At 67.3% G+C, this 55784-nt stretch carries 54 protein-coding genes, 1 tRNA gene and 1 pseudogene (1 of these 56 running past the window's edge); 39 read left to right on the top strand and 17 right to left on the bottom strand.

The features are described 5' to 3' along the window. Window positions 1-733, bottom strand: partial view of a cation:proton antiporter gene (locus HWX00_RS23545; protein ID WP_034188193.1) — the 5' portion only. Its footprint begins 482 nt before the window's first position; the window shows 733 of its 1215 coding nt (coding positions 1-733); its start codon is at window positions 731-733; its stop codon lies beyond the left edge, outside the window. Between the two features lie 671 nt (window positions 734-1404). After that, entirely contained in the window at window positions 1405-3330 is a 1926-nt protein-coding gene (gene mnmC, locus HWX00_RS23540; RefSeq protein WP_175027866.1) for a bifunctional tRNA (5-methylaminomethyl-2-thiouridine)(34)-methyltransferase MnmC2/FAD-dependent 5-carboxymethylaminomethyl-2-thiouridine(34) oxidoreductase MnmC1, read from the bottom strand. A gap of 388 nt (window positions 3331-3718) precedes the next feature. Between mnmC and HWX00_RS23535 the strand changes: the two genes are divergently transcribed. Further along, on the top strand, window positions 3719-3997 hold the full coding sequence (locus HWX00_RS23535; protein ID WP_006401505.1) for an HU family DNA-binding protein: 279 nt from the start codon (window positions 3719-3721) through the stop codon (window positions 3995-3997). Window positions 3998-4126: 129 nt separating this feature from the next. Here HWX00_RS23535 and HWX00_RS23530 read toward each other — a convergent pair whose 3' ends face one another. Further along, entirely contained in the window at window positions 4127-5440 is a 1314-nt protein-coding gene (locus HWX00_RS23530; RefSeq protein WP_175027867.1) for a GTP-binding protein, read from the bottom strand. Between the two features lie 159 nt (window positions 5441-5599). Continuing rightward, the gene (locus HWX00_RS23525; protein WP_034188195.1) at window positions 5600-6052 is read right to left on the bottom strand and encodes a lytic transglycosylase domain-containing protein; all 453 of its coding nucleotides are present in this window, start codon (window positions 6050-6052) and stop codon (window positions 5600-5602) included. Between the two features lie 366 nt (window positions 6053-6418). On the opposite strand from HWX00_RS23525, the gene gspD reads away from it, so the two are divergent. The 3 genes from gspD to gspF are packed head-to-tail and all read left to right on the top strand — an operon-like array spanning window position 6419 to window position 11476. Then, on the top strand, window positions 6419-8758 hold the full coding sequence (gspD, locus tag HWX00_RS23520; RefSeq protein ID WP_034188196.1) for a type II secretion system secretin GspD: 2340 nt from the start codon (window positions 6419-6421) through the stop codon (window positions 8756-8758). Then, window positions 8755-10254, top strand: a complete 1500-nt coding sequence (gene gspE, locus HWX00_RS23515; protein ID WP_034188197.1) for a type II secretion system ATPase GspE — start codon at window positions 8755-8757, stop codon at window positions 10252-10254. Before gspD ends, gspE begins: the two co-directional genes overlap by 4 nt. 4 nt (window positions 10255-10258) lie before the next feature. Then, window positions 10259-11476: a type II secretion system inner membrane protein GspF gene (gspF, locus tag HWX00_RS23510; RefSeq protein WP_034188198.1), complete on the top strand. Its 1218-nt coding sequence runs from the start codon at window positions 10259-10261 to the stop codon at window positions 11474-11476. 31 nt (window positions 11477-11507) lie between these two features. On the opposite strand, the gene HWX00_RS23505 is transcribed toward gspF, so the two are convergent. Continuing rightward, entirely contained in the window at window positions 11508-11918 is a 411-nt protein-coding gene (locus HWX00_RS23505; RefSeq protein ID WP_034188199.1) for a type II secretion system protein N, read from the bottom strand. Window positions 11919-12092: 174 nt separating this feature from the next. Here HWX00_RS23505 and gspG point away from each other — a divergent pair, with 174 nt between their 5' ends. Genes gspG through HWX00_RS23465 form a run of 8 tightly spaced genes read left to right on the top strand, consistent with a single transcriptional unit; the run spans window position 12093 to window position 18079 of the window. Continuing rightward, window positions 12093-12545: a type II secretion system major pseudopilin GspG gene (gene gspG, locus HWX00_RS23500; RefSeq protein WP_034188200.1), complete on the top strand. Its 453-nt coding sequence runs from the start codon at window positions 12093-12095 to the stop codon at window positions 12543-12545. 39 nt (window positions 12546-12584) lie between these two features. Then, complete coding sequence (locus HWX00_RS23495; protein ID WP_049029108.1) at window positions 12585-13154, top strand: GspH/FimT family pseudopilin; 570 nt, start codon at window positions 12585-12587, stop codon at window positions 13152-13154. Continuing rightward, window positions 13151-13558: a type II secretion system minor pseudopilin GspI gene (gene gspI, locus HWX00_RS23490; protein WP_049029107.1), complete on the top strand. Its 408-nt coding sequence runs from the start codon at window positions 13151-13153 to the stop codon at window positions 13556-13558. The genes HWX00_RS23495 and gspI overlap by 4 nt, the downstream gene beginning before the upstream one ends. A gap of 7 nt (window positions 13559-13565) precedes the next feature. After that, on the top strand, window positions 13566-14225 hold the full coding sequence (locus HWX00_RS23485; protein ID WP_034188202.1) for a PulJ/GspJ family protein: 660 nt from the start codon (window positions 13566-13568) through the stop codon (window positions 14223-14225). A gap of 2 nt (window positions 14226-14227) precedes the next feature. After that, window positions 14228-15367: a type II secretion system minor pseudopilin GspK gene (gene gspK, locus HWX00_RS23480; protein WP_404823872.1), complete on the top strand. Its 1140-nt coding sequence runs from the start codon at window positions 14228-14230 to the stop codon at window positions 15365-15367. Window positions 15368-15393: 26 nt separating this feature from the next. Beyond that, window positions 15394-16752: a type II secretion system protein GspL gene (gspL, locus tag HWX00_RS23475; RefSeq protein ID WP_034188203.1), complete on the top strand. Its 1359-nt coding sequence runs from the start codon at window positions 15394-15396 to the stop codon at window positions 16750-16752. After that, the gene (gene gspM, locus HWX00_RS23470) at window positions 16749-17255 is read left to right on the top strand and encodes a type II secretion system protein GspM (RefSeq protein WP_034188258.1); all 507 of its coding nucleotides are present in this window, start codon (window positions 16749-16751) and stop codon (window positions 17253-17255) included. The genes gspL and gspM overlap by 4 nt, the downstream gene beginning before the upstream one ends. Before the next feature lie 35 nt (window positions 17256-17290). Next, a complete protein-coding gene (locus tag HWX00_RS23465) occupies window positions 17291-18079 on the top strand; it encodes a type II secretion system protein N (protein ID WP_069705836.1) in 789 nt (262 codons plus the stop codon). Window positions 18080-18100: 21 nt separating this feature from the next. Here HWX00_RS23465 and HWX00_RS23460 read toward each other — a convergent pair whose 3' ends face one another. Then, window positions 18101-19642, bottom strand: coding sequence for an efflux transporter outer membrane subunit (locus HWX00_RS23460; RefSeq protein WP_049030953.1), 1542 nt, complete (start codon window positions 19640-19642; stop codon window positions 18101-18103). A 269-nt stretch (window positions 19643-19911) separates the two neighbouring features. Beyond that, window positions 19912-20196, bottom strand: coding sequence for a multidrug ABC transporter ATPase (locus HWX00_RS23455; RefSeq protein WP_080287836.1), 285 nt, complete (start codon window positions 20194-20196; stop codon window positions 19912-19914). Window positions 20197-20370: 174 nt separating this feature from the next. Between HWX00_RS23455 and HWX00_RS23450 the strand changes: the two genes are divergently transcribed. Then, window positions 20371-20856 (top strand): MarR family winged helix-turn-helix transcriptional regulator, encoded by a 486-nt coding sequence (locus tag HWX00_RS23450; protein ID WP_034188207.1) that lies wholly within the window; start codon window positions 20371-20373, stop codon window positions 20854-20856. A gap of 177 nt (window positions 20857-21033) precedes the next feature. Further along, window positions 21034-22596 carry a DHA2 family efflux MFS transporter permease subunit gene (locus tag HWX00_RS23445; RefSeq protein WP_034188208.1) on the top strand — a complete coding sequence of 521 codons (1563 nt, stop codon included), beginning with the start codon at window positions 21034-21036 and terminating at the stop codon, window positions 22594-22596. Between the two features lie 144 nt (window positions 22597-22740). Here HWX00_RS23445 and HWX00_RS23440 read toward each other — a convergent pair whose 3' ends face one another. Then, window positions 22741-23667, bottom strand: coding sequence for a LysR family transcriptional regulator (locus tag HWX00_RS23440; protein ID WP_034188209.1), 927 nt, complete (start codon window positions 23665-23667; stop codon window positions 22741-22743). A gap of 141 nt (window positions 23668-23808) precedes the next feature. On the opposite strand from HWX00_RS23440, the gene HWX00_RS23435 reads away from it, so the two are divergent. From HWX00_RS23435 to HWX00_RS23355, 17 genes are all read left to right on the top strand, one after another. Next, a complete protein-coding gene (locus tag HWX00_RS23435) occupies window positions 23809-24285 on the top strand; it encodes a CidA/LrgA family protein (RefSeq protein ID WP_175028928.1) in 477 nt (158 codons plus the stop codon). A gap of 13 nt (window positions 24286-24298) precedes the next feature. Then, window positions 24299-25021, top strand: a complete 723-nt coding sequence (locus HWX00_RS23430; protein ID WP_034188210.1) for an LrgB family protein — start codon at window positions 24299-24301, stop codon at window positions 25019-25021. Between the two features lie 151 nt (window positions 25022-25172). After that, window positions 25173-25709 carry a flagellar basal body-associated protein FliL gene (gene fliL, locus HWX00_RS23425; RefSeq protein ID WP_049033962.1) on the top strand — a complete coding sequence of 179 codons (537 nt, stop codon included), beginning with the start codon at window positions 25173-25175 and terminating at the stop codon, window positions 25707-25709. Window positions 25710-25731: 22 nt separating this feature from the next. Next, window positions 25732-26730 (top strand): flagellar motor switch protein FliM, encoded by a 999-nt coding sequence (fliM, locus tag HWX00_RS23420; RefSeq protein ID WP_034188212.1) that lies wholly within the window; start codon window positions 25732-25734, stop codon window positions 26728-26730. Continuing rightward, on the top strand, window positions 26723-27214 hold the full coding sequence (gene fliN, locus HWX00_RS23415; RefSeq protein WP_034188213.1) for a flagellar motor switch protein FliN: 492 nt from the start codon (window positions 26723-26725) through the stop codon (window positions 27212-27214). Before fliM ends, fliN begins: the two co-directional genes overlap by 8 nt. Beyond that, window positions 27211-27783 carry a flagellar biosynthetic protein FliO gene (fliO, locus tag HWX00_RS23410; RefSeq protein WP_175028927.1) on the top strand — a complete coding sequence of 191 codons (573 nt, stop codon included), beginning with the start codon at window positions 27211-27213 and terminating at the stop codon, window positions 27781-27783. The genes fliN and fliO overlap by 4 nt, the downstream gene beginning before the upstream one ends. Before the next feature lie 36 nt (window positions 27784-27819). Beyond that, on the top strand, window positions 27820-28581 hold the full coding sequence (fliP, locus tag HWX00_RS23405) for a flagellar type III secretion system pore protein FliP (RefSeq protein ID WP_034188215.1): 762 nt from the start codon (window positions 27820-27822) through the stop codon (window positions 28579-28581). A 19-nt stretch (window positions 28582-28600) separates the two neighbouring features. Further along, window positions 28601-28873: a flagellar biosynthesis protein FliQ gene (gene fliQ, locus HWX00_RS23400; protein ID WP_034188216.1), complete on the top strand. Its 273-nt coding sequence runs from the start codon at window positions 28601-28603 to the stop codon at window positions 28871-28873. Window positions 28874-28896: 23 nt separating this feature from the next. Beyond that, window positions 28897-29679 (top strand): flagellar biosynthetic protein FliR, encoded by a 783-nt coding sequence (gene fliR / locus HWX00_RS23395; protein WP_034188217.1) that lies wholly within the window; start codon window positions 28897-28899, stop codon window positions 29677-29679. 142 nt (window positions 29680-29821) lie between these two features. Next, window positions 29822-30826: an ABC transporter substrate-binding protein gene (locus HWX00_RS23390; protein ID WP_034188260.1), complete on the top strand. Its 1005-nt coding sequence runs from the start codon at window positions 29822-29824 to the stop codon at window positions 30824-30826. 111 nt (window positions 30827-30937) lie between these two features. After that, window positions 30938-31735: an ABC transporter ATP-binding protein gene (locus tag HWX00_RS23385; protein ID WP_011350460.1), complete on the top strand. Its 798-nt coding sequence runs from the start codon at window positions 30938-30940 to the stop codon at window positions 31733-31735. Window positions 31736-31773: 38 nt separating this feature from the next. Further along, a complete protein-coding gene (locus HWX00_RS23380; RefSeq protein WP_124608637.1) occupies window positions 31774-32631 on the top strand; it encodes an ABC transporter permease in 858 nt (285 codons plus the stop codon). Window positions 32632-32719: 88 nt separating this feature from the next. Beyond that, the gene (locus tag HWX00_RS23375) at window positions 32720-34087 is read left to right on the top strand and encodes a sensor histidine kinase (RefSeq protein ID WP_034188262.1); all 1368 of its coding nucleotides are present in this window, start codon (window positions 32720-32722) and stop codon (window positions 34085-34087) included. A 13-nt stretch (window positions 34088-34100) separates the two neighbouring features. Continuing rightward, window positions 34101-34778, top strand: coding sequence for a response regulator (locus tag HWX00_RS23370; RefSeq protein ID WP_034188218.1), 678 nt, complete (start codon window positions 34101-34103; stop codon window positions 34776-34778). Between the two features lie 287 nt (window positions 34779-35065). Next, complete coding sequence (locus HWX00_RS23365) at window positions 35066-36196, top strand: porin (protein WP_034188219.1); 1131 nt, start codon at window positions 35066-35068, stop codon at window positions 36194-36196. Between the two features lie 350 nt (window positions 36197-36546). Continuing rightward, on the top strand, window positions 36547-38565 hold the full coding sequence (locus HWX00_RS23360) for a site-specific DNA-methyltransferase (RefSeq protein ID WP_069705834.1): 2019 nt from the start codon (window positions 36547-36549) through the stop codon (window positions 38563-38565). After that, window positions 38565-41591, top strand: a complete 3027-nt coding sequence (locus tag HWX00_RS23355; protein ID WP_175028926.1) for a type III restriction-modification system endonuclease — start codon at window positions 38565-38567, stop codon at window positions 41589-41591. The genes HWX00_RS23360 and HWX00_RS23355 overlap by 1 nt, the downstream gene beginning before the upstream one ends. 262 nt (window positions 41592-41853) lie before the next feature. Here the strand turns inward: HWX00_RS23355 and HWX00_RS23350 are convergent, their stop codons facing one another. From HWX00_RS23350 to egtB, 5 genes are all read right to left on the bottom strand, one after another. After that, complete coding sequence (locus tag HWX00_RS23350; protein WP_069705833.1) at window positions 41854-42228, bottom strand: hypothetical protein; 375 nt, start codon at window positions 42226-42228, stop codon at window positions 41854-41856. 192 nt (window positions 42229-42420) lie between these two features. Then, window positions 42421-42675, bottom strand: coding sequence for a glycine zipper 2TM domain protein (locus HWX00_RS23345; protein ID WP_034188223.1), 255 nt, complete (start codon window positions 42673-42675; stop codon window positions 42421-42423). A gap of 37 nt (window positions 42676-42712) precedes the next feature. Next, window positions 42713-43018 (bottom strand): hypothetical protein, encoded by a 306-nt coding sequence (locus HWX00_RS23340; protein ID WP_059559518.1) that lies wholly within the window; start codon window positions 43016-43018, stop codon window positions 42713-42715. Between the two features lie 292 nt (window positions 43019-43310). Continuing rightward, entirely contained in the window at window positions 43311-44324 is a 1014-nt protein-coding gene (gene egtD, locus HWX00_RS23335) for an L-histidine N(alpha)-methyltransferase (RefSeq protein WP_175028925.1), read from the bottom strand. Further along, window positions 44308-45531 (bottom strand): ergothioneine biosynthesis protein EgtB, encoded by a 1224-nt coding sequence (gene egtB, locus HWX00_RS23330; RefSeq protein ID WP_175028924.1) that lies wholly within the window; start codon window positions 45529-45531, stop codon window positions 44308-44310. The genes egtD and egtB overlap by 17 nt, the downstream gene beginning before the upstream one ends. A gap of 525 nt (window positions 45532-46056) precedes the next feature. Here egtB and HWX00_RS23325 point away from each other — a divergent pair. Together HWX00_RS23325 and HWX00_RS23320 are read left to right on the top strand one after the other, a co-directional pair. Beyond that, window positions 46057-46533: a carboxymuconolactone decarboxylase family protein gene (locus HWX00_RS23325; RefSeq protein ID WP_175028923.1), complete on the top strand. Its 477-nt coding sequence runs from the start codon at window positions 46057-46059 to the stop codon at window positions 46531-46533. Beyond that, on the top strand, window positions 46533-47414 hold the full coding sequence (locus HWX00_RS23320) for a sigma-70 family RNA polymerase sigma factor (RefSeq protein WP_175028922.1): 882 nt from the start codon (window positions 46533-46535) through the stop codon (window positions 47412-47414). Before HWX00_RS23325 ends, HWX00_RS23320 begins: the two co-directional genes overlap by 1 nt. Before the next feature lie 95 nt (window positions 47415-47509). On the opposite strand, the gene HWX00_RS23315 is transcribed toward HWX00_RS23320, so the two are convergent. Together HWX00_RS23315 and HWX00_RS23310 are read right to left on the bottom strand one after the other, a co-directional pair. After that, complete coding sequence (locus HWX00_RS23315; RefSeq protein ID WP_175028921.1) at window positions 47510-48016, bottom strand: DUF2628 domain-containing protein; 507 nt, start codon at window positions 48014-48016, stop codon at window positions 47510-47512. A 305-nt stretch (window positions 48017-48321) separates the two neighbouring features. Further along, a tRNA-Val gene (locus HWX00_RS23310) sits at window positions 48322-48398 on the bottom strand. Window positions 48399-48985: 587 nt separating this feature from the next. On the opposite strand from HWX00_RS23310, the gene HWX00_RS23305 reads away from it, so the two are divergent. The 4 genes and pseudogenes from HWX00_RS23305 to HWX00_RS23290 all read left to right on the top strand — a co-directional run bounded on the left by HWX00_RS23305 (window position 48986) and on the right by HWX00_RS23290 (window position 51870). Further along, window positions 48986-49150 (top strand): hypothetical protein, encoded by a 165-nt coding sequence (locus HWX00_RS23305; protein ID WP_175028917.1) that lies wholly within the window; start codon window positions 48986-48988, stop codon window positions 49148-49150. Window positions 49151-49326: 176 nt separating this feature from the next. After that, window positions 49327-50214, top strand: a pseudogene (locus HWX00_RS23300) (Imm72 family immunity protein); the annotation flags it as partial. Window positions 50215-50241: 27 nt separating this feature from the next. Next, on the top strand, window positions 50242-50637 hold the full coding sequence (locus tag HWX00_RS23295; protein WP_226194229.1) for a hypothetical protein: 396 nt from the start codon (window positions 50242-50244) through the stop codon (window positions 50635-50637). A 672-nt stretch (window positions 50638-51309) separates the two neighbouring features. Then, window positions 51310-51870, top strand: a complete 561-nt coding sequence (locus HWX00_RS23290; protein WP_175028920.1) for a hypothetical protein — start codon at window positions 51310-51312, stop codon at window positions 51868-51870. Window positions 51871-52105: 235 nt separating this feature from the next. On the opposite strand, the gene HWX00_RS23285 is transcribed toward HWX00_RS23290, so the two are convergent. Together HWX00_RS23285 and HWX00_RS23280 are read right to left on the bottom strand one after the other, a co-directional pair. Next, the gene (locus HWX00_RS23285; protein WP_175028919.1) at window positions 52106-52864 is read right to left on the bottom strand and encodes an anti-sigma factor family protein; all 759 of its coding nucleotides are present in this window, start codon (window positions 52862-52864) and stop codon (window positions 52106-52108) included. Continuing rightward, the gene (locus HWX00_RS23280) at window positions 52861-53382 is read right to left on the bottom strand and encodes a sigma-70 family RNA polymerase sigma factor (protein ID WP_034188234.1); all 522 of its coding nucleotides are present in this window, start codon (window positions 53380-53382) and stop codon (window positions 52861-52863) included. Before HWX00_RS23280 ends, HWX00_RS23285 begins: the two co-directional genes overlap by 4 nt. A 158-nt stretch (window positions 53383-53540) precedes the next feature. Here HWX00_RS23280 and HWX00_RS23275 point away from each other — a divergent pair, with 158 nt between their 5' ends. Further along, window positions 53541-54635, top strand: coding sequence for a catalase family peroxidase (locus tag HWX00_RS23275; protein WP_175028918.1), 1095 nt, complete (start codon window positions 53541-53543; stop codon window positions 54633-54635). Then, window positions 54635-55165, top strand: a complete 531-nt coding sequence (locus HWX00_RS23270) for a cytochrome b (protein WP_167361859.1) — start codon at window positions 54635-54637, stop codon at window positions 55163-55165. Before HWX00_RS23275 ends, HWX00_RS23270 begins: the two co-directional genes overlap by 1 nt. The last annotated feature ends 619 nt before the right edge of the window (window positions 55166-55784 follow it).

The raw sequence follows: 55784 nt of genomic DNA, 5'->3' as shown, positions 1-55784 counted from the left end.
CGATCGCGAGCATCACGAGCCCGAACAGCGCGACGAACGAATGCTCGTCGCGCATCGTCGCGGTCATGTGGCGGAACAGGTAGTTGCACGAACGCGCGACGAGATACGCGACGATGAACGAGCCGGCGATCAGGTACACGGGTTGCAGGATCGTCGCGAACACGTTGCCGTACGCTTCCTGGTGAAGCCAGCTCGTCACGAGCTTGGTCAGCACGATCGCGTACACGCTGTTGAGCGCGGTGAGCGTGATGAGTCGTTGCGACACCTGCCCTTCCGCGCGCAGTTCGGTCTTGAGCTGGATCACCATCGACGGCGACGTCGCGATCGCGATCGCCGACAGCACGAGCGCGACCATCCCCGACACGCCGAGCGCGAGCATCACGAACAGCACGAGCACGAACGTCAGCGTGGCTTCGGCGAGGCTCGACGCGACGAGCCACGGATTGCGCCGGATCCAGCGCAGGTCGAGGCGGCTGCCGAGTTCGAACAGCAGCAGGCCGAGCGCGACATCCATCAGCAGCCGCGACGTTTCGTCGGTGCTGGTATCGATCACGCCGAATCCGAACGAACCGGCAATGAGACCGATCACCGCATAACCGGTGATGCGCGGCAGACGCCACGCGCGGTAGCACAGCTCGCCGCACAGGCCGGCCGCGAACAGCGCGAGCCCGGCCCAGAACACGGCATCCGGCGCGAGCGGCCAGTTGGGCAGGAATGAGAACGCCGACTTCATCGTGGTGACTTCTCCTTTGGAAGCAACCGCCAGCGACGCAGGGTCAAGCGTCAGAAATGGATGCGCGCCGGCTGGGTATCGCCCCGAATGTGATTGTTGTGGTCGACGACGGCGGGACATGGGATCCGCCTGTTCCGCCACAGGGCGGAACGTCGTTCAGGTTGCCGATCTGGATTGTCGGCCTGATGTGTGAACGGACTGCGCAGTCTCGAAGATTCAGATTCGAAATCGTGCGGACCGTTCCATTGAAGCATGTCCGGCGCCTGGCCGGACGAACGCGAAGGAAACCGATTGTGCCACAGCTTTTTCGTTCCGGAACCGATTGAATCGACTCGCGGCGCTGTGCGGCACCACAGGTCTTTGGTTTCAAAGGTTTACTTGTATATATACGTAGTAGAAGTTAACAAAGGACGCACAGTTCTGTGGATAACTTCGGTTTACGCTGACGGATCAAGGCGTTGGCGAAACCATAACCGGTTGCACAGGCTGTTCGTGCACAGTCGTTTGAGTTGAGCAACTTTCGGGCCGTTGCACAGCTGTGCGGAGTTGCCCAGTTTACGTCCACTGTGATTACACACGAAGTGCGTGCGGATTCCGCGCGGTTATCCACAGCGTGGCGTGGATAACCTTGCGCGAAAAAATCGGGAGACTGTGCGCGATTCGCGTGCCGGTCAGCCGGCGGAGCCGACGCGGCGTGCGCGCAGTGCGCGGATCAGGAAGCGTGCGGGGTCGACGGCGTCGGCGAGTTCGCGCTCGAGCGGCCAGGGTTCGCCTTCGAGTTGCGATGCGATCAGTTCGGCACCGAGCGCGGCCCACACGAGGCCGCGCGAGCCGAAGCCGAATGCGCCGTAGAGGCCGGGCGTACGCGGCAAATCGCGTGCCTGCGCACCGCCCAGCGCGCGGGCGTTCGCGAGCGCTCGCGTTTCGTCGGCCAGCGGGCCGAAGAGCGGCAGGCGGTCCCCGACGACCCAGCGGAATGCGACGCGGCCGCGCAGCGTGGCGGGATCCGGCAGCTCGCCGATCAGGCCGGGCAGCAGGTGCCGCACACGATCGAGGTTTTCAACGTGGCCGGCCGCGCGCATCGCCGGATCGACGTCGTCGGGCTCGAACGTGGCGCCGATCAGCAGCGTGCCGTCGTCGAGCGGCACCGCATATCCGTCGCCGATCGTCGGGCACGGCAGCGGCGCCGCGGTGCCCGGCGGCAGCAGCGTGAGCTGGCCGCGTACCGGCTGCAGCGCGACATGCTGCAGCCCGGCAAGACGCGCGGCGTCGCCCGCGTTCGCGAGCACGACGACGGGCGCTTCGGCGAGCGTCGCACCCGTATCGTCGAGCGCGTGCCATGCATCGCCGTGCCGCTCGAGCCGCGCGACGCCGGTGGAGGCAAGCAGGCGTACGCGCTCGCCGGCCGCCGCGTACTGCGCCGCGCACAGCGCGGCCGGCCAGACGGCGCCGCCGTGCGGAAACAGCAGGCCGCCATGTGCGACCGGCAGGTTCAGATGCGCACGCGCGGCGTCGGCATCGAGCAGCGTCACATAGTCGGACGGCGCGCCGAACGCGTCGAATGCGTCGCGCATCCGCGCGAAGTCGTGGGCCGATTCGGCGAGATGAATCATGCCGTGCGTGCTGCGCGCGAACGCATGACCCGCGCGTTCGAGTGCGCGCCAGCGTGCGATCGCGTGCAGGAAGCCGCTGCGCGTGAGGCGGCTCGCGACGTTGTCGTCGCGCGTCATCAGCGGATGGAATACGCCGGCCGGATTGCCCGATGCTTCGCTCGCGATCCGTTCGTGCCGCTCGATCAGCGTGACGTCCCAGCCGCGCGCGGCCAGGCGTTCGACGACCGCGCAACCGGCCAGGCCCGCGCCGATCACCAGCGCGCGACGCGTGGCAACCGTCAGCGCGCGCGGCGGTTCGTGCCGGCGCGAGCGCCAGCGCGGCGCATAATCGCCGACGAGCCGATCGTCGACTTCGCGAAAGATGAAACCTGTTTCGCCGAGTGCGTGCTTCATCTCGTCGGAACGTGCACGCGTTGCAAACGTCGCGGCGTCGCCGGCCATCTTCGCGAGCGCGCGGATCACGTCGGTCGATGATGCGGCGCCGTCGAGATAGAACGCGTCGGCCCGCACGACCAGCTTCTTCAGCATGTCGGCCGTATCGCCGAAGGCGAGCGTGAGCACCACGCGCCCTTCGTCGAATTCGAGCCGGTGCAGGCCGGGCACGAGCATCGGCCATGCGTCGATCAATGCATCGGCATCCGCGGATATGGTTGTGTTCGCAACGATATGGGAAACCGCGCGACGCAGGTCTTCGCGCGAAAACGGATGCGGTTCGACCGCGACGAAATGGAGCCGCTCGCAGCGCGACGGATCGTCGCGCCACGCGACCCAGGTCGCGAGGAAGCCGGCGCCCGTGCCGAATTCCGTCGCGACGATCGTGAAGGTGCGACGCTGTCGCCAGCGTGCCGGCAGCCCGTTTTCCGCGATGAACGCGTGATGCGCGAGCGCGCCTGACGCACTGCGATGGAGCTCGCCGAACTCGGGCGAGACGAGCGTGCCGTCGTCGCGAGGCGCGAGCGTGGCGGGTACAAGTCGGTCGGGCATGCGAAACAAAAAACGTGGCAGCCAAGCCTGGCAAGGGATTGCGCGGAGCCGTCCGACCGGCCGTTGGAAAAGGGCAACGGGGCGGCGCACGGGCGGACCGCGCTGCGTATCCTGTCCGGTTGGCGCAGGTCAAAAAACGGGCAATCGACGATTCATTCGGCGAAATACCGATGAAAATCTTTGAAACCCTTGTCGTTATTGGGTTTGCGCTGCGCTATCATAGCAACGCCGTACCGCGGGGTGGCCGCCGGCAAGCCGGAGGGCGCGTCGCGCGGGCCAGGATTCGGCGCTGTGCCGTCGGAGTCTGACTCTCGACGGCACGGTTCGCGCACGTATAATCGGCGCGTTCGCGCTGTTCGTGTCAACCTAACCTGATAAAGGAACCTTAATGAACAAACAGGAACTGATCGACGCCGTCGCCGCCCAAACGGGCGCCAGCAAGGCTCAAACCGGCGAAACGCTGGACACGCTGCTCGAAGTCATCAAGAAGGCCGTGTCGAAGGGTGATGCGGTTCAGCTGATCGGCTTCGGCAGCTTCGGTTCGGGCAAGCGCGCAGCACGTACGGGCCGCAACCCGAAGACGGGCGAAACCATCAAGATCCCGGCAGCCAAGACGGTCAAGTTCACGGCTGGCAAGGCGTTCAAGGACGCCGTCAACAAGCGTTAAACCCGCGCCTGTTCCAAGAAAAACCCGCCTTTCGGCGGGTTTTTTGTTGGGCGCGCGCGGCATTTTCGCCACAGTCCGCGCCGCTCTTGCAAAAGTTAACGGTTACTTTTACAAGCCGTTACGACGCGGTCAGTCGTGCACGATCTGCGTGTTGCCGTGATCGTCGTCGTCGTGCGAATCGACGTCCCATGCCGGGAACGGATCGTCGAACGCGACCCAACCCGCCGCGCCGACCGCGAACTCCGCATCGGTCAGCAGGCACGCGTCGAGTTTCGCGCGCCACGCATCGGCGTCGAGCGCGATGCCGATCAGCACCAGTTCCTGCCGGCGATCGCCGACCGCGCGATCGTCGAGATCGCCCAGCCATTCGGCGCGGATTTCGCCGAGCAATTCGTCATCGTCCGGCCATTCCGCGCGATCCTGCGCGGCCCACCACAGCCCGGCCGGCCCATGCCGGCAGACGCCGCCAGCCTGCGACAGCGAACCGGCGATGTCGTTGCGCGTCGCGAGCCAGAAGAAGCCCTTGCTGCGCAGCACGCCCGGCCACTCCTGATGCAGCAGCGCCCAGAGGCGGGCCGGGTGAAACGGCCGGCGCGCGCGGTAAACAAAATTACCGATGCCGAATTCGTCGGCTTCGCCGTGCACGTGCGCATGATGTGCGTCATGGCAGTCGGGGTCGTCGCACTGCGTGTGATCGTGATCGAGCGATGCGAGCCAGCCGGGCGCGTTCGCCGCTTCGTCGAAATCGAATCGGCCCGTGTTCAGCACTTCGTCGAGCGGCACGTTGCCGAACGTCGACACGACCTGGTGCGCGCGTGGATTGAGCCGCGCGAGAATGTGCTGCAGGCGGGCGAGATCGTCGGCGCCGACGAGGTCCGCCTTGTTGATCACCAGCACGTCGCAGAATTCGATCTGCTCGATCAGCAGCTCGACGAGCGTGCGGTCGTCGTCTTCCGACGCGGCGATGCCGCGCGTCGCGAGCGCGTCGTCGGAGCCGTAGTCGCGCAGGAAGTTGTAGGCGTCGACCACGGTGACGAGCGTGTCGAGCCGCGCGATCGACGACAGCGACGCTCCGTCGTCGTCGACGAACGTGAACGTTTCGGCGATCGGCATCGGCTCCGCGATACCGGTCGATTCGATCATGATCGCGTCGAAGCGGCCTTCGGATGCAAGGTTGCGGATTTCGACGAGCAGGTCGTCGCGCAGCGTGCAGCAGATGCAGCCGTTCGACATTTCGACGAGGCGCTCCTCGACGTGCGACAGCGCCTGCGCATCGCGCACGAGCGACGCATCGATGTTGACCGCCGCGAGATCGTTGACGATCACCGCGACTTTCAGGCCCGCGCGGTTCGCGAGGACGTGATTGAGCAACGTGGTCTTGCCGGCGCCGAGGAAGCCGGACAGCACGGTGACGGGCAACGGCTGGTTCATTGCCGGATTCATGATGATATGCACCAACGGAAAAGATGAAAAAGCGGCCGCGGCGCCCTTCCGGGGCGCGATCGGCCCGCGGACGGGCGAAGTTGCGGCGCGAGATCCGCATTGTGCATCAAACGGGCGCCGGCCGGCCGGCACCGGGTCGGGCCGCGACGCGGCGCCACGTCATTGCACGGGCGGCAGCAGCTTCCACTGCGACAGGATGCCGGCGATCTGCCGCGCATACTTGTCGCGCAGCGACGGGGTTTCCGAATGATAGGCGCCGACGGCCTGCCACGTGTTGCCGTAACGGTTCATCTTCTGCTTCAGATGCCATGCGGCGATGTAGACGTTCTTGCACGGTTCCATCAGCGTGTCGCGGCCGATGCCGTAGCGCGACAGCGCGGGCAGGTGAATCGAATTGATCTGCATCAGGCCGTAGTCGACCGAGCCGTTCGTATTCTTGTTCAGCGCGCCGGGGCGGTTGCGCGATTCCTGCCACGCGATCGCGCGCAGGATCAGCGGATTGACCTGCTGGTATCTGGCCGCTTCGTCGAAACAATCCGCACGAGCGTTTGCGCTGGCGAACCACGCGCCAGCGGCGATCAACGCGATCGAAGCGAACCGTCGTCTGTTCATCGTGCGAAAACGAAAAGGAATTGCGCGAAGGTCGGGAAAACCCGTGCCTGTTATTAGTGCGACGAGAAACGCGCCGACCGTATCATACCGGCAGACCGTCAGATTGCGACATGCAGGAATACGGCAGCCCGGTTATACCGCATTTTCGTGTCGGTTCGTCGCGAATCGGGGGCGATGGCCGGCATGCGGCGGGCCGCCCCATCCTTACATATTGCATACGATTCGCCGGATCCCTGTCGTATGTGAGACAGTCCTCGGATCAATGTGATATTTCGGACATGAAAAACTGCTAATGTCGCCTCTTTCGGACTTGGATCCCAGCACTACCGCCGGAAGTGGCCTGAGCCGGCATCGACCCATTCATCCATGACAAGAAATCGCTTCGTTATGCGGCGCATTGCCACGACCCTCCTCGTCGCCGGCATCATCGTCTCGCAGGCCGCCTACGCTCAGGTCACGCTCAATTTCGTGAATGCGGATATCGACCAGGTCGCGAAAGCGATCGGCGCCGCGACCGGCAAGACCATCATCGTCGACCCCCGCGTGAAGGGGCAGCTCAACCTCGTGGCCGAACGGCCGGTACCGGAAGACCAGGCGCTGAAGACGCTGCAGTCGGCGCTGCGCATGCAGGGCTTCGCGCTCGTGCAGGATCACGGCGTGCTGAAGGTCGTGCCGGAAGCCGACGCGAAGCTGCAGGGCGTGCCGACCTATGTCGGCAATGTGCCGCAGGCCCGCGGCGACCAGGTGATCACGCAGGTGTTCGAACTGCACAACGAATCGGCGAACAACCTGCTGCCCGTGCTGCGCCCGCTGATCTCGCCGAACAACACGGTGACGGCCTACCCGGCGAACAACACGATCGTCGTGACCGACTATGCGGACAACGTGCGCCGCATCGCGCAGATCATCTCCGGCATCGACAGCGCCGCGGGCGCGCAGGTGCAGGTCGTGCCGCTGCGCAACGCGAACGCGATCGACCTCGCCGCGCAGCTGCAGAAAATGCTCGATCCGGGCGCGATCGGCAACAGCGACGCCACGCTGAAGGTGTCGGTCACGGCCGACCCGCGGACCAATGCATTGCTGCTGCGTGCGTCGAACGCCTCGCGCCTCGCGGCCGCGAAGCGCCTCGTGCAGCAGCTCGACGCGCCGAGCGCGGTGCCCGGCAACATGCACGTCGTGCCGCTGCGCAACGCGGATGCGGTGAAGCTCGCGAAGACGCTGCGCGGGATGCTCGGCAAGGGCGGCAACGACAGCGGCTCGTCCGCTTCGTCCAACGACGCGAACAGCTTCAACCAGAACGGCGGCTCGTCGTCGAGCGGCAACTTCTCGACCGGCACGTCCGGTACCCCGCCGCTGCCGTCGGGCGGCCTCGGCGGTTCGTCTTCGTCCTCGTCGTACGGCGGCTCGTCCGGCGGCGGCGGTCTCGGCACGGGCGGCCTGCTCGGCGGCGACAAGGACAAGGGCGACGACAACCAGCCGGGCGGGATGATCCAGGCCGACGCGGCGACCAACTCGCTGATCATCACCGCGTCCGATCCGGTTTACCGCAACCTGCGCTCGGTGATCGACCAGCTCGACGCGCGGCGTGCGCAGGTCTACATCGAAGCGCTGATCGTCGAGCTGAACTCGACGACGCAGGGCAACCTCGGCATCCAGTGGCAGGTGGCGAGCGGCCAGTTTCTCGGCGGCACGAACCTGAACCCCGGGCTGGGCCTGGGCAACAGCATCGTCAACCTGACGGCCGGCGGTTTGACCAACGCCGCCGGCGGGATCACCGGCGGCGGCCTGGCCTCCAATCTCGGGCAGTTGTCCCAAGGGCTCAACATCGGCTGGCTGCACAACATGTTCGGCGTGCAGGGGCTCGGCGCGCTGCTGCAGTATTTCGCGGGCGTGAGCGACGCGAACGTGCTGTCGACGCCGAACCTGATCACGCTCGACAACGAGGAAGCGAAGATCGTCGTCGGCCAGAACGTGCCGATCGCGACGGGTTCGTATTCGAACCTGACGAGCGGCACGACGAGCAATGCGTTCAATACGTACGACCGCCGCGACGTCGGCCTGACGCTGCACGTGAAGCCGCAGATCACCGACGGCGGGATCCTGAAGCTGCAGCTCTATACCGAGGATTCGGCGGTCGTCGCCGGCACGACCAGCGCGCAGACCGGCCCGACCTTCACGAAACGCTCGATCCAGTCGACGATCCTGGCCGACAACGGCGAGATCATCGTGCTCGGCGGCTTGATGCAGGACAACTACCAGGTGTCGAACAGCAAGGTGCCGCTGCTCGGCGACATCCCGTGGATCGGCCAGCTGTTCCGTTCCGAATCGAAGGTGCGCGCGAAAACCAACCTGATGGTGTTCCTGCGCCCGGTTATCATTTCCGATCGCAGCACCGCGCAGGAAGTCACGGCCAATCGTTACGACTACATCCAGGGCGTGACGGGCGCGTACAAGTCGGACAACAACGTGATCCGCGACAAGGACGATCCGGTTGTCCCGCCGATGCCGATCGGACCGAGCCAGGGCGGCACGGCCGCGGGCAACCTGTTCGATCTCGACAAGATGCGTCGCCAGCAGGTACAGCGCCAGGTGGTGCCGGTGCCGGCCCAGCCGTTGCCCGAGGCGACGCCCGCGCAGCCGCAGAGCGTGCCGCAGCAGGCCGTGCCGCAACAGCCGCTGACCGCCACGCCGGGAGCCTCGCAGTGAGCGACGTGCTCGCGTCTTCCGCCCACGACGGCGCGCCGGGCGAACGCCAGCCGCCGTCGCCGCTCGCCGCGCGGCTGTTGCCGTACGGCTTCGCGAAGAGCGGCCAGGTGCTGATCGCGCACCAGCTCGACGACACGCTCGAGGTGTGGATCAGCGAACGCACGAGCGATGCCGCGCTCGCGGAGATCGCGCGCAACTTCGGCTCGATTGCCGTGCACCACGTGCCGGCCGACGAGCTCGCGCAGGCGATCAACCAGGCGTACGCGCGCCAGGACGGCAGCGCCGCGCAGGTGGTCGGCGAGGTCGAAGGCGAAGTCGACCTGTCGCGGCTGATGCAGGACATCCCCGAAGTGGAGGATCTGCTCGAGTCGGAAGACGATGCGCCGATCATCCGGATGATCAACGCGCTGCTCACGCAAGCGGCGCGCGAACAGGCGTCGGACATCCACATCGAGCCGTTCGAGAATGCGTCGGTCGTGCGCTTTCGCGTCGACGGCACGCTGCGCGACGTCGTCCGTCCGAAGAAGGCGCTGCACGGCGCGCTGATCTCGCGGATCAAGATCATGGCGCAGCTCGACATCGCGGAGAAACGCCTGCCGCAGGACGGCCGCATCACGCTGCGCGTCGGCGGCCGGCCGGTCGACGTGCGCGTGTCGACGCTGCCGACCGGGCATGGCGAGCGCGCGGTGCTGCGTCTGCTGGAAAAGGATGCGCAGCGCCTGAACCTCGAGGCACTCGGGATGGGCCGCGACACGCTCGTGCAGTTCGACAAGCTGATCGCCCGCCCGCACGGCATCGTGCTCGTCACGGGTCCGACCGGCTCGGGCAAGACGACCACGCTGTATGCGTCGATGTCGCGGCTCGAAACCGCGACGACCAACATCATGACCGTCGAGGACCCGATCGAATACGACCTCGGCGGCATCGGCCAGACGCAGGTGAACGAGCGGATCGGGATGACCTTTGCCCGTGCGCTGCGCTCGATCCTGCGCCAGGACCCGGACGTGATCATGATCGGCGAAATCCGCGACCTCGAAACCGCGCAGATCGCGGTGCAGGCATCGCTGACGGGCCACCTGGTGCTCGCGACGCTGCACACGAACGATGCGGCGTCCGCCGTCACGCGCCTGACCGACATGGGCGTCGAGCCCTACCTGCTCGCGTCGTCGCTGCTCGGCGTGCTCGCGCAGCGTCTCGTGCGCCAGCTCTGCCCCGTCTGCAAGGAAGAGCGGCACGAGGACGGCCGCACCGTGTGGCATCCGGTCGGCTGCGACAAGTGCGGGCATTCGGGTTACGCGGGCCGGCGCGGCGTATACGAACTGCTGCTGGTCGACGAATCGATCCGCTCGCTGATCCACCGCAACGCGGCCGATGCCGAGATTCTCGCCGCCGGCCGCGCGGAAGGAATGCGCACGCTGCGCGACGACGCCGAGCGCTGGCTCGCGTCGGGGGCGACGTCGCTCGAGGAAGTGCTGCGCGTGACGGGAGGCGCATAGCGCGATGCCGGCATTCCGTTTCGAAGCAATCGATGCGGCGGGACGTGCGCAGAAAGGCGTCATCGACGCCGACAGCGCACGTGCTGCGCGCGGCCAGCTGCGCACGCAGGGGCTCACCCCGCTCGTCGTCGAGCCGGCCGCCAGCGCGACGCGCGGGGCGCGTTCGCAGCGGCTCGCGTTCGGCCGCAAGCTGTCGCAGCGCGAACAGGCGATCCTCACGCGCCAGCTTGCGAGCCTGCTGATCGCCGGGCTGCCGCTCGACGAGGCGCTCGGCGTGTTGACCGAGCAGGCCGAGCGCGACTACATCCGCGAACTGATGGCCGCGATCCGCGCCGAGGTGCTCGGCGGCCATTCGCTCGCCAATGCGCTGGGCCAGCACCCGCGCGATTTTCCGGAAATCTATCGCGCGCTCGTCGCGGCCGGCGAACACACCGGCAAGCTCGGCATCGTGCTGTCGCGTCTGGCCGACTACATCGAGCAGAGCAACGCGCTGAAGCAGAAGATCCTGCTGGCCTTCACCTATCCGGGGATCGTCACGCTGATCGCGTTCGGCATCGTCACGTTCCTGCTGAGTTACGTCGTCCCGCAGGTCGTCAACGTGTTCGCGAGCACGAAACAGCAACTGCCGATCCTCACGGTCGTGATGATGGCGCTGTCGGATTTCGTGCGGCACTGGTGGTGGGCAATCCTGATCGCTGTCGTGCTGGTCGTGTGGTTCGTGAAGGCGACGCTGTCGCGCGACGGGCCGAGGCTCGCGTTCGACCGCTGGGTGCTGACCGCACCGCTCGCGGGCAAGCTCGTGCGCGGCTACAACACGGTGCGCTTCGCGAGCACGCTCGGCATTCTCACCGCGGCCGGCGTGCCGATCCTGCGCGCGCTGCAGGCGGCCGGCGAGACGCTGTCGAACCGCGCGATGCGCGCGAACATCGACGATGCGATCGTGCGCGTGCGCGAGGGCTCCGCGCTGTCGCGGGCGCTGAACAACGTGAAGACGTTTCCGCCGGTGCTCGTGCACCTGATCCGTTCCGGCGAAGCGACGGGCGACGTGACGACGATGCTGGATCGCGCGGCCGAAGGCGAGGCGCGCGAGCTCGAACGCCGCACGATGTTCCTGACGAGCCTGCTGGAGCCGCTCCTGATCCTGGCGATGGGCGGCATCGTGCTCGTGATCGTGCTGGCGGTGATGCTGCCGATCATCGAGCTGAACAACATGGTGCAGTGACGTGGCGGCCTGACGGTCAGGCCGTCGCCGTTCAGCGCATGTAGATCGCGGGGGACGGCGTGTTCGCCGGGAGTTGGATTTCGGCGCGGGCGCCGTTGCGGTCGACGATGATCGAGCGCGGGCGGACCTCGGCGAGCTTCGCGCCCGGCGTGACGTCCGCGCCGAGCGACACGGCGCGCGGCGGTTCGCCGCCGACGCCGACGATCGCGGCACCGCCATGGTCGAGCGCGAGAATGCCGAACAGGTGGATATCCTGGACGGGATTCTTGTCGAGCTGGCCGCCGAAGAGCGCCGCGGCGTCCTCGGTGCGGATCGGCAGCCGCGCGGCGGCGGCGGGCAACGGCGCTTCGCGGGCCGACAGCGTGACGACCCAGTAGGTGGCCGTCGCGCACAAACCCGCGAAGAGGGCGAGGGAAAGGATCCGGATCGAGAGCGCGTTCATGCGCGCTATTGTACGGATGTATATGAAATTTGCGTTGGGTGAAAGCCCTCGACGATGCGCGCCTTACAATGCGTGCTCCGCGCCCGCGGGACCGGAAGCTTGCTGTCAGGCAATCGTCCGGTGCGCGGGGTGCGTCACTCAATCGACGACATTTTTTGGAAGAGGTAGTCAGTCATGCAAACGTGGATCACTCGCCGCAACGCGGCCGTGCGTCGTCAGCGCGGTTTCACGCTGATCGAGATCATGGTGGTGGTCGCGATCCTCGGGATCCTGGCGGCGCTGATCGTGCCGAAGATCATGAGCCGCCCGGACGAGGCCCGCCGCATCGCCGCGAAGCAGGACATCGGCACGATCATGCAGGCGCTCAAGCTGTACCGGCTCGACAACGGCCGTTATCCGACCCAGGAGCAGGGCCTGAACTCGCTGATCCAGAAGCCGACCACCGATCCGATCCCGAACAACTGGAAGGACGGCGGCTACCTGGAGCGCCTGCCGAACGACCCGTGGGGCAACGGCTACAAGTACCTGAACCCGGGCGTGCACGGCGAGATCGACGTGTTCAGCTACGGCGCCGACGGCAAGGAAGGCGGCGAAGGCAACGATACCGACATCGGTTCGTGGCAATAAGCCGGCACTGACCGGCCCGGCGTTTCACTCCCGTTCTTCATGCCCGCCATTCGCACGACCTCCCGCTGCGGTCGCGATCGCCGTGCGCGTCGCGGCGCGGTGTCGGCCGTACCGGCGCGTGCTGGCGGCGGGCCGGTGAACCACCGCGCGCCGCGTCGTCGCACGCGCGGCTTCACGCTGCTCGAAATGCTGGTCGTGCTGGTGATCGCGGGGCTGCTGGTGTCGCTCGCGTCGCTGTCGCTGACGCGCAATCCGCGCACCGACCTGCGTGAAGAAGCGCAGCGCGTCGCGCTGCTGTTCGAGACGGCCGGCGACGAAGCGCAGGTGCGCGCGCGGCCGATCGCGTGGCAGCCGACCGAGCACGGTTTCCGTTTCGACGTGAGTTCGCCCGACGGCTGGCGCACGCTGCGCGACGACCTGCTGCGCCCGCGCGACTGGGATGGCGGTGTCACCGGCGCCGAGATCGACTATCCGGGCTCCGACACGCAGGCGAGCCGCGTCGTGTTCGGCACCGAGAGCATCGACACGCCGGTGCGCGTGACGCTGCATTCGGCCGCCGGCAGCGCGACGATCGTCGGCACCGGCAACGGCCGCTACGAGGTGCAATGACGATGCGTCGTCGCCTGCCCTGTTCCGTTTCTTCATCGCGCGGTTTCACGATGATCGAGGTGCTCGTCGCCCTCGCGATCATCGCGGTCGCGCTCGCCGCGTCGATCCGTGCGGTCGGCACGATGGCGACCAACGCGTCCGACCTGCATCGCCGGCTGCTGGCCGGCTGGAGCGCCGACAACGCGCTCGCGCAGTTGCGGCTCACGCACGCATGGCCGGAGGTCGGCGAGCAGAGCTTCGACTGCTCGCAAGGCAACGTGCAGCTCGTCTGCACGCAGCGTGTGAGCACGACGCCGAACCCGGTGTTCCGGCGCGTCCGGATTTCGGTGAGCATGCCCGGCCAATCCGGCGTGCTCGCGCAGATGGTGACGGTGGTCGCGAATGAAACCAGCCGTCCGCTCTGACGCGCCGATGCGCCGCCCGTCCGCCCGCCGCGTCCGCGGCTTCACGCTGATCGAGCTGATGATCGCGATCGCGATCCTCGCGGTGGTCGCGATCCTCGCGTGGCGCGGGCTCGACCAGATCATGCGCGGCCGCGACAAGGTCGCGGCCGCGATGGAAGACGAGCGCGTGTTCGCGCAGATGTTCGACCAGATGCGCATCGACGCGCGGCTCGCCGCGACCGACGACGAAGCCGGCCAGCCGGCGATCGGCGTCGCCGGCAACACGCTGCAGATCGTGCGCGAACTCGAGGTGCCGGGCGCCGCGCCGCGGCTGCAGGTGGTCCGCTACCGGATCGCCGGCGGGCGCGTCGTGCGCTATGTGTCGCCGCCGATCGACGACGCGAACCGGCTGCGCACGATGCTGAAGGACAGCAGCGTCGAAGGCTGGAGCTGGGTCGCGCTGATGGGCGGCGTCGGCGCGATCGACGCGAAACTGTACGTGCCGCGCGTGGGCTGGACCACCAACCTGCAGACGGCCGACGACGCGCTCGCGCAGAACAACGACGCGCTCAAGGTGCCGCAGATCGGCAACGCGCCGCCGACGCGCGCGGTGACGGGGCTGCAGGTCAGCATCGGCGCGACGTCGCTGCGCGTGCCCGTCACGCGCATCTTCCTCGTCGGGGAATGACGATGCGCGCGCGCCGCTCACGTCCGCCCTTCCGCAACCGCGGCAACCCCGCCGCCGGTCGCACGCGTGCCCGCCGCGAGCGCGGCGCGGCGATCATCACGGCGCTGCTCGTCGTCGCGCTGTCCGCGATCCTCGTCTCGGGAATGCTGTGGCGCCAGCAGGTGCAGATCCGCCGCATCGAGAACCAGCGGGTGATCGCGCAGGCGCAGTGGGTCGCGCGCGGCGCGCTCGACTGGACGCGGATGATCCTGCGCTCCGAAGGCGACACGGCGCCCGGCATCACCTATCTCGGCGGGATCTGGGGCGTGCCGATCGCGAAGACGAAGCTGTCGGATTTCCTCGGCAGGATCGGCGCGCCCAACGACAGCGGCGGCGAAGACACCTATATCTCCGGCTCGATCGAGGACGCGCAGGCGAAGTTCAACTTGCGCAACCTCGTGTCGTCGCCGGCGCCCGGCGTGCTGCAACTGAACGTCACGCAGCTCCAGGCCTTCCAGCGCCTCCTGACGACGCTCGGCTACGACGGCGCATTCGCGAAGCGCATCGCGCTGCAGGTGCGCGCGGGCCTGCTGCATTCGGCGACGCGCTTCCAGATGCCGAACCTGCCCGGTGGCGGCGATACCGCGGCGAACGCCGTGACCGCGCCGGTCACGACCGACCAGGGCGGCGGCGGCTTCACCGACGATCCCGGTATGGCCGGCGGCGACCGCGGGCCGGCGCCGCTGATGATGACGAGCGTCGACAGTCTGCTCGACGTCGACGGCGTGACGCCCGAGATGGTCGCGCGGCTGCGCCCGTTCGTCACCGTGCTGCCGACCACGACACCGGTGAACATGAACACCGCGCCGGCCGAAGTGATCGCGTCGCTGGTGCCGGGGATGAGCGTGTCGTCCGCGCAGGCGCTCGTGTCGCGCCGCGAGACCGTGTTTTTCCGGAACGTCGGCGACGTGCAGCTTGCGCTGCGCGGCGCCGGCGCGCCGAACGTGACGATCGACTCGAGCCTCGTCGACGTCAATTCGAGTTATTTCATCGTGCATGGCCGGATCCAGCACGACCGGGCGGAGGTCGACCGCACCTCGCTCGTGTATCGTGATCCGACCACGCACTCGACGCGGGTCGTGCGTATCCGCGACCAGCTATAACGACGCCAATCGGGAGAGGAGCTCTTGTGAGCACGTTGATTGTTTCTTTGCCGCCGCGCGAGCCTGCCGTGCCGTTGCAGGAATGGCAGTGGCCCGAACTGCCGTTCACGCTCGTCGACAAGGCCGGCCAGGTGCAGCGCGCCGGACGTGCCGCGCTCGCGCTGCTGCCGCGCGCGAACGCGACGGTGCTGATCGTCGCCGCGCGCGACGTGCTGCTGCTGGCCACGGCCGTGCCGCCGCTGAAGGGGCCGAAGCTGCGCCAGGCGCTGCCCAACATCGTCGAGGATCAGCTGATCCAGGATCCGCTCGGCTGCCACATCGCGCTCGATCCGGTCGCGCTGCCCGACGGGCGCCGCGTGCTGGCCGTCGTCGATCGCGCGTGGTTCCGCACGATCTGCGAAGCGTTCACGGCGGCCGGCCACCGGCACCTGAGCGCGGTGCCCGCGACGCGCTGCCTGCCGGCGCCGCGCGCGTCGGCCGAACCGGCACCGGTCGCGCCGGCCGATGCCGCCGCGCTCGCCACGGAGGCGCTCGAGCCGGTCGCCCGTCCGGCGACGGTTGCCGCGGTGCTCGGACTCGCGACGTCGGTCGAACCGGTGCTCGTCGAAGCCGGCGCGCAGCCGGCCGCGGCCGGTGCGCCGCGCCTGGAACTCGCGGTGGCGCGCGGCGCACTCGGCGAAGGCTTCGCGGCGCCCGCGGCGCGCGCGGCCGGCACGCTGGCCGCGCTCGCCCGCGGCGGCGACGTCGAACTGTACGAACTCGGCGAACCGGGTGCGGAACCGCGGCTCGCGTCGGTCGGCCGGTCCGACGCGGCGCTGCTGCCGGGCGCCGCCCCGCTGCCGTTCGACACGTTCGCGCGCCGCGCGCTCACCGAGAAGTTCGATCTGTGCCAGTTCGAATTCGAGTCGCAGCCGTGGCGCTTCGACCGCGCGACGGTGAAGCGGCTGCGCGTGCCGCTCGCGCTCCTCGCGGTGACGCTCGGCGTCGCGGTGATCGGCATGAACCTGCACTGGTGGAAGCTGTCGCGCGAGCGCGATGCGCTGTCCGCGCAGATCACCGAAACGCTGCTGTCCGCGTTCCCGAAGACGACGACGGTGCTCGATCCGCCCGCGCAGATGCAGCGCCAGCTCGACCAGCTTCGCCTGGCGGCCGGCGAGCTGTCGCCGAACGATTTCCTCGCGCTGGCGAGCGGGCTGTCGCGTTCGATGGGCGCGCTGCCGCTGAACGGCATCGCGTCGCTCGACTATCACGACCGGCGGCTCGACGTCGGCTTCAAGCCTGAGGTCAAGGTCGATCCCGATTTCACGCAGCGCCTCGCGCGCAACGGACTGTCCGGCGAAGTCGACAGCAACACGGGCAAATGGACGATCCGGAGCCGCTCATGAAAACCGAACAACTGAACCAGACGCTGGCCCAGTTCTGGGGTGAGCGCTCGCCGCGCGAGAAGATGCTGCTCGGCTGGGGCGGCGCCGTGCTGGCCGTTGCGATCGCGTATTCGGTGCTGTGGTCGCCCGCGCAGGAAGGCCGCGCACGAATCCAGCGGGAGCTGCCGGCGATGCGTCACGAACTCGCGCAGATGACCGCGCAGGCGAACGAGGCGAAGTCGCTGGCGGCCGCCGCGCAGGGCGTCGCGCCGACCGGCCTCGCGCTGAAGGACGCGCTGACCGCGTCGTTGTCCGATCACGGGCTGCAGGGGGCGCAGGTGCAGATCGTCGGCAACGGCGTGCAGGTGCAGATGAAGAACGTGTCGTTCCCGGCGTGGACGCAGTGGCTCGACGATGCGCGCCGGCAGTTCAAGGTGCAGGTCGGCGAGGCGCACGCGACCGCGCTGAAGGACGACGGCCAGGTCGACCTGACGGCCGTGATGCAACCTTCCGTACAGAAATAAATGACGCAGTGGATGACGCAAGCGGCGGTCGGCCGATGAGGCCGGGGATGAGGCGGCTCGCCGCCGTATTGCCGTGGGCACTGGCGGGCGGGTTGGCGACGGCGGTGACGCTCGTCGCGCTCGCGCCGGCGGCATGGATCGCGCCGCAGTTCGCGCGCGCGACCGGCGGACACGTGAATCTCGTCGACCCGGACGGGTCGCTGTGGCACGGCTCGGGCACGCTGATGCTCGCGCCGGGCGCCGACCAGAGCGCGGCGACGCTGCTGCCGGGCCGGGTCGAATGGACCACGCGCTTCTGGCCGCTGCTGACGGGGCGCGTGCAGATGCGCATGCGGCAGACCGAGGCGATGCCCGATGCCGTGACGCTCGATGCGACATGGCGCGGCGCGGTGCTGTCGGCGGGCACGATGGCCGTGCCCGCATCGCTGCTCGCGGGGCTCGGCACGCCGTTCAACACGCTCGACCTGCAGGGCGACGTGCGGATCGGCTGGAGCGACTGGCGCCTGTTCGGCAGCAACGCGTTCGGCCAGCTGACGGTGACGATCGACTCGATGAGTTCGCGCGTGTCGCGCGTGAAGCCGCTCGGTTCGTACCGCGCGGTGCTGCAGGCGAAGGGCGCGGGCGCCGATCTCGACCTGTCGACGACGCAGGGCCCGCTGTTTCTCGACGGCCACGGCAGCTTCGGCCCCGGCCAGGGATCGTTCCGCGGCACCGCGCATGCGGCGCCCGAGCAGCAGGCGAACCTCGCCGGGCTGCTGAACCTGCTCGGCCACCCGATCGGCAACAACGCGGTGTCGCTGATCTTCGGCGACGCGCAGCGCTGACCCGCGCGTCGCCCGCTGCCCTTACTTCTGCGCGAGCGGCGTCGCGGCCGCGCCGGATGCCGGCAGGGGGGCCGGCGCCGCCATGCCGCCGTTCTCGCGCGCGAGGTCCGACACGTCCCAACCGCCGCCGAGCGCCTTCACGAGCCCGACCGACGACACCATCCGCTGGCCGGCGATCGTCGCGAGCTTCTGCTGCGCGGTGAACGCGGTGGTCTGCGCGGTCAGCACGTTCAGGTACGCGACCGTGCCGGCCTTGTACTGGTTCGTGACGATCGCGAGCGAGTGTTCGGCGCTGTCGACGGCCTGCCGCTGCACGTCGATTTCCTGCGCGAGGATGCGCTGCGACGCGAGGTTGTCCTCGACGTCCTGGAAGGCGGTGAGCACCGCGAGGCGATACGCGGCGACATCCTGGTCGTAGGTCGCGCGCGCGGCATCGGTCTGCGCGGCGCGCAGCCCGGCATCGAACAGCGTGGCCGCGAGCTGCGGGCCGACCGTCCAGAAACGCGCCGGCAGCGTGAACAGCTGCGACCACACCGAGCTCTGGAAGCCGCCGGTGGCCGACAGCGTGAGCGTGGGGAAGAACGCCGCGATCGCGACGCCGATCTGCTCGTTCGCGGCCGCCGCGCGGCGTTCGGCCGCCGCGATGTCCGGCCGGCGTTCGAGGATCGTGGACGGCACGTCGACCGGCGTGATCGGCGGTTCGGCCGCGAGCGGGTTCGGCGGCAGCGAGAAGGTCGACGCCGGTTCGCCGATCAGCGTCGCGATCGCGTGCTCGTACTGCGCGCGTGCGACGCCATTGTCGATCTGCGCGGCCTGCGCGCTCTGCAGCTGCGTCTGCGCCTGGATCACGTCCGCGCGCGCGGCGACGCCCTGCGCGTACTGGTTCTGCGTGAGCTTCAGCGACTGTTCGTACGACTTCACGGTGTCGTCGAGCAGCTTTTGCAGCGCGTCGGACGTGCGCAGCTGGAAATAGGTCTGCGCGAGCAGCGCCTGCTGCGACAGCCGCGCGTTCGCGAGATCGGCCGCCGCCGCCGCTTCGCCGGCGCGCTGCGCGCTGACGGTGCGGCTCACCTTGCCCCACAGGTCGGGCTCCCAGCTCGCATCGAGGCCGACGCTGTAGCTGTTGTTGATCGACCCGGACGACCCGCTGCCGAAACTCGACGAGCCCGACGACACCGACGTGCGCGGCGTGCGGGCGCGCGAGCCCGACGCGGTCAGCCCGACCGTCGGGAAATACGCGGCGCGGGCTTCGGTGACGAGCGCGCGTGCCTGCCGGTAGGCGGCCGCCGATTGCGCGATGGTCTGGTTCGAGGCGTTGAGCTTGCCGATCAGCGCGTCGAGCTGCGGATCGTTGTAGACCGTCCACCACGGGCCGCGGTCGGTGCGGTCGGCCGGTTGCGCGACCTTCCAGCCGGCCGGCGCTTCCTTGAAGGCTGCGGGAATCGACGTGTCGGGCCGGTGGTAGTCGGGCCCGACGGCGCAGCCGGCGAGCAGCACGGCCGTCGCGACGGCGACGGCGGCGCTCAGCGGGCGAAGGGCGCGCGGGAGGGAGGCGTACGGCATGGTGGTTTTCCTGTCTGGGCGTGACGGCCGGCGAGCGGCGTCGCGCGATGCGGTCGTCATGCCGCTGGCGGACAAATGGTAACTGACGGCGGGGAAGCCGCGCAGCCCTAAGGGTACGGTGCGCGCGGGCCGGATTGTGTTACCGGCGCGGCCGGCCGGTTTACCGGCCATTACGGATCGCTTGCGGGAAGACGGGCGTGCGGCGCCGGCCACGCGTGGCGCGGCGGGCGCCCGGCCGGATCAGACGGGAAAACGGTGGCGGGGCGACGTCAGTGGCAGCGCGCCGGCACCGGGATGGGCTCGGCGGCGGCGCGCCATGTCGACGGCTCCGTGGCGGCCGGCTGGCTCGTGCGGCGGGCGCCGCCCTTCGCGTTGCGCTGCCGGCGATGATCGAACCAGGCGAACCCGAGCGCCGCGAGCGAGCCGCCCGGCACGACCAGCATCGTCACGTACAGCGCGATCTTCCAGCCGCGGTGCGGCCCGGAAAACACATGATGAGCGGTATCGGTCAGGTTGCGGCGCAGCGCGCCGGCGGCATTTTTCAGGAACAGCATCGCGAACATCCTCGGGTGCCCGGCAGCGCGGGCGCATCGGTCAGAACATAGTCTCCGGCAGTGCAACATGCACGTCGTAACTGGTTGCCTCAAATAATATTGACTAAGCAATCATTTTTCAAGATACTGGGCGCGTTTTAACCTGAAACGCACTATTGCTGCGCGCGCAATCGTATGACCGGCGGCCTCTACGATCCCGAGAACATCGCGCTGGAAACGAGCCTCGGCTATTACCTGTCGAAGGCGAAGCAGGCGCTCGTCGAGCGGATGGATCGCGCGCTCGAGCCGCTCGACCTCACCGCGCAGCAGATCGGCGTGATCCTGCTGCTGTCGCGCGGTTATGCGCGCACGCCGTTCGAGCTGTCGCGCAAGATGTCGTACGACAGCGGCTCGATGACGCGCATGCTCGACCGGCTCGAACGCAAGGGGCTGATCGCCCGCTCGCGCAGCGAGCAGGATCGCCGGATGATCGAGCTGACGCTGACCGAGCGCGGCGCCGACGCGGCCCGCGCGCTGCCGTCGCTGGTCGCGACCGTGCTCAACGCGCAGCTCGACGGCTTCTCGGCCGACGAACTCGCGACGCTCACCGGCCTGCTGCAGCGCTTCATCGCCAACGGGCCCGGCTCGACCGGCTGCCCGAAACCCGACGAAGACGCCTGACGCGCGCGGAGGCCCCATGTCTAGGTTAATCATTCGCTTATTTCTCTGTCTGGGCAGAAGATGACAGGACACGCGCTGCGCTTTTCCCCTTTTTCGTTCCACCCGGCCGGGTTGCGCTGCGTCGCACGCCCGTGCGTTGTGCCGGCGCGTCGTGCGCGCCGCCTCTAGGAGATTCCGATGTCCGCCACCACGGCATCCGCCGCCTCCCCCGCCGCCGAACCCGCGCCGCTGTCCGGCGGGACGCTCGCGCTGCTCACCATCGGGCTCGCGCTCGGCACCTTCATGGAAGTGCTCGACACGTCGATCGCGAACGTCGCGGTGCCGACCATCTCGGGCAGCCTCGGTGTCGCGACCAGCGAAGGCACGTGGGTGATCTCGTCGTATTCGGTCGCGTCCGCGATCGCGGTGCCGCTCACCGGCTGGCTCGCGCGGCGGGTCGGCGAGGTGCGGCTGTTCACGCTGTCGGTGCTCGCGTTCACGATCGCGTCGGCGCTGTGCGGCTTCGCGACCAACTTCGAGACGCTGATCGCGTTCCGGCTGCTGCAGGGCCTCGTGTCGGGGCCGATGGTGCCGCTGTCGCAGACGATCCTGATGCGCAGCTATCCGCCCGCGAAGCGCGGGCTCGCGCTCGGGTTATGGGCGATGACGGTGATCGTCGCGCCGATCTTCGGCCCGTTGCTGGGCGGCTGGATCAGCGACAACTACACGTGGCCGTGGATCTTCTACATCAACCTGCCGATCGGCGTCTTCTCCGCGGCCTGCGCGTATTTCCTGCTGCGCGGCCGCGAGACGAAGACGTCGAAGCAGCGGATCGACGCGATCGGCCTCGCGCTGCTCGTGATCGGCGTGTCGTGCCTGCAGATGATGCTCGACCTCGGCAAGGACCGCGACTGGTTCAACTCGTCGTTCATCGTCGCGCTCGCGCTGATCGCGGTCGTGTCGCTCGCGTTCATGCTCGTGTGGGAGGCGACCGAGAAGGAGCCGGTGGTCGACCTGTCGCTCTTCAAGGACCGCAACTTCGCGCTCGGCGCGCTGATCATCTCGTTCGGCTTCATGGCGTTCTTCGGCTCGGTCGTGATCTTCCCGCTGTGGCTGCAGACCGTGATGGGCTACACGGCCGGCAAGGCCGGCCTCGCGACCGCGCCCGTCGGGCTGCTCGCGCTCGTGCTGTCGCCGCTGATCGGCCGCAACATGCACCGGCTCGACCTGCGGATGGTCGCGAGCTTCGCGTTCATCGTGTTCGCGGGCGTGTCGCTGTGGAACGCGACGTTCACGCTCGACGTGCCGTTCAACCACGTGATCCTGCCGCGGCTCGTGCAGGGGATCGGCGTCGCGTGCTTCTTCGTGCCGATGACGACGATCACGCTGTCGAGCATCTCCGACGAGCGGCTCGCGAGCGCGTCGGGGCTGTCGAACTTCCTGCGCACGCTGTCCGGCGCGATCGGCACCGCGGCCAGCTCGACGTTCTGGGAGAACGACGCGATCTACCATCATGCGCGGCTGTCGGAATCGGTGAGCATCTACGCGCAGAACACGACCGACTACCAGGGCGCGCTCGCGCAGCTCGGCATCGTCGGGCAGACGGCCAACGCGCAGCTCAACCAGCTCGTCACGCAGCAGGGCTTCATGATGGCCACCAACGACTTCTTCCACCTGTCGGCGGTGATGTTCATCGCGCTGGCGGCGCTCGTGTGGATCACGAAACCGAGGAAGGGCGCGGGGCCGGCGATGGGGCACTGAGGGCGGCATCGCGACCCGTTCGACCGGCTGCTGGTTGCCCAGGTGACGTCGGAAGGCATCACGCCACTCACGCACGACCCCACGGTGGCCCGGTATCCGGGTCCGATTCGACACGTCTGATCGCGCCGCACGCAGGGCCGGCCGTCACTCCCGCGCCCGCAGCCCGCCGAACGCCAGATCGTCGCCGGGCGCGATCGGCAGCGTCGCCCGCGCGACGTCGAGCCACGCACGCGCCGCGTGCGACAGGTAGCCCTTCTTCAGCCAGCCGAGCGCGATCGCCCACGTGATTTCCGGCTCGACGATCGGCCGGCACGTGAACTGGCCCACGTCGAGCCGCCGGCAATACGGCTCGGGCAGCAGCGCGATGCCGACGCCCGCATGCACGAGCGCGGCCATGAAATCCCAGTGGCCGCTGCGGCTCACGATCGACGGCGTGAAGCCCGCCTGCCGGCACGCATCGAGCACCGCGTCGTGCAGCGCGAGGCTCTCCGCATAGAACACGAACGACTCGCGCGCCAGGTCGGCGAGCGGCACGGCCGCGTGGTCCTCCCAGCGCGACTCGCGCGGCGCGACGAGCCACAGCGGCGCGCGCACCATCGGCAGCCGCTCGAACGTGCCGGGATCGACCGGCTCCAGCAACCCGCCGAGCTCCAGCTCGCCCGACGTCAGCGCGGCCTCGATCATCCGTGCGCCCTGTTCGAACAGCTTCAGCTCGATGTTCGGATAGCGCTGCTTGTATGCGGCGATGATCGGCGTGAACAGCGAGCCGCCGAGCGGCGGGATGCCGATCGTCAGCTCGCCGCGGCCGAGCGTGCCGAGATCGTTCAGCTCCGACTGCAGCTGCGCCTGCGCGGCGAGCACGTCCTGGCCGCGCTGGAACACGATCCGCCCCGCATCGGTCAGCACCATCTGGCGGCCGTCGCGCAGCAGCAGCGGCGAACCGATCTCGTCCTCGAGCGCCTTCACCATCTTGCTGATGGTCGGCTGCGTGACGAACAGCTTGTCGGCCGCCGCCGTGAAGCTCTGCTGGCGAACCACCTCGACGAAGTACCGCAGCGCGCGCAATTCCATCGATATCTCCCCAAATTGGTGCGGAAAGCCCAAACCGAATTCCGAATTGGAATGATAAGGATAGAGACAAGTCATTTTATTTATGGTTAGGGGAAACCCTATACTCACACCATCGACGCACTATTCCGTATGGAGCCCGCCATGACCAAGCCGATCGCCGCTGCCGCCGCCCGCCCTGCCGCTTCGGGCAGCCTTGCGCATACGGGCCGGATTGCGCTGCAGGCCGCCGCGCTCGGCGCGCTGTGGATGGCCGTCGACTGGGCCGTGCGCAAGATCGGCCTGCCGATTCCGTCCGGCGTGATCGGCCTCGCGGTGCTCCTCGTGCTGCTGTTCTCGGGCCGCGTCGCGCCCGCGTGGGTGAAGGACGGCGCGAACTGGCTGCTGTCCGACATGCTGCTGTTCTTCGTGCCGGCCGCCGTCGCGGCCGTGCAGTACGGCGGGCTGTTCCGCGAGGACGGCTGGCGCATCGCGCTGGTGATGCTCGCCGGCACCGCGTTCGTGATGGTGGCGGTGGCCGTCGCGGTCGATCTCGCCGCGAAGCTCGAACGCCGGTTCGCCGCGCAGCGCGTGTTCGCCGAACGCCGCCGCGCGCGCCTGAGCGCCGTGTCCGCGCACTGAGCCGGAGCCGACCATGCTCGCCGCGCTATCGAACCTGCCCGCCGACCGCGTGAACACCGCGATCTCCCTCGGCTGCTTCGTGCTGACGGTCGTGCTGTACTTCGTGTCGAAGCGGCTCTATGCGTACAAGAAGACGCTGCTGTTCTCGCCGCTCGTGTTCGTGCCGGGCGTGCTGGTGCTGCTGGTGCTGCTGACCGGCATCCCGTATTCGGTCTACTTCCGCGATACGCGCTGGCTGATGTGGCTGCTCGGCCCGGCGACGATCGCGTTCGCGGTGCCGATCTATGAATATCGCGACCTGATCCGCCGCCACTGGCTGTCGCTGTCGGTCGGCGTCGCGGTCGGGATCACCGCGGGCGTATGCGGGTCGCTGCTGCTCGCGAAGCTGCTGCACCTGTCGCCCGAGCTGCAGCGCTCGCTGATGACGCGCTCGGTGTCGACGCCGTTCGCGCTCGCCGTGTCGGACAAGATCCACGCGCCGAAGGACCTCACGGCCCTCTTCGTGATCGCGACCGGCCTCTGCGGGATGCTGCTCGGCGAGCTCGTGCTCGCACTCGTGCCGATGCGCACCCGGCTCGCGCGCGGCGCGCTGTTCGGCGCGGCCGCCCACGGCGTGGGCACCGCGAAGGCGCGCGAGATCGGCAGCGAGGAAGGCGTCGTGTCGAGCCTGACGATGATGATCGCGGGCGTCGCGATGGTGCTGATCGCGCCGCTGCTCACGCTGCTGCCGATCTGACACCCCCGCGCCGGCCGGCCGACGCCCGCCCGGCGCGCCGTCCCGCCGCGCTCCGCCGGCCCCGCTGCCCAGCATCCGGCCGACAATCGGCTGAGATAGCCGCAAATCCCCCCTCTTTTCCGCCCATCGGGCTCGGCCCGGATGCCGAACAATGCATGCTACGAGACATCACGCACGCATTCACATGGCCTCCACGACTGCAAACCCGACCGCCGACAAGCCGGCTTCGTCCGGCAAGTTCAAGCGCATCGCGCTCATCGCCGTCATCGCGCTGGGCGCGGCTGCCGCCGCCGCCGGCGGCATGTACGTGTTCCTGAGCAAGGCGGGCGTCGGCCATGCGAGCGCGCCGGCCGAGCCGCCGCCGCTGGCCGCGCCGGTGTTCTTCCCGCTCGACCCGCTGACCGTGAACCTGCAGTCCGACGACGGCATGCAGCACTACCTGCGCGTCGGCCTGTCGCTGAAGCTCACCGATCCGAAGGCGCAGGAGCAACTGACCGCGCGGATGCCGGAGATCCGCAGCCGGATCCTGCTCGCGCTGTCGAACAAGCATCCCGAGGAACTCGCGACGCCGGACGGCAAACGCTCGCTCGCGAAGGAACTGCGGGACCTGATCGAGCAGCCGACGCAGCCGGGCAACCAGCGCGCGAAGGTCGACGACGTGCTGTTCACCGAATTCGTCGTCCAGTAACGCGGCCGCCAAAGGAGCGCGTATGGGTCACCAGGAGTTCATGTCCCAGGAGGAGGTCGATGCCCTCCTCAAGGGCGTCACGGGCGAAGCCGATTCGGTCGACGAGCAGCGCGACACATCGGGCGTCCGCCCCTACAACATCGCGACGCAGGAGCGGATCGTCCGCGGCCGGATGCCCGGCCTCGAGATCATCAACGACCGCTTCGCGCGCCTGCTGCGGATCGGCATCTTCAACTTCATGCGGCGCACGGCGGAAATCTCCGTCAGCCAGGTGAAGGTGCAGAAGTACAGCGAGTTCACCCGCAACCTGCCGATCCCGACGAACCTGAACCTGGTGCACGTGAAGCCGCTGCGCGGCACGTCGCTGTTCGTGTTCGACCCGAACCTCGTGTTCTTCGTCGTCGACAACCTGTTCGGCGGCGACGGGCGCTTCCACACGCGCGTCGAGGGCCGCGATTTCACGGCCACCGAGCAGCGGATCATCGGCAAGCTGCTGAACCTCGTGTTCGAGCACTACACGACCGCATGGAAGAGCGTGCGGCCGCTGCAGTTCGAATTCGTGCGCTCGGAAATGCACACGCAGTTCGCGAACGTCGCGACGCCGAACGAGATCGTGATCGTCACGCAGTTCTCGATCGAGTTCGGGCCGACGGGCGGCACGCTGCACATCTGCATGCCGTATTCGATGGTCGAGCCGATCCGCGACGTGCTCGCGTCGCCGATCCAGGGCGAGGCGCTCGAAGTCGACCGCCGCTGGGTGCGCGTGCTGTCGCAGCAGGTGCAGGCCGCCGAGGTCGAGCTGACCGCGAATCTCGCCGAGATCTCGTCGACCTTCGAGAAGATCCTGAACCTGCGCGCGGGCGACGTGCTGCCGCTGGAGATCGAGGACACGATCACCGCGAAGGTCGACGGCGTGCCGGTGATGGAATGCGGCTACGGAATTTTCAATGGTCAATACGCATTGCGCGTGCAGAAGATGATCAGCGCGGGCGATACGATGAAGGAAGGTGGATATGAGTGAGCTGAACCAGACGCCCGACGACGACATCCAGGCGATGGCCGACGCGGCCCTCGCGGCTTCGGCCGGCGACGCGCAGGCGGCCCCGGCCGCGGCGGAGGAAGATCCCGGCCTGGACGACTGGGCGGCCGCACTCGCCGAGCAGAACCAGCAGCCGGTGCAGGCGGGCGCGACGGGCGCCGGCGTGTTCCAGCCGCTGTCGAAGGCCGCCGCGAGCTCGACGCACAACGACATCGAGATGATCCTCGACATCCCGGTCAAGATGACCGTGGAGCTCGGCCGCACGAAGATCGCGATCCGCAACCTGCTGCAGCTCGCGCAGGGTTCCGTCGTCGAGCTCGACGGCCTCGCCGGCGAGCCGATGGACGTGCTCGTGAACGGCTGCCTGATCGCGCAGGGCGAGGTCGTGGTCGTCAACGACAAGTTCGGCATCCGCCTGACCGACATCATCACGCCGGCCGAACGCATCCGGAAGCTGAATCGATGACCGTCGTGAAGCCCGGCCGCCGCGTGCGCAACGCGATTGCAGCGGCGGCGCCTGCCGTCGCCGCATCGCTCGCGTGCACGCCGGCCGGGGCCGCCGACATGAACGCGGTGAACCATGCCGGCTCGATCGCATCGAGCGTGATGGTCGGCTCGGCCGCGCCGTCGCTCGGCATCGGCGCGGTGCTGCAGACGCTCGTCGGGCTCGCGGTCGTGATCGGCCTCGTGTTCGCATGCGCGTGGCTCGCGCGCCGCTTCGGCTTCCAGCCCGCGCGGCGCGGCGGCCCGCTGAAAGTCGTGTCGAGCGTCGCGGTCGGCGCGAAGGAAAACGCGACGATCGTCGAGATCGGCGACACCTGGCTCGTGCTCGGCGTCGCGCCGGGCAGCGTGCGCCTGCTGCATACGCTGCCGGCCGGCTCGGCTTCGGCCACTGCAGCGGCGCCGGCTTCGGCCGACGCGCCCGCCAGCGGCAACCCGTCCGACGGCGGCCTGCCCGGCACGTTCGGCTCGCGGTTCCGCGACGCGCTCGCGGGCGAAGCCGTGAAGCGCCTCGGTCGCGGCAAGGACCGCTGACATGGCGCCGCGCCCTCTTTCCGTCTCCGCATTCCGATGAAACACGCATTCCTGCGTCGCGCGGCGCGCGTCGCGCCCGTGCTGATCCTCTGCCTCGCCCCGGCGCTCGCCTGCGCGCAGGCGAACGGCCTGCCCGCGTTCAACGCGAGCCCGGGCCCGCACGGCGGCACCACCTATTCGCTGAGCGTGCAGACGATGCTGCTGCTCACGATGCTGTCGTTCCTGCCGGCGATGCTGCTGATGATGACGAGCTTCACGCGCATCATCATCGTGCTGTCGCTGCTGCGCCAGGCGCTCGGCACCGCGACGACGCCGCCGAACCAGGTGCTCGTCGGCCTCGCGATGTTCCTCACCTTCTTCGTGATGTCGCCGGTGCTCGACCGTGCGTACAACGACGGCTACAAGCCGTTCTCCGACGGCTCGATGCCGATGGAGCAGGCCGTGCAGCGCGGCGTCGCGCCGTTCAAGACCTTCATGCTGAAGCAGACCCGCGAGACCGATCTCGCGCTGTTCGCGAAGATCTCGAAGGCCGCGCCGATGCAGGGCCCCGAGGACGTGCCGCTGTCGCTGCTGGTGCCCGCGTTCGTCACGAGCGAACTGAAGACCGGCTTCCAGATCGGCTTCACGGTCTTCATCCCGTTCCTGATCATCGACATGGTCGTCGCGAGCGTGCTGATGTCGATGGGGATGATGATGGTGTCGCCGTCCACCGTGTCGCTGCCGTTCAAGCTGATGCTGTTCGTGCTGGTCGACGGCTGGCAGCTGCTGATCGGCTCGCTCGCGCAGAGCTTCACGTAAGCGGCGGAGGATTCGCGCGATGACGCCCGAACAAGTGATGACCCTCGCGCACCAGGCGATGATGATCGGCCTGCTGCTCGCGGCCCCGCTGCTGCTGGTCGCGCTCGTGGTCGGCCTCGTCGTGAGCCTGTTCCAGGCCGCGACGCAGATCAACGAATCGACGCTGTCGTTCATCCCGAAGCTGCTCGCGGTCGCCGCGACGCTCGTGATCGCCGGCCCGTGGATGCTGACGACGATGCTCGACTACCTGCGCCAGACGCTGCTGCACGTCGCGACGCTCGGCGCCGGCTGAGCCGCGCGCACCGCCCGGCGGCCATGTTCTCGGTTACCTACGCGCAGCTCAACGGCTGGCTCACCGCCTTCCTGTGGCCGTTCGTGCGGATGCTCGCGCTCGTCGCGACGGCGCCCGTCGTCGGCCACGCGTCGGTGCCCGTGCGCGTGAAGATCGGCATTGCCGCGTTCATGGCGCTGGTCGTCGCGCCGACGCTCGGCGCGATGCCGGACGTCACCGTGTTCTCCGCGCAGGGCATCTGGATCGTCGTCACGCAGTTCCTGATCGGCATCGCGATGGGCTTCACGATGCAGCTCGTGTTCGCGGCCGTCGAGGCGGCCGGCGACTTCATCGGGCTGTCGATGGGGCTCGGTTTCGCGACTTTCTTCGATCCGCATTCGAACGGGGCGACACCGGTGCTGGGCCGCTTCCTGAACGCGATCGCGATGCTCGCGTTCCTCGCGGTGGACGGCCACCTGCAGGTGTTCGCGGCGCTCGCCGCATCGTTCCAGTCGCTGCCGGTGTCGGCCGACCTGCTGCACGCGCCAGGCTGGCGCACGCTCGCCGCGTTCGGCGCGACCGTGTTCGAGATGGGGCTGCTGCTCGCGCTGCCGGTCGTCACCGCGCTGCTGATCGCGAACCTCGCGCTCGGCATCCTGAACCGCGCGGCGCCGCAGATCGGCGTATTCCAGGTCGGCTTCCCCGTCACGATGCTCGTCGGGCTGTTGCTCGTGCAACTGATGATCCCGAACCTCGTGCCGTTCGTGTCGCACCTGTTCGACATGGGGCTCGATGCGATGGGGCGGACGCTGACCGGCTGGCGCTAGCCGCATCCGGCCCCCGTTGCTGGAAAACCCCTAAAGGAATCGCCGGCCCGCGAAAGGTAGCGGAAGGTTTCGCGTCCCTATACTCGTCGTGACGATGCAGCACGCATCGCGCCAGACGAATACAACGAACGGAGACGACCCGATGCGACCCATCCTGCGCACCCTCGCCGTGGCAGCCAGCCTGAGCTGCGCGCTTGCCGCTCACCCCGCTTTCGCCGACGACGGCGGCAAGATCACGATCATGGTCGGCGGGATCGCGAAGCTGATCTACCTGCCCGCGCGGCTCACGCAGGAGCTCGGCTACTTCAAGGCCGAAGGGCTCGATGTCGAGCTGCTGTCGCAGCCGGCCGGCGTCGACGCCGAGAACGAGCTGCTGGCGGGCGCCGTACAGGGCGTCGTCGGCTTCTACGACCACACGATCGACCTGCAGAGCAAGGGCAAGGACGTGAAGGCGATCGCCGTGTTCGGCCAGGTGCCGGGCGAAGTCGAGATGGTGTCGACCAAGGCCGCGCCGACGTTCAAGTCGATGGCCGACGCGAAGGGCAAGACGCTCGGCGTGACGGGCCTCGGCTCGTCGACGAGCTTCCTCACGCAATACCTTGCACTGCAGCACGGCGTGCCGTCGACGCAGTACACGATGCTGCCGGTCGGCGCCGACGCGAGCTTCATCGCCGCGATCAAGCAGGGCCGCATCGATGCCGGCATGACGACCGAGCCGACGGTGTCCGCGCTCGAGAAGATGGGCGACGCGAAGGTGCTGGTCGACCTGCGCACGCTGGAAGGCACGCGCGCCGCGCTCGGCGGCACCTACCCGGCCGCGAGCCTGTACGTGCAGTCCGCGTGGGCCGATGCGCACAAGGCGGAAGCGACCAAGCTCGCGCACGCGTTCGCGAAGACGATGCAGTTCATCCACACGCACAGCGCCGAGGACATCGCCGCGAAGATGCCGGCCGACTACCAGAAGGACAAGGCGCTGTACGTGTCCGCGCTGAAGGCGTCGCTGCCGATGTATACGGCCGACGGCAGGATGCCGGCCGACGGCCCGGCGACCGTGCTGAAGGTGCTGTCCGCGTTCAACCCGTCGGTGAAGGGCAAGCACATCGACCTCGCGCGCACTTTCACGAACGATTTCGTGAACGCGAAGTAACGCGCGGCGCCGGCGGCGGCGATCCCGCCGCCGTGCGCTCCCCGTTCCGGTCGGCTGGCCGGCCCGGCGTCGCCACGCTGCGACGCCCTCTTCACCCGCAGGACGAATGCGATGAACCAGGCAGTCTCCCCGAGCACACCGGCGATCGAGTTTCGCAACGTGTCGTGCCGCTTCATTTCGCCGGAAGGCAAGGCCACCGTCGCGCTGCGCGACTTCAGCATGAGCGTCGCGCGCGGCGAGTTCATCGCGATCGTCGGGCCGACCGGCTGCGGCAAGTCCACGACGCTGAACCTGATCACCGGGCTGCTCAAGCCCGTGTCGGGCGAAGTGCGCGTGATGGGCCGTCCGGTCGACGGGATCGATCCGCGCATCGGCTTCGTGTTCCAGGCCGACGCGGTGTTCCCGTGGCGCAACGTGATCGACAACGTCGCGGCGGGCCCGCTGTTTCGCGGCCGCTCGAAGGACGTCGCGTATGCGCAGGCCGAGGAATGGATCCGCAAGGTCGGCCTCGACAAGTTCACGAAGCACTACCCGCACCAGTTGTCCGGCGGGATGAGGAAGCGCGTCGCGCTCGCGCAGACCTTCATCAACCAGCCGGAAATCCTGCTGATGGACGAGCCGTTCTCCGCGCTCGACATGCAGACGCGCACGCTGATGCAGGACGAGCTGCTGCAGCTCTGGTCCGCGAACAAGGGCTCGGTCGTGTTCGTCACGCACGATCTCGAAGAGGCGATCGCGCTCGCCGACCGCGTGTTCGTGCTGACCGCGCGCCCCGCGACGCTCAAGCGCGTGTACGAGATCGACCTGCCGCGCCCGCGCGTCACGTCGGAGATCCGCTACGACACGCGCTTCATCGAAATTTCCAAGGACATCTGGCACGACCTGCGCGAAGAAGTGCAGATCGGCTGACGCATACGCCGCACGGCAAGGACAGCAAGGACAGGAGCATGACCGACATGACGCTTCCCCCCACCGCCATTCCGGCGACGACGCTCGAGGACGACGAGCGCGCCGCGCAACGCCGGCTGCGACGCCGGCGCAACCTGATCGTCACGCTGCGGATCGCCGTGCTGGTCGTCGTGCTGGGCGGGTGGGAACTCGCCGCGCGGCTCAAGTGGATCGATCCGTTCTTCTTCTCGATGCCGTCGCTGATCTTCGAGCAGATCCGCGACTGGTTCGTGAACGGCACGTCGCAGGGCCCGCTGCTCACGCAGGTATGGGTCACGCTCGAGGAAACCGGGATCGGCTTCGTGATCGGCTCGGTCGCCGGCGTGATCTGCGGGATCGTGCTCGGCCGCAACAAGCTGATGGCCGACGTGTTCGGCCTGTACATCCAGATCGCGAACTCGATTCCGCGCGTCGTGCTCGGCTCGATCTTCGTGATCGCGCTCGGCCTCGGGATGGCGTCGAAGATCGCGCTGGCCGTCGTGATGGTGTTCTTCGTCGTGTTCGGCAACGCGTTCCAGGGCGTGCGCGAAGCCGACCGCTACCTGATCGCGAATGCGCAGATCCTCGGTGCGTCGCGCCGGCAGATCACCACGGCCGTCGTGATCCCGTCCGCGCTGAGCTGGATTCTCGCGAGCCTGCACGTGAGTTTCGGCTTCGCGCTGGTCGGCGCGGTGGTCGGCGAATTCCTGGGTTCCAAGCAGGGCATCGGGCTGCTAATCTCCACCGCCCAGGGCGCGTTCAACGCGAGCGGCGTGTTCGCGGCGATGATCGTGCTGGCCGTGGTCGCGCTGGCCGCCGACTACCTGCTGACCTGGCTCGAGAAGCGGCTGTTGAAGTGGCGGCCCGCGGCGTTCTGAACGCCGCCGGTGCACGCCTGACATGACACTTCCGACCGCGCCGGCGACCCCGGCGCGGTTCGGCATTGCGGAGAAGGAGCACAACGGGATGGCGCACAGCCTGCGCGGGCGGCTGCTGTGGTGGCTGCTGCTGCCGCTCGCGGTGTTCGTGCTGATCGCGGGCGCGATGTCGTACGACACCGCGCGGACCACGGCCGGGCTCGTGCAGGACAGCGCGCTCGTCGCATCGGCGCGCACGATCGGCGAGGACGTCGAATGGCGCAACGGACGGCCGATGGCCGACGTGCCGCCGGCCGCGCTGGAGATCTTCGAGTCGCCGTCGGGCGATTCGGTGTTCTACAAGGTGATCGACGGCCACGAGCGCCTGCTCGCCGGCAATCCGGCGCTCGAGCTGCCCGCGCGGCACGGCGTCGAGCCGACGCTGTACGACACGTCGCTCGATGGCGTGCCGCTGCGCGCGGTGGCCTACGATCGCCAGCTGTACGACGAGGGACAGGTCGAGACGGTCACGGTGGTCGTCGCGAAGACGACGCGCTCGCACGGCGCGATGGTCGCGACGATCTGGCGGCCGCAGCTCGTGCGGCTGTCGCTGATGCTGGTGCTCGCGGTGGTGCTCGTGACTCTCGGCCTCACGTTCGAGCTGCGTCCGCTGATGAAGCTGAAGGACGACGTGGCCGACCGCGGGCCGATGGAGCTGGAGCCGATCCGCCCCGAGCGGCTGCAGCACGAACTGCGGCCGATCGTCGACGCGATCAACCAGTGCATCGCGCGGCTCAACATGCACACCGCCACGCAGCGCCGCTTCATCGCGGATGCGGCGCACCAGCTGCGCACGCCGATCGCGGTGCTCGATACGCAGATCCAGTATGCGCAGCAGCGCGGGCACGACGATCCTGAGCTGGCGGCGGTGCTCGACAGCATGCAGCGCAGCAGCCGCAAGATGGCCGACGTGACCGACAAGCTGCTGCTGCTCGCGCATGCGGAAGCGACGCCGTCGACGCTCCTGACCCATCGCGTCGATCTCGCGGCCGTGGTGTCGAGCGTGCTGGAAGAGACGATCGTGCTTGCGCAGCGGCGCGACATCGACCTCGGCGCCGATCTCGGCGAGCGGCTCGACGTCGCCGGCAGCGACAGCCTGCTGACCGCGCTGGTGATGAACCTCGTCGACAACGCGGTGCGCTACACGCAGCCGGGCGGCTGCGTGACCGTCTGCGCGCGGCGCGACGGCGACGCGGTCGTGCTCGACGTGGTCGACAACGGCCCCGGCATCCCGGCCGAAGCGCGGCCGCACGTGTTCAAGCGGTTCTACCGCGTGTCGGCCGACACCGAGGGCTCGGGCCTCGGCCTCGCGATCGTGCGCGAGATCGCGCAGGCGCACGGCGGCAGCGCGTCGCTTGCGCCGGGGCCCGGCAATCGCGGTATCGTCGTGACCGTACGGCTGCCCGCCTACGATTGAAGAGAAAGCCGTCATGAAACTCCTGCTGGTCGAAGACAACGCCGAACTCGCGCACTGGATCGTGAACCTGCTGCGCGGCGAGGATTTCGCGGTCGACTGCGTCGGCGACGGCGAACGCGCGGACACCGTGCTGAAGACCGAACGCTACGACGCCGTGCTGCTCGACATGCGGCTGCCCGGCATCAGCGGCAAGGAGGTGCTCGCGCGGCTGCGGCGCCGCAACGACAACGTGCCGGTGCTGATGCTGACCGCGCACGGTTCGGTCGACGACAAGGTCGACTGCTTCGGCGCGGGCGCCGACGATTACGTCGTGAAGCCGTTCGAGTCGCGCGAACTCGTCGCGAGAATCCGCGCGCTGATCCGCCGGCAGGCCGGCGTCGGCACGACGCAGCTCGTGTGCGGCGACCTCGTCTACGCATTCGGCACGCGCGAATTCCGCTGCGGCGAAACGGTGCTGGCGCTGCGCCGCCGCGAGCATGCGATCCTCGAAACGCTGATGCTGCAGCAGAACAAGACGGTGTCGAAGGCGCGGCTGATGGACAGCGTGTTCGCGCTCGACGACGAGCCGAGCGCCGACGCGATCGACATCTACATCCACCGGCTGCGCAAGCATCTCGCGGGCAGCACGGCCGAAATCATCACGTTGCGCGGGCTCGGTTACATCCTGCGCATGAAGAGCACGCAGGACTGACGGGCGCGCTCCCGTCGCACGAAACGTCGATTCGTAGCACGAAAGGTTGACCAGGCCAGCCGGATGCCCGGCAGGCCCGCTTGCGCGCGCCCGCCCGATCCGTGATGGTCGCGCGTTCGGTGTTTTCACCGATCCGATTGTTGCGTCCGGGAAAGCGTCGTGAAGGATTGCACGCTCTACGATGCTACGCGTCGGCCCTCTCGCTGTGGCCGGCAAGAGTCGGCATAGGCATACATTACGTACTGCCAACGACCAGATTTCAATGCGGCAGCTCGGAGGAGACGATCTTGAAACGAAAAACCCTTGCCCTTTCCATCGCGGCGGCCGGCCTGTGCGCCGGCACCCAGGCGCATGCGCAGTCGAGCGTGCAGCTCTACGGGCTGATGGACCTGAGCTTTCCGACCTACCGGACCCACGCCGACGCGAACGGCAATCACGTGATCGGGATGGGCAACGAAGGCGAGCCTTGGTTCAGCGGCAGCCGCTGGGGCCTGCGCGGCGCCGAAGACATCGGCGGCGGCACCAAGGTCATCTTCCGCCTCGAAAGCGAATTCGTGGTCGCGAACGGCCAGATGGAAGACGAAGGCCAGATTTTCGACCGCGACGCATGGGTGGGTGTCGAGGACGAGCGCTTCGGCAAGCTGACGGCCGGCTTCCAGAACACGATCGCGCGCGATTCGGCCGCGATCTACGGCGACCCGTACGGCTCCGCGAAGCTGTCGACCGAGGAAGGCGGCTGGACCAACTCGAACAACTTCAAGCAGATGATCTTCTACGCGGCCGGCCCGACCGGTACGCGCTACAACAACGGCATCGCGTGGAAGAAGCTGTTCAGCAACGGCATCTTCGCGAGCGCCGGCTACCAGTTCAGCAACTCGACCTCGTTCGCGACCGGCTCCGCGTACCAGGCCGCGCTCGGCTACAACGGCGGGCCGTTTAACGTGTCGGGCTTCTACAACCACGTGAACCACAACGGCTTCCGGAACCAGACGTTCTCGGTCGGCGGCAACTACACGTTCAGCATCGTGCGCCTGAATGCCGGCTACTTCCGCTACAACGGCGACCAGGGCTCGCTCGGCCAGCGCCACGACGATTCGTGGACGGTGTCGGTGAAGGTGGCGCCGCCGGGCGCGCTCGACTACGAGCTCGGCTACCAGCAGATGCGCGTCAAGAATGCCGCGAACAACGCGGACGGCTTCACGCCGAACGCGAACCTCGGCGCGTTCAGCCTGACCAACGGCGTCGCCAACGGCTTCAAGGAGACGATCTACGGGTCGGTGTTCTATCACCTGAGCAAGCGCACCGAGGTGTACCTGGCCGGCGACTACATGAAGCTGCACGGCGGCTACACGGTGTCGTCGACGTTCGGCGCGAAGAACCAGCTCGAACTGACGTCGGGCATCCGCACGCGCTTCTGATCGGAGCGCCGGCCATCCGGGCGGGGCCTGCCGGGCCCCGCCGCACCCTCCATCCGGGATTCTCCATGCGGGCACGCCGGCGCCAGACGCCAACCGTGCCCTTTTTTTCGTGCTTTCCAGCGCGCCGCTGAACGCCCGCGGCACGGCCGCCGGCCGCTGCGTGCGACAACCGGCCCGAATCCGCTGGCGGCCCGTCCGGCGGGCGATCGCGGCCGATGCCCGCGCGCTCGGCCCACATCGGCGCTTGACCTGCGCCGACCGACTCGCTAGCGTTTCGGGTTTGCCCGGGTGGCCATTGCCGCCGGTGCCGTGAGCGCGCCCGACGTCCTGGCGCGCGCGGCCGGGCTCCGATGGAAAAGACGATGCAGAAACTCGATGCGGCCAGCCCGCAGGCGATGTCGACGGATTTCACCGCCGACAACGTCGCGCGCCTGAAGGCGCTGTTCCCCGAACTCGTGACCGAAGGGCCGGACGGCGCGTCGGTCGACGTCGACGTGCTCAAGGCGCTGGTCGGCGAACGCACGGTCGGCGACGCCGACGAGCGCTACGGCTTCCACTGGCACGGCAAGCGCGGCGCGCGCCAGGCCGCGCTCACGCCGTCGACCGGCACGCTGCGGCCCTGCCCCGACGACAGCGTCGCGTGGGACGACACGCGCCACCTCGTGATCGAGGGCGACAACCTCGACGTGATGAAGCTGCTGCACAAGAGTTATGCCGGCAAGGTGAAGCTCGTCTACATCGACCCGCCGTACAACACCGGCAGCGATTTCGTCTATCCGGACGACTTCAGCGACAGCATCCGCCACTACCTGGCGATGACCGGGCAGACCCAGGGCGGCGTGAAGCGCAGCACCAACACCGAGGCGAACGGCCGGTTCCACACCGACTGGCTGAACATGATGTATCCGCGCCTGAAGCTCGCGCACGCGCTGCTGTCCGACGAAGGGCTGATCGCGGTGCACATCGACGAGCATGAAGTGCATGCGCTCGTGCTGATGCTGCGCGAGATCTTCGGCGAGGAGAACGAGCTCGGCGTGGCCGTGTGGGACAAGCGCAATCCGAAGGGCGACGCGCGCGGCGTCGCATACCAGCACGAATCGCTGGTGCTGTTCGCGCGCAACGCCGAGACGCTGCTCGAACGCGCGCCGCTCAAGCGCCCGAAGCGCAACGCCCAGCGCATGCTCGATGCCGCGCACGACGCCATGTACCGCAGCGGCAACGCGAAGGACGCGCAGAAGGCGTATCGCGCGTGGATGAAGGCGCAGACCAACCTGTCCGGCGGCGAAGTGATGTATGACCGGCTGTCGGAGGAAGGCCGCGTGTACCGCCTCGTGTCGATGGCCTGGCCGAACAAGAAGAAGGCGCCGGAAGAGTATTTCACGCCGCTGATCCATCCGGTCACCGGCAAGCCGTGCGCGATGCCCGCGCGCGGCTGGCGCAACCCGCCCGCGACGATGCAGGCGCTGATCGAGCGCGGCCAGATCGAATTCGGCGCGGACGAGACCACGCAGCCGCAGCGGATCTACTACCTCGACGAGAACATGTACGAGAACGTGCCGTCGGTGCTGCCGTTCGCCGGCTCCGACGACGCGCTCCTGAAGACGCTCGGCATCCCGTTCGACCTGCCGAAGCCGGTCGATTTCGCGGCGGCCGTGATCGGCTGGTGCACGCGCGGCGACGACATCGTGCTCGACTGCTTCGCGGGCTCCGGCTCGACCGGCCACGCGGTGATGCAGGTGAACGCCACCGACGGCGGCGCGCGCCGCTACATCCTCGTGCAGCTGCCCGAGGCGCTCGACCGCCGCGACAAGACGCAGCAGGCGGCCGCCGATTTCTGCGCGAAGCTGAAAAAGCCGCTGACGCTCGCCGAAGTGACCAAGGAGCGCCTGCGCCGCGCCGCGCAGCAGGTCGCGCGCGACTATCCGGAAAGTTATGGCGACCTGGGCTTTCGCGTGTACCGGCTCGACACCACCAACGTGATCGAGTGGGATCCGCGCCGCGACGATTTCGACCACGCCCTTTTCGCATCCGTCGAGCACGTGAAGACCGGCCGCACCGAGGACGACCTGCTCGCCGAGCTGACGCTGAAGCTCGGCCTCGACCTGTGCACGCCGGTCGAGCATCACCAGGTGGCGGGCAAGACCGTGCACCTGATCGGCCGCGCGATCGTCGCGTGCTTCGATGCGCGCATCGCGCGCGACGACGCGGGCCCGCTCGCCGACGGCATCGTCGACCTGCTCGACGCAACCGGCGCGACGCGCGACGTCACGTGCCTGTTCCGCGACAGCGGCTTCGTCGACGACGTCGCGAAGCTCAATCTCGCCGCGCTGCTCGAACAGCACGGCGTGAAGCGCGTGCGGAGCCTGTGATGCGGCTGCATTTCGAAGCGGATCTCGACTACCAGCGCGAGGCGATCGACGCCGTCTGCGACCTGTTTCGCGGCCAGGAATCGTATCGCGGCGACTTCAGCGTGCTCGCGAACGCCGCGCCCGGCACGACGGCCGCGGCGCAAGGCTCGCTCGGCTTCGCGGTGTCGGAGCAAGGGGTTGGCAACCGGCTGTCGCTGACCGACGACGCGCTCGCGCGCAATCTCGCCGACGTGCAGCTGCGCGGCGGCCTGCCGCCGTCCGCCCTGCCCGGCTCGCGCGACTTCACCGTCGAGATGGAAACCGGCACCGGCAAGACCTACGTGTACCTGCGCACGATCTTCGAGCTGAACCGCCGCTACGGCTTCACGAAGTTCGTGATCGTCGTGCCGTCGATCGCGATCAAGGAAGGCGTGCACAAGACGCTGTCCATCACCGAGGATCACTTCCGCGCGCTGTACGCGGGCGTGCCGTACGACTACTTCCTGTACGACTCCGCGAAGCTCGGCCAGGTGCGCCACTTCGCGGCGAGCGCGGCGATCCAGATCATGGTGATGACGGTTGCCGCGATCAACAAGAAGGAAATCAACAACCTCTACAAGGACAGCGAGAAGACCGGCGGCGAGAAGCCGATCGACCTGATCCGCGCGACGCGGCCGATCGTGATCGTCGACGAGCCGCAGAGCGTCGACGGCGGGCTCGAAGGGCGCGGCCGCGAAGCGCTCGCCGCGATGGCGCCGCTCTGCACGCTGCGCTACTCGGCCACGCACGTCGACCGTCACCACATGGTGTACCGGCTCGACGCGGTCGACGCGTACGAGCGCAAGCTCGTCAAGCAGATCGAGATCGCGTCGGCGATCGTCGAGGATGCGCACAACAAGCCGTACGTGCGGCTCGTCGGCGTGTCGAACCGGCGCGGCGCGATCAGCGCGCGCGTCGAGCTCGACGTCGCGACGGCGGCCGGCGTGAAGCGCCAGATCGTGACGGTCACCGACGGCGACGATCTCGAACGCCTGACCCGGCGCGCGCTGTATGCGGGGCTGCGGATCGGCGAAGTGCACGCGGTAAAGGGTGCCGAGTACGTCGAGCTGCGCCATCCGGAAGGCGAGGCGTTCCTGTCGCTCGGCGAGGCGTTCGGCGACATCGACACGCTCGCCGTGCAGCGCGAGATGATCCGCCGCACGATCCGCGAGCATCTCGACAAGGAGCTGCGCCTCGCGGAGCGCGGCGTGAAGGTGCTGTCGCTGTTCTTCGTCGATTCGGTCGAGCGTTATCGCCGCTACGACGAGAACGGGATGCCCGTGAAGGGCGACTACGCGCTGATCTTCGAGGAGGAATATGCGCGCGCGGCACGCGTGCCGGCCTACCGTGCGCTGTTCGACGGCGTCGACGTCGCGCTCGAAGTCGGGCGCGCGCACAACGGCTACTTCTCGATCGACCGCAAGGGCGGCTGGACCGACACGAGCGAAAGCAGCGCGGCGGCGCGCGAGAACGCGGAGCGCGCGTACGGCCTGATCATGCGCGAGAAGGAAGCGCTGCTGTCGTTCGACACGCCGCTGAAGTTCATCTTCTCGCACTCGGCGCTGAAGGAAGGCTGGGACAACCCGAACGTGTTCCAGATCTGCACGCTGCGCGACATCCAGACCGAGCGCGAGCGCCGCCAGACGCTCGGCCGCGGGCTGCGCCTCGCGGTCGACCAGGACGGCGAACGCGTGCGCGACGCGGGCGTGAACACGCTCACCGTGATCGCGACCGAGCGCTACGAGTCGTTCGCGGAAAACCTGCAGAAGGAAATCGAGGCCGATACGGGCATCCGTTTCGGGATCGTCGAGGAACACCAGTTCGCGGCGCTGCCCGTGCAGGAAGCCGACGGGCCCGCGCACGCGCTCGGCATCGAGCTGTCGCGCGTGCTGTGGAACCACCTGCATGAGCAGGGCTACGTCGACGTGCAGGGCAAGGTGCTCGACCGGCTGAAGGATGCACTGCGCCAGAGCGCGCTGGTGCTGCCCGAGGCGTTCGAGAGGCTGCGGGCGCCGATCGTCGCGACGCTGCGCAAGTTGTCGGGCCGCTTCACGGTGCGCAACGCCGACGAGCGCCGCGCGATCGCGTTGCGGCGCGATGCGTCGGGCAAGGCCGTCGTGTTCGGCGAGGATTTCCGGTCGCTGTGGGACCGGATTCGCCATCGCACCGTGTACCGCGTCGAGTTCGACAACGCGAAACTCGTGCGCGACTGCGCGGCCGCCTTGCGCGATGCGCCGGACATCGCGCGTGCGCGGCTGCAGTGGCGCAAGGCCGAGATCGACATCGGCAAGGCCGGCATCGAGGCGATCGAGGTGGCCGGCGCCGGCACGGTGCTGATCGACGAAGGCGAGCTGCCGCTGCCCGACCTGCTCACCGAGCTGCAGGACCGCACGCAGCTCACGCGCCGTTCGCTCGCGACGATCCTGGCCGACAGCGGCCGGCTCGACGATTTCCGCGTGAATCCGCAGCAGTTCATCGCGGTCGCGGCCGAGGCGATCAACCGCTGCAAGCGCCACGCGCTCGTCGCGGGCATCGCGTACCGCAAGCTCGGCGAGCGCCACGTGCATGCGCTCGAATCGTTCGAGAGCGAGGCGCTGACCGGTTATCTGCGCAACCTGCGGCCCGATGCGCGGAAGTCGATTCACGAAGCGGTCGTGTGCGAGACGGACGCGGAGCGCGCGTTCGCCGACGCGCTCGAGGCGCACGACGGCGTGAAGCTGTACGCGAAGCTGCCCGCGTGGTTCCGCGTGCAGACACCGCTCGGCAGCTATCACCCCGACTGGGCCGTGCTCGCGGAACAGGACGGCGGCGAGCGGCTGTACTTCGTCGTCGATACGCCGAATGCGGACGGCCAGGTGCCGAGCGAGCACGAACGCGCGAAGCTCGCGTGCGGCGAAGCGCATTTTCGCGCGCTGGTGGACGGCGACGGCGCGGCGCGCTTCGTGCGCGTGCGGCAGGCCGACGCGTTGTTCGAGCCTGCGGTGCCGCCGGCGGGCGCCGGGCGGTAAGACGAAGGGCGGCGGCGAGCCGCCCTTTTTTCTGCGTCGGTCGATCGTGCCGGGTGCCGTTGCGACGCGCGCGCCGCGTATCCATTCCGCTTTTGCCGACCGCTTGAAGGCGATCCGTATTCTCGCCTGCGCGCCATGCGGTTACGGCTGGTTGCAAATCGGGTCGGCTCAAGCTTCCGGCGCAACAGGGGCGTTGCGTTTCCGCCATGAAAAAAGGGCGCCGAAGCGCCCTTCTCCCTTTTCCCGCATGCGTGCGCCGTGCTTACAGCGTGCGGCCGAATGCGTTGTGATGCGAACGATGCGCGGACGTCGACGCATGCGCGGTATGGCCTGGCGCATGCCCGTGCGTATGACCGCGGCCCGGCTGCACGCCGGCGCGGTCGGCGATCGTGTCGGAGCGGTCGGCTGCACGCGACAGGCCCTTGTCGCGGTCGCCCGCGCGCATGCCGTTCGAGTTGCTCAGCGCCTGACCGCTCATGTGGCCGCCGGACATGCCGCCCGCGTTGCCGCCCGAGCCGCCTGCGCCATGACCGCCGCCGTTGCCACCGCCATTGCCGCCGGCCGCCGCGTACGCGGACACCGAGCCGAGCGCGAGCAGCGCGGCCGTCAATACGGACAGATATCGTTGCTGTTTCATCTGGTACTCCCTGGAGCGCGTTCGTGTGACTGCATTCTATGAACGCGCAAAATTCGCGCCGCACGACGTTGTAAATGATCGTAACGGCGAACGGCGCGCGTGGCGCGCATTCGTCGGATCAATCCGGGTCTGCGTGAACGGGAAACGAAACAGGCGGTGGCGGCGCCTCGGCGCCGCCCCGGTGATGAAGTCTTATTGCGCCGGCTGCGTGCCCTGCGCGGCCGCCCGGTGCTGAGCGGCCTGCTCCTGCGCCTGCTTCTTCGCCATGTGGTGGCCGACGACACAGCCGCCGACCGCACCGACGACCGCGTGGTGGCCCGCGTAGTGGCCGGCGACCCCGCCGACCACCGCCCCCTTCATGCAGCCCGCCGCGTGCGCGTTGCCGATCGTTGCGAGCGCTACGGCAGCGGCCGCGGCATACACGCTGATGTGTCGAATGGGTTTCATGTTGTCACTCTCCTCTCGTGGCAATCAACCGGGCCGCTCAGTCCCAGCGGCCGCCGCGCCAGCCGCCGCGGTCACGCCACTCGTGCTCGCGCCATTCACGGCGGCGCCACTCGTGTTCGCGCCATTCGCGCTGGCGCCAGCCATCGCCACGCCAGCCGTCATCGCGGTAGCCGACCGGCGCGTACACGACGGGCGGCGGCGGCGCGACGTAGACCGGTGCCGGCGCCGCGTAGACGCCCGGCACGCCGATGCCGACCGACAGGTCGACGTGGGCCGACGCGACGCCCGAAGCTGCCAGCGCCGCTACACCGAGAACTGCACCGAGAATAAGTTTCTTGCTCATCTCGCGACTCCCTGCACGTGTCGTGCGTCATGTGAATACGGTTCGGAGTCTAGGCACCGGACACGGACACAGGTGAAACGGGTATGCGAGACAGGTAACGGACGTTTACGAAGAGCCGCAAACCCTTGCGGGACAAGGGGGAGGCCGCACTCGAAACACCGTTGCGACGGTGCATCGCACCGGTAAAAAGGGCGTTTCGGCACGAAACCGGGCGATTCGATCGGGCCGGCCGGCGTGCGCGGGATGCGAACCGCCCGCACCGCGCGGCGCGAGCGGTTCGCTAACGCGCGGGTCAAGCGCGGATGTCGTCGACGCTGCGCAGCCAGTGCACGCTGAACAGGTTGTCCGCGTCGGTCCACACGGTATCGGGCTCGAACCCGGCGCGGCGCGCGATCGCCTGGAAGCCGTCGATCGTGAACTTGTGCGAGTTCTCCGTATGGATGCGCTCGCCGGCTTCGAAGCGGAACGCATGGCCGCGCACGTGCACGGTTTGCGCGACGTCGCTGACGAGATGCATCTCGATGCGCTGCCGATCGCGGTCGTAGAACGCGCAATGCGAGAACGCAGCGATGTCGAAGTCCGCGCCGAGCTCCGCGTTCGCGCGCACCAGCAGGTTCAGGTTGAACTGCGCGGTCACGCCCTGCGCGTCGTTGTACGCGTCGTGCAGCGTGCGCTCGTCCTTCACGAGATCGACCCCGACCAGCAGGCCGCCACCGCGCAGCAGCCGCGCGGCATCGCGCAGGAACGCGTCGGCTTCTTCCCGCGAGAAATTGCCGATCGTCGAGCCGGGAAAGAAACCGATGCGCCGCGCCGGTGTCGCGGTCAGCGCGGCCAGTTGCTCGGCCTTCGTATAGTCGGCCGCGAGCGGCGCGACGTCGAGCCACGGATAGGCCGACCGCAGTCGCGCGGCCGCGCCATGCAGGTAGTCAGCCGAGATGTCGACCGGCACATAGCGTGCCGGCGCGTTCGCATAGTTGCCCGCGAACGCGTCGAGCAGCACGCGGATCTTCTCGAGCGAGCCGGCGCCGAATTCGACGAGTTCCGCATGCGGGCCGACGCGCCGCACGATCTCGGTCGCGCGATCGCGCAGGATGCCGAGCTCGGTGCGCGTCGGGTAGTACTCCGGCAGCTCGCAGATGCGGTCGAACAGCGCGGAGCCGGCCGCATCGTAGAAGTATTTCGGCGAAATGCTGCGCGGCGTGCGCGACAGTCCGTCGATCAGGTCGCGCTCGAACGCGCTCGGCCGCGCATCGCGGGCGGGTTGCTGGCCACCGCTCGTGGCCGTCTGCTCAGACGTCTCGCGCAAGTCGCACTCCCGTGAATTGCCAGCGTGCCGCCGGCGGAAAGAAATTGCGGTACGTCGGCCGTTCGTGCCCGGGCGGCGTCGCGATGCTGCTGCCGCGCAGGACCTGCTGGCCGACCATGAACTTGCCGTTGTATTCGGCCGCGACACCCGCGAGCGGCCGAAAGCCCGGATACGGCTCGTAGGACGAGCGCGTCCACTGCCATACGTGCCCGAGCATCTGCCGGATGCCTTCGGCGGCAAACGCGGCTTCCCATTCGAATTCGGTCGGCAGCCGCGCGCCGGCCCATTCCGCATACGCGGCCGCTTCGTAGAAGCTCACGTGACACACCGGCGCGTCCGGCGCGAGCGGCTCGACGCCGTGCAGGCCGAACGTGCGCCGCACGCGCGTGGCGGCCGCATCGTCGTCGTCGGGCATCCAGTACGCGGGCCCTTGCCATCCTTCCCGCTGCACCGTCGCCCAGCCGTCGGACAGCCAGAACTCGGGGCGTGTGTAACCGCCATCGGCGACGAACGCCGCGAACTCCGCATTCGTCACGAGACGGTTCGCGATTTCGTACGGTCGCACGAGCGCCGTGTGGCGCGGCCGTTCGTTGTCGAACGAGAACGTGTCGCCGTCATGGCCGATCTCGACGAGCCCGCCCGGCTGATGCAGCCAGCGCAGCGCGCCGGCGTCGCCGGTCGCCATCGCACTGCCGTCCATCCCGTTGCGCGGCCGGAACGCCGGCTTCAGCGGATTGCACGAGAACGCATGCAGCATGTCGGTGACGATCAGTTCCTGGTGCTGCTGCTCATGATGCAGGCCGAGCACGACCTCGGGCGCGATCGCGTCGAGCAGCGCCGCATCGGCGCCGGCCAGCGCGCGCAGCATCGCGTCGTCGACGTATTGCCGGTACGCGTGCACCTCGTCGAGCGACGGGCGCGTGAGCAGCCCGCGCTGCGGCCGCGGATGGCGCGGGCCGAGCGCTTCGTAATAGGAATTGAAGAGGAACTGGAACGCGTCGTCGAACGGCGCGTAGCCGGGCACGCGGCGCATCAGCACGACGGTTTCGAAGAACCAGGTCGTATGCGCGAGATGCCATTTCGTCGGACTCGCGTCGGGCATCGACTGCACGGCCTGGTCTTCGGCGGACAGCGTCGCGGTCAGTGCGACGCTATGGGAGCGCACGTCCTGGTAACGGCGCTGAAGCTGTGAGGCAAGGAGGCTCATCGGTTTACCGTCCACGGCGCGATGCGCTGCGTTGCGTTGCCGGAAAAAGGAAAGCCTTGCGCATGATGCGCGCGGCTGACGTGCGACCTGCTGCTGCGTCGTCGGGCAGCCGGCGCGCGCGCCGGGCCGCGGATGCGGCGTCACTTCATCTGCCCGTGCAGAACAGTATGGTCCAGAAATGTGAATGCTGCGAATCGGGATGCCGGTGAAACGCGATAGAAAGACAAATGAAAGCATTGGATGAACGTGTGCCGGAGGCGCGACGACGCGGGAATGCCAGGCCGGACGGGCTTTGCCGGATGCCGGCCTGCGCGGGCGGCTACTGACGGCCCATGACAGCCGCGCGGCGTGCGTGTTTGTCCGACGAACGCCGTCGTGTGCGCTCATCGGCACGGCGTCGAACCGCTCTGCCCTTCGCTTGCGATCCGCACCCGTGCGCGTTTCGAAAAATTTTTGCGTCGATGTCACACGCGCGGGGGGCTCGCTCGTCATGTCAGCGGAACCCACACGAAAGGAGAAGGAACCATGACTGCGAAACTCAATCCGTTTGCCGCCGCCCCCGCGCTGATGAAGAACTGGATGGCCGTATCGGTCGCCGCTGCCGGAAGCCTCGAGCCGACGCTGATCGAGCTGGTCAAGATCCGCGCTTCGCAGATCAACGCGTGCGCGAACTGCATTAACATGCACACCGCCGAGGCGCGCGAGCAAGGCGAGACCGAGCAGCGCATCTACCTGCTTGCCGCGTGGCGCGAAGCGCCCTGCTACACCGACCGCGAACGCGCGGCGCTTGGCTGGACCGAGGCGCTCACGCGGCTGTCGGAGGGCCACGCCGCGCACGAAGCGGCCTATGCGGCGCTGAACGATCATTTCAGCCAGGAGGAACAGGTGAAACTCACGCTGATGATCAACGTGATCAACGGCTGGAACCGGCTTGCCGTCGGCTTCGGGCTGTGGATCGAGCCGGCCGATGCGAAGGCCGCCGCCGCGAAGATGGTGGCCTGATGACGGACCGCGCCCCGGCCACGGGCAGCGCCGAAGCACGGGCCGATGCGGCGGCGAGCTTCGACCCGCTGCGCCGCACGCTGATCCGCGTCGCGTACCGGATGCTCGGTTCCGTCGCGGATGCCGAGGACATGGTGCAGGACGCGTTCATCCGCTGGATGGACGTCGACCGTACCGAGGTGCGCGTGCCCGAGGCGTTCCTGCGCCGCATGGTGATGCGCATGTGCCTCGACCAGCTGAAGTCCGCGCGGCATCAGCGCGAGACCTACATCGGCCCGTGGCTGCCCGAGCCGGTCGTCGAGGAAGACGAACAGGAAGACGTCACGCTGCCGCTGCTGCTCGCGCTCGAACGGCTGTCGCCGCTCGAACGCGCGGCGTTCCTGCTGCACGACGTGTTCGGCCTCGAATTCGACGAAGTGGCGACCACGATCCAGCGCGACGCTGCCGCGTGCCGGCAACTTGCCGCGCGAGCGCGTGCGCACGTGCGCGAGGCGCGGCCGCGGTTTCATGTAGAGAAGCAGCGCGGGATCGCGCTGGCCGAGGCGTTCTTCGCGGCATCGCGCAGCGGCGACATGCGTGCGCTCGGTGCGATGCTCGCCGAGGACGTGAGCCTGCATTCCGACGGCGGCGGCAAGCGCACGGCGGCCGGCAAGCCGGTGTTCGGCTTCGAACTCGTGATGCGGGTGCACGCGTACCTGGCCGAGCTGTTCGCGACGCAGGCGTCGAAGCTCGTGCGGGCCGGGTTCATCAACGGCTTGCCGGGATTCGTCACGCTGGAAGCCGATGGCGAACTGCAGACTACCGCGCTGGAGGTCGACGACGGCAAGATCGTCGCGATCTATGTCGTCCGGAATCCTGACAAATTGAAGCATCTGCACTGAAGGTGACGCGAGCCGGCGCCGCATGCCATGCGGATGCATGGCGACGGCGCCATCCGCCCTCTTCTTTCTGCTTCGCCGATCGCCGGCTAGCGCAATCAGTACATCGCGCCTAAGGTGGTGAACATCAGCAGGCCGAGCAGCGGCGTCGCGACGGCGAAACCGGCCGCCGCCAGCCAGTTCGTGCCACCTTGCGCCTCGAGCAGCGTGAGCAACGATTCGCGGGATGTCGCGCTCGGGCGCAGTTTTTCGATCCGGCGTTCCACGTGCCGCTTGTAGAGGCTGTTTCCGCACCAGCCGAGCGAGACCGCGATCGCAATCGTGGCCGGGTCGAGCGCGCTCGATACGAAGTAGGTCGGGACGTATAGCAGTTCGACCAGCGTGATGCCGAGCGTGGCGGCGAGCACGGCGGCCGCCTGCCAGTACATGCATCGATACGCCATCCAGACCGGGCCGAGGAAACACGCGGCCCAGTTCCATGACTGCCGGCTCTTGCGCGCTTCGGCGATCGCCCATTTGCGCTCGAACCAGGCGGCCTTCTTGCCGACGTAAGCGGCGATTTCGTCGTTGCTTGCGGACGATGCGGCGGTCGTGACCTCGGACATGTCGTGTGCTCTCAGTCGCGCGGAGCGCGCGTCGTTGTTCTGATGCGGTGGAAATCGGGCGATGGGCGAAGCCGCCACGTCGATGCACAGACGATTCTACGCGCCGTGCAGCGACCGTTGCATGGCAGGTCGGGACGCCGGAGAGAATGCGATGCCGCGATTCGCGCAACGCATCGGGGCTTCATGCGTTGTTTCGGACCGGAAAAGAAAAACGCCACGCGATGTTGCCGCGTGGCGTTTGTATGTTTGGCGAGCCGCGTTGCCTGTAGGCAAGTTGTGCTGCCGGACCCCTTCATTTTGTTCGTTGGTAGGCTCGATTGGATTCGAACCAACGACCCCCACCATGTCAAGGTGGTGCTCTAACCAACTGAGCTACGAGCCTAAGAAGCCGCGAATTATAGAGAGGGTTTTTGAGGAGCACAAGCCCCTTCGTGAAAATTTTTTGAAACGGCGCGTGTGGATGCTGACGATCGATGGTGTCTGGCGATGCCGGGAACGTTGGCTTCACGTGCTCGCGTCACAGCAAAACGCGTCGATGCGCTGTGGTGTTATCCACATTGCCCTCTGGATAACCGTCCGGCAAGCCTCTGGATTCACAGTGGAATGATTGAGGATAGGTCGGCGAAGCGGCGAATCGACGAAGAGTTGTTCTGTGCTGCCGGGCGCTGTTCACGTCGCTCACCCAGGGTTATGCATTTCGCTTCATGTCGAAGATTCAGTGCGTTACGGAGGTTATCCACCGTGGGCCACAGGACTTGTTAACTATCACTACGTATATATACGAACCCTGTTAACACCTTTGGATAAGCACAGTCCGCCGACTGTGATCTGCTCGGGATATGCACTGCGTGCGGCGGGCAGAGGAACGAAGCGAAAGGCTGTGATACGTCCGAGCAGTGCGTGAGTCCCCATGTCTGTAGAATCGCGGGCATTCAGAATGCAAAGGCCCGACGGCCAGGCTCACGGCACATGACCGATTCCTCGTTGACCGGGCTCGACACGCTCGATATCGACGCAGTCGTGCATCGGATGCGGCAACACCCGGGCGACATCGTGTTCGAGCAACGCATGTCGATCCCGGAAGCGGAGGTCCTGTGTTGCCGCTACAAGGGCGAGCGATTCATGACGGCATGAACCGGCTGATGAGGGGCACAGGTAGATGATCGAATCATTGACTACGCTGAGGCGCTGGCGTCGTTCGATTACATCGCACGAGCCGGGGCAGTACGTCATCGAACTGCATTGATGCCGTGCGTGATTGATCGATGCTTTCAACGGAGCGATGCAACCGAATGAAAGAGCTGGCAGAGATGACGGATACGATCAAGCAGTACGACATGGCGGATGACGCGACGCGGCGCAGGATTTTCTGGCTGCTGCAACGTCTGACTAGTTATTCGCTCTGGAAGCGGAAGCGCGATGCGTTTGCGATCTTCGCGAACGAATACGAGAACGCGGTGAAGACTTGGCCTGAAGACGATCAGGAGCTCGTGCCGGCAGACCATCTGCCAACCATCTTCGAAGTACTCGCCGCTTACGATCGAGGATTACCGGAACTGGCTCGCGGGTACCGGTTTGTCTGGCAGCGCGGCCAGCCCCTGCAATACGCAGTCGATCGGTCTAACTATTTGAACGCGCATTTCTTCCCTCATTACGACTACTGGGAGCGTGGTACGCAGTTCGCCCCCTATCCGCCGAAGGTTGACGCGCTGGCCCAACTGCTGCACGCATCGGAATACCAGATGGAGAGTGCTCCGTTCGAGCCGTCGAGTTTGAACAGCGATCTGGCGCAACTGCGCTCGGTAGGGCTGCTGTTGTCTCCGAGGGCATACGAGAACACCTTCTACACGCTTCCGTATCCAGTGTTTCCGGAGGACTTGCCCGAGGTTCCGGAACCAGTCGGCACGGTGATCAAGACGGGCGAGAAGGTGCCTTGCGACGGCATCTGGGAACCGGTTGCTGTCGAGCAATCGAAATTGCTGGGTATTGTGCCGATCGGCGATCGCAGCCTGCACGGCAACGGCTGTTTCAATTACCTCATTCGCGATATACGCGCGCCGAACCTCAGAGATTACGACACGAGAGTGTCCGTCAAGACACGCTGGCGACTGCTGTGGGAAGACAAGCGATACGCGGACGGCGTCATCCACGACGAATCACAGTATTTCCTCGAGCTACGGCAAGCGTCGCAGACGAGCCCGAACCCGTGATATCCAGAGAACACCATGAGCAAGCTGAATTTCGGCAGGATCGATCGCTGTTCCGTCCGGCTCAATACCGCGACGCTGCTCGGTCTGAAGGCCGCCTATGACGACTTCGCGACGACCGGGCAGGATCTGCACAACTTCGAGATCTGCATCGAAGACGAAAGCGAAGCCAGGGCGCATCCAACGCCCGAGGATCACGTCATCAGCGTGACGTTCGTGCGAAGATGCCGCCCGGCATGCGTGGGCTCGGCAATGCGAGTCCGCTTGGGACGTCGATCCAGTATGTCGTTTCTCCGGAAACCGGCGAAATTCTCGGGGTTTATCGAACCAAGTGACTGCGGATGCCGTGAAGTTGGTCGACCTTCGCGTGTGGATAACTGCCGCACAAAACGACACAAAACGCTGTGCGCGTAAATGGTGAGCATGTACCCGGATCGCAAGTCGGGAGCGGATCCCGGCGAATTCGGACCGTGACAAGCCGATCCGGATGCGCGAGCGCACGACTGAGCGGAGAACTGCCGGCTCCATGATGCGAACGCCGGGGGAAGGTGCATCACGTTCGTGCACTTGCCGGCGAGCCGCATGTGGACAACTCGCACACCCAACAAGTCGAATCGCTGTGCATCGAACGGGTGAGCGCCTTGCATTCAACCACACGAATCGGCCCGAATGCCCTGTCTGGCAGGGCTTTCCGGAACAGGGCCGATGATGCGGTAGTTTCCGCGCGATCCACCGTGGTTGAATTCCGTGTGGATATCGAGCAGCCAAGACACTCGAAACCCTGTGCATTCAACGGGTGAGGGTACGCGAATTCGGCGAGGATGTTTGCACCACCTCACGGGTTGTGGATATCGCGCTTCCATGCAACTCGAAACGCTGTGCAGACCCAAGGTGAGCGAGCCGAACGATATCCGCATGCAGCGTCACCACGATTAAACCAACTGGCCTCCACGATTCCCGGTGCGGTTCAGACACCGACTCGGCTAGCGTCGCGAGAGAAGGCGGCATATACCAGGACAAAGTCGCCTAGCGAGGATGATCGTTCGCTATGCTGCCGGTGACAACGCAGCTATCGATCCGATACACATGAGCGCAACTGCCCGGACCGTTCTCAAAGCCATTCTGAGCATCCCCATTGCCTTTGGGCTTGCCTATCCGCTTATCCGTCCCTCGGAAGACGGAGGCATTCTCGGCGAAATGGATAGGCTTGGGACAATCGGCGGCATCGTCGCCATCACGGTTTTCCTGGCTCTGGTCTATGCCTACGCGAGCGACCTCCGGACTACCCTGAAATCGGTTAACCAGGGATCGCGTGCGGCCGAACCTAACAGCGTCTGGCTCATGTTCCTCTTGCCGTACAACTTCATCGAGGACTTCTTCATTATTTCCAACGTTGCGAAGTCGCTGGAAGCGGAGTCTCGTATCAATCCCGCTCTGTCGGGTTTGCGCTCGTTCGGCCGGATCAGCGGCATCGGGTGGTGTCTTGCGCAGGTTGTTTCGTTGATACCGAATACCATGGGCGCCATCGCCGGCGGCGTTGCGGTTTTCCTCTGGGTTTGGCACTGGGTGTTTGTGCGCCGAGCAAACAAGATGCTTGCCGGTAGCCAGATATCGGCGGCTGTTCTACCAGGACGAACAGGATCGTAGTCCACCTCGGAAGCCAGATCGCTTACCCATGATCGATGTGGACATCCTGTTCCGCGGCGACTCGAAACCCTGTGATTTCAAAGGTGAGGGCGCCGACGTTGCCTCAATGTGCATAACAACCGGGGAAAGACAGTCGAAACGCTGTGCAAGGGAGTGGTGAGCGTGCGCCCGTTCAAGCCCGCCGGGCCGACCGCAAAAGGCGCTGACGGCCACCGCTGACCGCCAACCGGCCACTTCAAGTCTGCTGATCAAGCGCCTGCACGACCGCCTTTTCCCCGAGACTCCCCGCCGGCCCGACCACCGCATAGTTGAGCCCGTTCACCGACCCATACCGCGCCAGCAGCGCGCCATCCATGCGTTGCCCATTCGGCAGCAGCCGATGTTCCGATTCCGCCGGCCGGAGATAAAAGCTCAGCGTCTGCCCGGCGTCATCCTGATAGAGCACCATCGCGGCCGTGGCGCCGCTGTCCGTCGTGAACAACCGCCCGCCGACCGGCCGGAACCCCGCCGCGCTCAAATCCGGTAGCTTCGCCGATGCGCCCACGCCTTTGGTGAGCCATCCCTGCAAATCGCCCGCACCGGTCGGCCGGTAGTCGACCTTGGCCGTCTGATCGACCACCATCATCCGGTAAGCCGTGACCGCATCGCTCATCGGCGCGATGGGCGGCGCCGCGTTCCACCCGCGCGCCTGCCATCCGCCGAACGTCCCGAGCCCGACGCAGAACACGAACGAAGCCGCCATCGCGAACCGCATCCGCGAGCGTTCCGCGCGCCGGCCGCGAATCGCCGCCGGATCCAGCGCGGGGTTGTCGGGCGGCATCCGCACGCTTTCCAGCGCGGCCCGCAACCGCTGCGCATCCTGCTGCCATTGCTTCACCTGTTCCGCGCGCTCCGGATGCAGCGCGAGATAGCGCTCGACCGCGGCGCGTGCGTCGTCGTCGAGCTGGCCGTCGACATAGGCGTGAAGGTCGTGTTCGTTCGGAGGCGTGTTCATTTCTTCATCAATCGCAAGGAGGGAGCGGGAAGCTCGCCGTCGCTGAGCTGGCGCAGCGCCTGGCGCGCGCGGGAGAGCCGCGACATCACGGTGCCGATCGGCACCTCCAGCAGGTCGGCGGCTTCCTGATAGGTGAAGCCCTCGACCGCGACGAGCAGCAACAGGCTGCGCTGCTCGTCCGGGAGCCGGCCGAACGCTTCGAGCGTCGCGCGCGCCGTGAATTCGCGTTCGGCGGAGGGCCAATGCGCTTCGTCGTCGTCCTGGATGCGGCCGAGCAGCCACGCGTAGCGCTTCGCGCTGCGTTTCCCGTCGAGGAATTGCCGATACAGGATCGTGAAGAGCCAGCTGCGCAGCGATGCGTCGTCGCGACGGCTCGTCCAGCGCGATAGCGCGCGCTCGAGCGTCGACTGGACGAGATCGTCGGCCGCATGGACATCGCGCGCCAGCCAGAGCGCGAAGCGTCGCAGCCTGGGGATGAGTTCGCGTAATGCTTCGTCGTCGAGGGCGGTGGAGGGCATGGCCGGGCCGGTTGCCGAAAGGGTCGTGGATGCCGCGTAGGACGTCGGCCGGCATCGATTATTCCCTCCAGCATAGGAAAAATTTTTTCGGGGAATAAAGCGGCGCGGGCGGCGTCCTAAGCGGGTTCGACAATGATCTGACGATCGGGAGCGCATTCATGAAGCAATCTTCCTCTTCTTCGCCGCAGCGCGAGCCCGGGCGAGGGCGCGGGTGGTGGCGCTGGGCCGTGATCGGCGGCGCGGTGGCCGGCGTGGCCGTCGCGTTCGGTTATGCGGGCGGCTGGCTCGCACCGGCCCGTCTGACCCCGCAGCGGCTCGTCGACGCGCTGCAGACCAACAGCGGCGTCCATCCCGGCTTCCGGCGCAATCACGCGAAGGGCGTGTGCGTGACCGGCTACTTCGAGGGCAACGGCGCCGCGAGCGCGTATTCGGTCGCGCCGTTCTTCAACGCGGTGCGCACGCCGGTGGTCGGGCGCTTCGCGCTGCCGGGCGGGAATCCGTACGCGCCCGACAGCAGCGTGCCGATCCGCAGCCTCGCGCTGAAGCTCACCGCGCCGGACGGCGAGCAATGGCGGACCGGGATGAACGCGATGCCGGTGTTTCCGGTCGCGACGCCGCAGGCATTCTATGAGCAGACGCTCGCGACCCGCCCTGATCCGAAGACGGGCAAGCCCGATCCGGCGAAAGTGAAGGCGTTCTTTGGCGCGCATCCGGAGGCGGGCGCGTTCCTGCAATGGGTGAAGGGTGCGAAGCCGAGCGCGAGCTACGTCACCGAAAGCTATTACGGATTGAACGCGTTCTACTTCGTCGACGCGGCCGGCAAGCGCCAGGCGGTGCGGTGGCGCGTCGTGCCGGAGCAGACGGCCGGCGCCGGCGACGTCGCGACGGCCGCGGATCCGAACGTCCTGCAGCAGGACGTGACGCAGCGCATCGCGGCTGGCCCGCAGAAGTGGAAGCTGCTGGTCACGCTGGCGGAGCCCGGCGACCCGGTGGACGACGCGACGAAGGTCTGGCCCGCGCAGCGTACGACGATCGACGCGGGCACGCTCGTGCTCGACCGCGTCGAGGCACAGGACAGCGGCCCGTGCCGCGACGTGAATTACGACCCGACGGTGCTGCCGCAAGGGATCCAGGTGTCGGGCGATCCGCTGCTGGCGGCGCGCTCGGCGGCGTATGCGGATTCGTATCTGCGGCGCACGAGTGAAGAGGCCGGGGTGGCCGGCGTGGCCAGGTTGAGTTCGGAGGGACGGTGATGAAGGCTTCTACGACGTTTGGTTTGCCGGCGCGGCTGCTGCACTGGGTGATGGCCGCGATGATCCTCGCGATGCTGTTCATCGGCGTGGGGATGGTGGCGTCCGTTTCCGAACGGCACGAGATCCTGGTGGCGATTCACAAGCCGCTGGGTGTGGCCGTGCTGGTGCTCGTGTGCGTGCGGATCGTGGTGCGGGTGCTGTCGAAGCCGCCCGCGTTGCCCGAGGATCTGCCGTGGTGGCAGAAGGTGGCCGCGCACGGGTCGCATCTCGTGCTGTATGCGCTGATGGTCGCGATGCCGCTGATCGGCTGGGCGATGCTGTCGGCGGGCGGGTATCCGGTGACGCTGGGCGGCGGTGTACAGCTGCCGGCGCTGGTGTCGGCTGATCCGGTGACGTTCGCGTGGCTCCGGGTCGCGCATCGCGTGCTCGCGTATCTGTTCTTCCTGACGTTCCTCGCGCACTTTGCCGCGGCGCTGTATCACGGGCTGATTCGGCGGGACGGCGTGGTGAGGGCGATGGTGGGGCGGTAATCGACGGAAGTTGCGTTCGATGCGGCGGGGCTGTTCAAGGGCGACCGAGGCTGCGCCTGCCGTGTCGCCTGTATACGAGCACCGGGAAGGCTGAGCGGTCTCCGCCCTAGCATGTCAAAAATATTTCACAAAAGGGGTTGCGGAGACCGGGGCAGATGCATAGAATCACGCCTCTTTCGCGCTAACCGAAACACGGCGCGGGGGAAGAAGAGGGAAGCGGTGCTGTTGAAGTCGGTTTTATCGATTCCAGCGCACGCGAAATTAAACCGCAGTCGTCGCAACGAAGTAGTTAAAAAAGTTGTTGACGAGTCTCAAAAAACGGTTGATAATCTCGCTTCTCTGCTGCTGAAAACGCAGCGCTGCCGGGAAACACGAAGTTCCTCGCAGATTGCTCTTTAAAAATTAACAGCCGATAAGTGTGGGCGCTTGATGACAGCGAGCTGATCCTCGGATCAGATAGCGAAAGTATCAAGAGTCTCACACTAAAGTAAGTCAGGTTTATGAAGTGATTCATATTCCTGTCAGCTTTGAGTGAGCGACCGGTTCTTAACCGAACCGAAAACAGTAACAGGTTTGAACTGAAGAGTTTGATCCTGGCTCAGATTGAACGCTGGCGGCA

This window comes from Burkholderia seminalis DSM 23518, assembly GCF_902832885.1.
GTDB lineage: Bacteria > Pseudomonadota > Gammaproteobacteria > Burkholderiales > Burkholderiaceae > Burkholderia > Burkholderia seminalis.
The sequence above is the reverse complement of the archived record's forward strand: the minus strand, read 5'-3'. Positions and strand labels throughout refer to the sequence as shown.

What these genes read in the sequence shown, in the direction of transcription:
- mnmC (WP_175027866.1), bottom strand. Translation starts at nt 3,330, where the DNA reads ATGCCCGACCGACTTGTACCCGCCACGCTCGCGCCTCGCGACGACGGC.
- HWX00_RS23535 (WP_006401505.1), top strand. Translation starts at nt 3,719, where the DNA reads ATGAACAAACAGGAACTGATCGACGCCGTCGCCGCCCAAACGGGCGCC.
- HWX00_RS23530 (WP_175027867.1), bottom strand. Translation starts at nt 5,440, where the DNA reads ATGAATCCGGCAATGAACCAGCCGTTGCCCGTCACCGTGCTGTCCGGC.
- HWX00_RS23525 (WP_034188195.1), bottom strand. Translation starts at nt 6,052, where the DNA reads ATGAACAGACGACGGTTCGCTTCGATCGCGTTGATCGCCGCTGGCGCG.
- gspD (WP_034188196.1), top strand. Translation starts at nt 6,419, where the DNA reads ATGACAAGAAATCGCTTCGTTATGCGGCGCATTGCCACGACCCTCCTC.
- gspF (WP_034188198.1), top strand. Translation starts at nt 10,259, where the DNA reads ATGCCGGCATTCCGTTTCGAAGCAATCGATGCGGCGGGACGTGCGCAG.
- HWX00_RS23505 (WP_034188199.1), bottom strand. Translation starts at nt 11,918, where the DNA reads ATGAACGCGCTCTCGATCCGGATCCTTTCCCTCGCCCTCTTCGCGGGT.
- gspG (WP_034188200.1), top strand. Translation starts at nt 12,093, where the DNA reads ATGCAAACGTGGATCACTCGCCGCAACGCGGCCGTGCGTCGTCAGCGC.
- HWX00_RS23495 (WP_049029108.1), top strand. Translation starts at nt 12,585, where the DNA reads ATGCCCGCCATTCGCACGACCTCCCGCTGCGGTCGCGATCGCCGTGCG.
- gspI (WP_049029107.1), top strand. Translation starts at nt 13,151, where the DNA reads ATGACGATGCGTCGTCGCCTGCCCTGTTCCGTTTCTTCATCGCGCGGT.
- HWX00_RS23485 (WP_034188202.1), top strand. Translation starts at nt 13,566, where the DNA reads ATGCGCCGCCCGTCCGCCCGCCGCGTCCGCGGCTTCACGCTGATCGAG.
- gspK (WP_404823872.1), top strand. Translation starts at nt 14,228, where the DNA reads ATGCGCGCGCGCCGCTCACGTCCGCCCTTCCGCAACCGCGGCAACCCC.
- gspM (WP_034188258.1), top strand. Translation starts at nt 16,749, where the DNA reads ATGAAAACCGAACAACTGAACCAGACGCTGGCCCAGTTCTGGGGTGAG.
- HWX00_RS23465 (WP_069705836.1), top strand. Translation starts at nt 17,291, where the DNA reads ATGAGGCCGGGGATGAGGCGGCTCGCCGCCGTATTGCCGTGGGCACTG.
- HWX00_RS23460 (WP_049030953.1), bottom strand. Translation starts at nt 19,642, where the DNA reads ATGCCGTACGCCTCCCTCCCGCGCGCCCTTCGCCCGCTGAGCGCCGCC.
- HWX00_RS23455 (WP_080287836.1), bottom strand. Translation starts at nt 20,196, where the DNA reads ATGCTGTTCCTGAAAAATGCCGCCGGCGCGCTGCGCCGCAACCTGACC.
- HWX00_RS23450 (WP_034188207.1), top strand. Translation starts at nt 20,371, where the DNA reads ATGACCGGCGGCCTCTACGATCCCGAGAACATCGCGCTGGAAACGAGC.
- HWX00_RS23445 (WP_034188208.1), top strand. Translation starts at nt 21,034, where the DNA reads ATGTCCGCCACCACGGCATCCGCCGCCTCCCCCGCCGCCGAACCCGCG.
- HWX00_RS23440 (WP_034188209.1), bottom strand. Translation starts at nt 23,667, where the DNA reads ATGGAATTGCGCGCGCTGCGGTACTTCGTCGAGGTGGTTCGCCAGCAG.
- HWX00_RS23435 (WP_175028928.1), top strand. Translation starts at nt 23,809, where the DNA reads ATGACCAAGCCGATCGCCGCTGCCGCCGCCCGCCCTGCCGCTTCGGGC.
- HWX00_RS23430 (WP_034188210.1), top strand. Translation starts at nt 24,299, where the DNA reads ATGCTCGCCGCGCTATCGAACCTGCCCGCCGACCGCGTGAACACCGCG.
- fliL (WP_049033962.1), top strand. Translation starts at nt 25,173, where the DNA reads ATGCATGCTACGAGACATCACGCACGCATTCACATGGCCTCCACGACT.
- fliM (WP_034188212.1), top strand. Translation starts at nt 25,732, where the DNA reads ATGGGTCACCAGGAGTTCATGTCCCAGGAGGAGGTCGATGCCCTCCTC.
- fliN (WP_034188213.1), top strand. Translation starts at nt 26,723, where the DNA reads ATGAGTGAGCTGAACCAGACGCCCGACGACGACATCCAGGCGATGGCC.
- fliO (WP_175028927.1), top strand. Translation starts at nt 27,211, where the DNA reads ATGACCGTCGTGAAGCCCGGCCGCCGCGTGCGCAACGCGATTGCAGCG.
- fliP (WP_034188215.1), top strand. Translation starts at nt 27,820, where the DNA reads ATGAAACACGCATTCCTGCGTCGCGCGGCGCGCGTCGCGCCCGTGCTG.
- fliQ (WP_034188216.1), top strand. Translation starts at nt 28,601, where the DNA reads ATGACGCCCGAACAAGTGATGACCCTCGCGCACCAGGCGATGATGATC.
- fliR (WP_034188217.1), top strand. Translation starts at nt 28,897, where the DNA reads ATGTTCTCGGTTACCTACGCGCAGCTCAACGGCTGGCTCACCGCCTTC.
- HWX00_RS23390 (WP_034188260.1), top strand. Translation starts at nt 29,822, where the DNA reads ATGCGACCCATCCTGCGCACCCTCGCCGTGGCAGCCAGCCTGAGCTGC.
- HWX00_RS23385 (WP_011350460.1), top strand. Translation starts at nt 30,938, where the DNA reads ATGAACCAGGCAGTCTCCCCGAGCACACCGGCGATCGAGTTTCGCAAC.
- HWX00_RS23380 (WP_124608637.1), top strand. Translation starts at nt 31,774, where the DNA reads ATGACCGACATGACGCTTCCCCCCACCGCCATTCCGGCGACGACGCTC.
- HWX00_RS23375 (WP_034188262.1), top strand. Translation starts at nt 32,720, where the DNA reads ATGGCGCACAGCCTGCGCGGGCGGCTGCTGTGGTGGCTGCTGCTGCCG.
- HWX00_RS23370 (WP_034188218.1), top strand. Translation starts at nt 34,101, where the DNA reads ATGAAACTCCTGCTGGTCGAAGACAACGCCGAACTCGCGCACTGGATC.
- HWX00_RS23360 (WP_069705834.1), top strand. Translation starts at nt 36,547, where the DNA reads ATGGAAAAGACGATGCAGAAACTCGATGCGGCCAGCCCGCAGGCGATG.
- HWX00_RS23355 (WP_175028926.1), top strand. Translation starts at nt 38,565, where the DNA reads ATGCGGCTGCATTTCGAAGCGGATCTCGACTACCAGCGCGAGGCGATC.
- HWX00_RS23350 (WP_069705833.1), bottom strand. Translation starts at nt 42,228, where the DNA reads ATGAAACAGCAACGATATCTGTCCGTATTGACGGCCGCGCTGCTCGCG.
- HWX00_RS23345 (WP_034188223.1), bottom strand. Translation starts at nt 42,675, where the DNA reads ATGAAACCCATTCGACACATCAGCGTGTATGCCGCGGCCGCTGCCGTA.
- HWX00_RS23340 (WP_059559518.1), bottom strand. Translation starts at nt 43,018, where the DNA reads ATGAGCAAGAAACTTATTCTCGGTGCAGTTCTCGGTGTAGCGGCGCTG.
- egtB (WP_175028924.1), bottom strand. Translation starts at nt 45,531, where the DNA reads ATGAGCCTCCTTGCCTCACAGCTTCAGCGCCGTTACCAGGACGTGCGC.
- HWX00_RS23325 (WP_175028923.1), top strand. Translation starts at nt 46,057, where the DNA reads ATGACTGCGAAACTCAATCCGTTTGCCGCCGCCCCCGCGCTGATGAAG.
- HWX00_RS23320 (WP_175028922.1), top strand. Translation starts at nt 46,533, where the DNA reads ATGACGGACCGCGCCCCGGCCACGGGCAGCGCCGAAGCACGGGCCGAT.
- HWX00_RS23315 (WP_175028921.1), bottom strand. Translation starts at nt 48,016, where the DNA reads ATGTCCGAGGTCACGACCGCCGCATCGTCCGCAAGCAACGACGAAATC.
- HWX00_RS23305 (WP_175028917.1), top strand. Translation starts at nt 48,986, where the DNA reads ATGACCGATTCCTCGTTGACCGGGCTCGACACGCTCGATATCGACGCA.
- HWX00_RS23295 (WP_226194229.1), top strand. Translation starts at nt 50,242, where the DNA reads ATGAGCAAGCTGAATTTCGGCAGGATCGATCGCTGTTCCGTCCGGCTC.
- HWX00_RS23290 (WP_175028920.1), top strand. Translation starts at nt 51,310, where the DNA reads ATGAGCGCAACTGCCCGGACCGTTCTCAAAGCCATTCTGAGCATCCCC.
- HWX00_RS23285 (WP_175028919.1), bottom strand. Translation starts at nt 52,864, where the DNA reads ATGAACACGCCTCCGAACGAACACGACCTTCACGCCTATGTCGACGGC.
- HWX00_RS23280 (WP_034188234.1), bottom strand. Translation starts at nt 53,382, where the DNA reads ATGCCCTCCACCGCCCTCGACGACGAAGCATTACGCGAACTCATCCCC.
- HWX00_RS23275 (WP_175028918.1), top strand. Translation starts at nt 53,541, where the DNA reads ATGAAGCAATCTTCCTCTTCTTCGCCGCAGCGCGAGCCCGGGCGAGGG.
- HWX00_RS23270 (WP_167361859.1), top strand. Translation starts at nt 54,635, where the DNA reads ATGAAGGCTTCTACGACGTTTGGTTTGCCGGCGCGGCTGCTGCACTGG.